Origin of the sequence: Castellaniella sp. (genome assembly GCF_049650445.1) — a bacterium.
Classification (GTDB): domain Bacteria; phylum Pseudomonadota; class Gammaproteobacteria; order Burkholderiales; family Burkholderiaceae_B; genus Castellaniella.
In genome coordinates, this window is sequence record NZ_JBASAD010000035.1 from 1 (window position 1) to 57,671 (window position 57,671).

Genomic DNA, 57,671 nt, shown 5'->3' on the forward strand with positions numbered 1-57,671 from the left:
CCGCAGCGGGGGTGGCCGTGCCCCGGGCAGCCGCCCGGCCCGCGAAGGCGGTGCGCCCCAGGCCCCGCGCCGGGATGCTCGTCCGGCCTCGTCCGGCCGTTCCGCGTTGCTCCGTAAAGCCGATTGACCATGAGCCTGAACGAAGAAGTCGCCCGCCGACGCACTTTTGCCATCATTTCCCACCCCGACGCCGGGAAGACGACCCTGACCGAAAAGCTGTTGCTGTTCGCAGGCGCCATCCAGATCGCCGGCAGCGTCAAGGCGCGCAAGGCCAGCCGTCATGCGGCGTCTGACTGGATGGAGATCGAAAAGCAGCGTGGCATCTCGGTGGCTTCCTCGGTCATGCAGATGGAATACCGCGATTGCGTCATCAATCTGCTGGACACCCCGGGCCACCAGGACTTCTCGGAAGATACCTACCGGGTGCTGACGGCGGTGGACGCCGCGCTGATGGTGATCGACGCCGGTAACGGCGTCGAGCCCCAGACCATCCGCCTGCTGCAGGTCTGCCGCGCCCGCAACACGCCCATCATCACCTTCATCAACAAGCTCGACCGCGAAGTACGCGAGCCGCTGGAACTGCTCTCCGAGATCGAGGGCCACCTGGGCATGGACGCGATCCCGTTCTCCTGGCCGGTGGGCATGGGCCGCCAGTTCGGCGGGGTGTTCGACCTGCGCCACGATCGGATGCGGGTCTTCCGCCCGGGCGCGGAGCGCCACCGGGACGACGACGAGGCCATCGACGGACGGGACAATCCGGAGCTGGCGGCGCGATTCGGTGACGCCTACGCCAAGGCCAGCGAGGAAATCGAGCTGATCACGGGCGCGGTACCGGAGTTTGACCATGCGGCCTTCCTGGAAGGCCGCCAGACGCCCGTGTTCTTCGGTTCTGCGATCAACAATTTCGGCGTGCGCGAAGTGCTGGACGCCCTGGTGGAACTGGCGCCCGCGCCTGGCCCGCGCGCCGCGCTGGAACGCAGCGTGCTGCCGACCGAGCCCAAGTTCACCGGTGTCGTGTTCAAGGTCCAGGCCAATATGGACCCGGCGCACCGCGACCGGGTGGCTTTCGTGCGTGTCAGTTCCGGCAAGTTCGATCGCGGCATGCGCCTGAAGGTTGCCCGCAACAACAAGGAAATCCGACCGAACAACGTCGTGTCCTTCCTGTCGCAGCGGCGCGAGATCGTCGAGGAAGCCTACGCCGGGGACATCATCGGCATCCCCAATCACGGCATCCTGCAACTGGGCGACGTGCTGACCGAAGGCGAATCCCTGACGTTCACGGGCCTGCCGTTCTTTGCGCCGGAACTGTTCCAGGCGGTCGAGGTCAAGGATCCCCTGCGGACCAAACAACTGCGCACCGGCCTGACGCAACTGGGCGAAGAGGGCGCCATCCAGGTGTTCCGCCCCGAGGCCGCAGGTGGTGCGCTGCTGCTGGGAGCCGTGGGCCAACTGCAGTTCGAGGTGGTCGCCCATCGTCTGAAGACCGAATACGGTGTGGACGCCCGCCTGATGCCCGCGCGCTACAACATGGCGCGCTGGATCACCAGCAAGGATCCCAAGGCCCTGAAGAAATTCATGGACGCCAACGCCGCCAACATCGCCTATGACGTGGTGGATGCGGTCGCTTTCCTGGCCAGTTCTCCCGCCCAGTTGCGGGTCGCCCAGGAACGCTACCCCGACATCGAATTCCATGCCATGCGCGAACATGCCGGGCGGGTGTTTGCCTAGGATGAACCCGGACATCGGGCAGTCCCTGCGGACTGCCCGATGTCCGGCGAATCCGAGCGGCATGCAGGCCGCGAGGTGGAGAGATGCCGCTACCAGAGATGACTCGGCGGCGTGGCTTCATCCGCTACCGACACAAGCCGTATCCAGCCATCGCCGAGGCATCCTATACAATGCAGAATCCGCATTGATCGACGAGGCGATCCGTCCATGTCCTGGCGTCTGATTTTCGCTTTTCTGCTGCTGGCCGCAGGCGCATCCGCCTGGGGTGGCCTGCAGTTGGGCGATTGGCTGATCTCGCACGGGCCGGCACAGACCCAGATGCCGGCGCCGCACCCCGAACTGGATCAGAGCGCCGTGCTGGACGCCAATGGCAAGCCTTACGTCGCTTCTGCTCCGCAAGTGCTGCCGGACGGCCGCCAGGGAGTGCCGGAACAGGCTCCACCCGTGGATTGGAAGGTCCAGCAGGACTCCCTGCTGGATGACGGCCGGCCGATCGCTCTGGCGACGACCACGATCTCGATGGACGAGGCCATCGCACTCGCGTCTCAGAATCAGTTGGGCGACGGGCTGCAGGGCATTGCCCAGTTCGGTGCCCTGGGGAGCAGCCAGATCGTGCAGCCCATCGATGTCACGACACCGCCGTCTCCGGCGGCAACCCAGACTGCCGCAGCCAGTGGCCATTGGCAGGCCGACTTCCAGCAGGAACTCAAGGCCTGTGAAGCGCTGGGGTTCTTCTCGCGGCCTTCGTGCGCGTGGGCGGCTCGCAACAAATATTGCGAACCCAACGGCGCCTGGGGCAAGGTCGCCGACTGCCCCGCGAAGAAATCCAGTTTCTGATTCGGCGCCTGGACTCGCCATGCTGCGTTCCAAATCCTCGCGATAGTCTGACTATCGCTGCGGTTTGCGCCTTGCCTGACAAGCCCATGCATCCGAATGATGACGTCACATCTGCGATTGCAGGTAGTTTTGCAGCCCAAGCTGTTCGACCAGACCGATCTGCGTTTCCAGCCAGTCGATGTGTTCCTCGGTGTCGTTCAGGATCGTCAGGAACAGGTCGCGCGAGGCAAAATCCTGCACCGATTCGCAGTAGGCCATGGCTTCTTTCACCGTGGCCTGGGCGGCGGTTTCCAGCTTCAGGTCGCAGGCCAGGATCTCGGGCACGTTTTCGCCGATCAGCAGCTTGTGCAGATCCTGCAGGTTTGGCAGTCCGTCGAGCATGAAGATGCGTTCGATCAGCAGATCGGCATGCTTCATTTCACCGATGGATTCCTTGTATTCGTGTTCACCCAGTGCTTCGAAGCCCCAGTGACGCAGCATGCGTGCGTGCAGAAAATACTGGTTGATGGCCGAAAGTTCGTTTTTCAGCTGCTGGTTCAGGTAGCGGATGACGGTTTTGTCGCCCTTCATGGCCTGTGCCTCCTTGGTGCGCGGTCCGGCCAGAATCGGACAGACCTGAACGACAAGGCTAGCACGACCCGCGCGCCTCGGAAACAGGGGCGGGCAAAGGGCGCAACGCCGATCAGGCGACGTGGCGGATGGCGGTGCGCGACAGAACGGTGACTTCGACCTCGCCGGTCAGCCCGCCCGGGGCGGCGCCGACGTCAGCCGCATAGCGGCCGCCGGGCAGATATTCCGTCGCGGTCTCGGCGCAGCAGCCGCAGCAGGTCGCCACGCCCAGTTGGGCCTGGAGATCGCCCAGGTCCGACGCGCCTTGCGCGATGGCGTCCTGGACCTGATGTTCGCTGATTGCGTTGCATACACAAATATACATGAGAATGATTATCATCTTTTATCATGGGAATGGCAAGCGGTTTCAGCGAGGTGTTCGAATGGCCACACTTTGCCGCGCGGTGCGGGCGTTTGGGCCTGTGTGACGAGGCGGCGTCAGCGCCCCTGGCACGGCCGCAGCAGCGTCACGTCGCCATCCGTCGGCATGACGGCCCGCAGGGGTTCGCAGCGTCCGTCCACGCACCAGTCGTAGTCGGCCACATAGGGCGAGCGTGTCAGCCGCAGTTCGTCCAGCGGTCGGGTATGCGGCTGGTAGACGTACCAGCCGTCGCGGCGCAGCACGGCGTCCGGCGGCGGCTCCATGCCCGCGCCCGAGCCCCGGATGCGCGCCTGCCCGGGGACCAGGCGCGGGCGGCCGTCCGGGTCGGCCTGGACGGTGTAGTCCTCTTCCCAGCGGATCTTTTCGATCGAATGGGTCCAGGCCAGGGTGAAGGCCCGGACCGGGACGAAGCGCGGCGGCACGCCGGGTGCCGCCGCCAGGGTCAGGCAGACCCCCAGCGCGCCCAGCATCATCAGGCCGGTGTCGTCGCGGCGGCCGCGCGCGCACGGCGTGCGCGCACCACGTGCCAGACCAGGAACAGCGCCGTGGCCACGAAGCCGACCTCGTCGGTCAGCGGAAGCGCCGCCACCAGCAGGATGGCTGCCGCGATGGCGTAGAGCCGCTCCAGCCTGTTGAAGGTGGTCAGCAGGAAGCCGGTGACGCCGGCCGCCCACAGCGTGATGGCGATCAGGGCCTTGAAGACGATGTAGACCACGTCCAGCGCGTCGCCGCCCTGCAGCATCAGGGCCGGCGAATAGACGGCCATGTAGGGGATGACGAAGCCCGCCACGGCCACGCGCAGCGCCTGGATGCTGATCTTCAGGCCGTTCTCCCGGGCGATGGGGGCGGCGGCGAAGGCCGCCAGCGCCACCGGCGGGGTCAGGTCGGCCATGATGCCGAAATAGAACACGAACATGTGCGAGACGATCAGCGGCACACCCAGCTTCAGCAGGATGGGCGCGGCCAGCGAACTGGTGATGATGTAGTTCGGGATCGTCGGGATGCCCATGCCCAGCACCAGGCAGGTGATCATGGTCAGGAACAGCGCCAGGAACAGATTGTTCTCGCCGATGGCGATGACCTGGCCGCCGAACTCGGCCGCCACGCCGGTCAGGTTGATGATGCCGATGATGACCCCCACCAGCGCGCAGGCCGCCGCGACCGACAGGGCGTTGCGCGCGCCCTCGGCCAGGGAATTCAAGGCCAGCCGCAGGGTGTCGCGCCCGTGTTTGCGCATCAGCAGCACCAGGCCCAGCACGGCGACGATGACGAAGAAGTCCGTGACGCCGAACTGGACGAAGCCCGCGCAGGCGATACCCAGCAGCAGCCAGAAGACGTAGCGCAGCACGGGCTGCGAGGCGCCCTGGATGACGGCGGCGCCGAAGATCAGGATCACCGTCAGCCCCAGGCCGATGGTGCCGGAGAACAGCGGCGTGTAGCCGGAGAACAGCAGCGCCACCAGGCCGATCAGGGGCAGCAGCAGGTACCAGCGTGCACGCACGGCCTTCCAGGGATCGGGACAGTCTTTCTTGTCCAGGCCGTGCAGACCGCGGCGGCCGGCTTCCAGGTGGACGGAGATGAAGGCGGTAGTGAAGTACAGGATGGCCGGGATGAGGGCGGCCTTGACGACTTCCACGTAGGGGATGTTCAGCGTTTCGGCCATGATGAAGGCCACCGCCCCCATCACCGGCGGCATGATCTGCCCGCCCATGCTGGATGTGGCCTCGACCCCGCCGGCGAAGGCGGAGGAATAACCGAAGCGCTTCATCAGCGGGATGGTGAACTGGCCGGTGGTGACGACGTTGGCCACGCCCGAGCCGTTGATGGTGCCCATCAGGCCGGAACTGACCACGGAGACTTTGGCCGGGCCGCCGCGCGTGTGGCCGACCATGCCCATGGAAAAGTCGCTGAACAACTGGATCATGCCCGCCTGTTCCAGGAAGGCGCCGAACAGGATGAACAGGTAGATGTAGGTGGACGACACGTAGGTCGGTGTGCCGTAGATGCCCTCGACCCCGAAGCCCAGGGTGCTGACGATCTGGTCAAAGCCGTAGCCCCGGTGCATGAAGGGGCCGGGAATGTACTGGCCGAACAGGCCGTAGGCCAGGAACAGGCCGCAGATGATGGGTAGCGCCCAGCCCATCATGCGGCGGGTGGCCTCGAACACCAGCACCACGGTCAGGATGCCCACGACCATGTCGGCGTCGGTCATCTGGCCGGCGCGCGCCGTCAGATCGGATTCGAAGATCCAATGGTAGAAACTGAGGGCGAAGCCCAGGATGCCCAGCCCCCAGCCCAGGGCGCGATGGATGCGGCCGCCGCTGGAATACAGGGAAAAGACCATCAGCAGCACGAAGCCCACGTGGACCGATCGGACCACCTGGCTGGACAAGGGGCTGTAGGCTGCGGTCCAGACCTGGAAGCAGGAAAAGACGATGGCAATCCAGAAAATGGCGCGCGGCAGGGGTTGGGCCGCGGTGTCGTGAGGGGAGCTCATAAGCAGAAACCTGAGAACTGAAAAGGCGGTTCAGACACAGGTCCGAACCGCCCGGAGGGCATGGGGCGCGAGGGCCCCGAAGGACGCGCCCGGCAGTGGGGCGGCGTCCGTACGGAGCTGATCATTATTTGATCAGGCCGACTTCTTTGTAGTAGCGCTCGGCGCCCGGGTGCAGGGGCACCGGCATGCCCTTCAGGGCGTTGTCGAGCTGGATGGCCTTGGCGGCATTGTGCGCGGATTTCAGGGTGTCGAGCTGTTCGTAGAAGACCTTGGTCATCTGGTAGACCAGATCGTCGGGCACCGTCGACGCGGTCACCAGGAAGTTCGGCACCGCCGCCGTGGGCGTGTCGGCCGTCTGGCCCTCGTAGGTGCCGGCGGGGATGGTGGCCGCCTGGTAGGCTTCGTTGCCGATCTTGGCGATGACGTCGGCCGGGATGGGCACGATCACGATCTTGACCGAGGTCGCCAGGTCGCGGATGGAGGACACGCCCAGGCCGGCGGACTGCAGGGTCACGTCCAGTTGGCGGTTCTTCATCAGCTCGACCGATTCGCCGAAGGGCAGGTATTCGACCTTGTCGAAGTCCGCATAGGTCAGGCCGGCGGCCTTGAGGACGGCGCGGGCGTTCAGTTCCGTGCCGGAACGGGCGGCGCCCACGGAGATGCGCTTGCCCTTGAGGTCGGCCAGGGTCTTGATGCCGGCATCGCCGTTGGCGACGATCTGGATGTAGTTGTTGTAAGTGCCCGTCATGCCGCGCAGATTGGTCAGCGGGGCCTTGAAGCCCGCTTCGGCGTTGCCGGTGTAGGCGTCGGCCACGGTGTCGGCCAGCGCGAAGGCCAGTTCGCCGCGTCCGGCCTGCAGCAGGTTCATGTTCTCGGCCGAGGCCTTGGTGACCTGGGCGGTGGATTTGGCGTCGGGGATGTGCTTGTTGTAGATCTGGGACAGCGCCACGCCCAGCGGGTAGTAGACGCCGCTTTGGCCACCAGTCAGGATGTTGATGAACTTGGTGTCCGCTTGCGCGGGGGCGGCGGCGATGGCGGTGGTGACCGCGACCGCGCACGCGGCCAGCCATTTGTTGATGGACATGGTTGGGTTCCTCTTCTGTTGCGATGGAAATGACAACCTGCATGGTACCAAGGGTCGCCCGTCGCACCACTCCGTAATCACCCTAGAAAAAACAGGGGATTGCTATACTGCCCTGGATCAGGCCCGTCCCGGACGCGGCCGCCGCCCGTCCCATGAAACTGCCTTCCGCGTCCCGTATCGATCTGCTGGAACCCGCCGTGATGCTGGCGACGGTGCTGCAATGGCTGATCCTGGCTTCCCTGACCGGGCTGGTGGTCGGTGCCGGCACCAGCCTGTTCCTGCATGCGCTGTTCTTCGCGACCGGCCGCACCCAGTCCGTGCCGCTCTGGACCTACTGGCTCCTGCTGCCCCTGGCGGGCCTGGCAAACGGCCTGCTGATGGGTTATGCGCGCCGCCGCCTGGAGGCGTCGGGTTTGAAGGATTCCATTTTCGCCGCCGTGCACGAGCAGGGCGGCCGCATGCCCTGGCGCACCCTGTGGATCAAGCCGGTGGCGGCCGTCATCACGCTGGCCAGCGGCGGCTCGGCCGGCAAGGAAGGCCCTTGCTCGCATCTGGGGGCGTCCCTGGGCGCCGTGATCGGTCAGGTGTTCCGCCTGAACGCCGATCTGCGCCAGCGCATCGTGGCCTGCGGGGTCAGCGCCGGCTTCGCCAGCGTGTTCGGCACACCCATCGCCGGCGCCCTCTACGGGGTGGAAATGCTGATCATCGGCCGTATCCGGCACGATTTCCTGTTTCCCGCGCTGATCGCGGGGGTGACTTCGTACCAGGTCAGCAAGGCGCTGGGGATTCCCTACGAGCATTACGCCGTCGACGTGCTGCCGGTGTTTTCCGAGTCGTTGTTCCTGCGCACCATCCTGGTCGGCATGCTGTGCGGGCTGGTGGCGCGCGTGTTCGTGGACCTGATCTACGCCGTGCGCAATGCCTGCCATCGGCTGCAGGCCCGTTGGGCCATCTGGCCGCCGCTGATGCCGCTGATGGGGGGCCTGGTGTTGGCGCTGCTGGTTTCCTTTGCCATTCCCGCAGACTATCTGGGCCTGAGCCTGCCGCTCATGGACCGGGCGCTGGCGGGCGAGGCCATGCCCTACGCCGGTTTCTTGTGGAAGACGATCCTGGTGGCGGTGACGCTGGGCTCGGGGTTCTACGGCGGCATCGTCACGCCGCAGTTCGTCATCGGCGCCGTGGCGGGCAACGCCTTCGCGCACCTGTTCGGCATCAGTCCTACGCTCGGCGCCGCCGTGGGATTGGTCTCGGTGGTGGCCGCCGCGTCGAACACGCCGCTGGCCGCCATCCTGATGGGGGTTGAACTGTTCGGCGGCGCGGTCGGCACCCTGTACGCGGCCGGTTCGGCCATCGCCGCCTACCTGATCATCGGCCATCGCAGCGTCTATCCGGACCAGCGCCTGGGATACGCCAAGTCATCCTGGATGCGGGTACGGCCCGACATCCCGGTCGGCCAGGAAAAGACGCGCCTGTCCTACGGCCTGCTCAAGGGCTGGCGCCAGGTGCGGACGCGAGGCTGGCGGGCCTGGCTGGGTGCCGGGCGGCCCGCCGACGGAGGAGACCGGAACGATGCCCAATCCTGAACTGATGCTGGCCGGGATCGGCCTGACCGCCATGGGGGCCCAGTGGCTGGCCTGGCGCCTGCGGGTGCCGGCGATTCTGTTTCTGCTGCTGGCGGGCATTGCCGTGGGGCCGTTGGCCGGCTGGCTGGACCCGGACGCCCTGTTCGGCGATCTGCTGTTTCCCCTCGTGTCCCTGTCGGTGGCGGTGATCCTGTTCGAAGGCAGCCTGACGCTGGAATTCCACCAGACGCGCGGGCTGGAGCGGGTGGTGCGGCGGCTGGTGACGGGCGGCACGCTGATCGCCTGGGCCGTGGCGGCCGTGGCGGTGCATGTCTTCCTGGATTTCCCCTGGGACCTGGCTGTCCTGTTCGGCGCCATCACGGCCGTCACCGGGCCGACCGTCATCGCGCCGCTGCTCAAGACCGTGCGCCCCGTGGCGCCCGTGGCCCATGCCTTGCGCTGGGAAGGCATCCTCATCGATCCGATCGGCGCCCTGCTAGCGGTCGTGTCCTACGACCTGATGGTGGCCCTGCGCATGACCCACGAATGGAGTCATGCCCTATGGGTCTTTGGCGCCACGTTGGCCGTGGGCTTGTGCGTCGGGGTGGCCGCCGGCTGGTTGTTGGGCACGCTGCTGCGGCGCGGCTGGGTGCCGGACTCCCTGATCAATCTGTCGGTGCTGGCGCTGGTGTTCGGCGCTTTCGCCTTGTCCAATGCGCTGGAGCACGAATCCGGCCTGCTGGCCGTGACCGTCATGGGCATCTGGCTGGCGAACCGGCCGGGCGTGCCGGTGCGCGACATCCTGGAGTTCAAGGAAACGCTCAGCCAGATCCTGCTGTCGGCGCTGTTCATTCTGCTGGCGGCGCGCGTGGCGCCCAGCCAGTTGTTCGACCTGGGCTGGCCCGCGCTGGCGGTGCTGGTGGTGATGCTGTGGGTCGGGCGGCCGCTGAAGGTGCTGTTTTCCACCTGGGGATCGGGGCTGAACTGGCGCGAACGCAGCCTGCTGGCCTGGATCGCGCCGCGCGGCATCGTGGCGGCGGCGGTGTCCGCCCTGTTCGCCCTGCGGTTGGAGAAGATGGACGTGCCCCACGCCGACCGGCTGTTGCCGATGACGTTCCTGCTGATCATCGGCACGGTGATCTGGCAGAGCCTGACCGCGCGGCCCGTGGCCCGCCTGCTGAAAGCCGCCGAACCGGACCGGGTGGGGTTTCTGATCGCGGGCGCCAATCCCGTGGCCCGGGCCATCGGCCAGGCGCTGCACGAGCAGGGCGTGCCGGTGCGCCTGTGCGACAGCGACTGGTACAGCCTGTCGCTGGCCCGCATGATGGGCCTGCCCACGTATCACGGCAACCCGGTTTCCGAGCATGCCCAGCGCAACCTCGACACGACCGGCCTGGGCCGCCTGCTGGCCCTGGGCGCGCGCGATGATGCCAACCAGGTGATCACGGCGCGCGCCCGCGACGAGTTCGGCAAGCGCAAGGTCTTCAGCCTGCCCCGGTCGCGGGACGCCGGTCAGGCCGAAAAGCATCTGCTGGACGCGGCCTATCGCGGGCGCACCTTGTTCGCCCCGGATCTGGGCTACTGGAACCTGTCCGCCCGGCTGGCAGCCGGCGCCCGGATCAAGGCCACGCGCCTGTCGGACAGCTTCGATTTCGCGCAGTTCCTGGCCGCCCGCCCGGACCATGCCGTGATTCCGCTCTTTGCGCTGAATCCCAAGGGCTACGCGCAGCCGTTCACGCTGGATCAGGAACTGCAGCCCGCCGCGGGCTGGATCATCATCGGTTTGCATGAGGATGAGACGGACGAGGTCGCGCCATCGGCCGTGTCCTCGCCTGTGCCGGGGGGATCATGACGGCCGGTCCGGCCCGTTCGTCGCGGGGCGAGGTCGCCGGCCGCCGCGTGTTTTTTGCCCTGTGGCCGGATGAAGCGACCGTTCAGGCCTTGTCCGGCTGGGCGCAGCGCGCCCACGCGGCGTTCGGCGGACGCGTCATGCGGCCCGACACGCTGCACCTGACCCTGGCCTTTCTGGGTACGGTGCCCCACGACAGGGTGGCGGAACTGGCGGCCCTGCTGGACGAGGACTCCCTGATCGGCGGGACTCTGCGCCTGGACCGCTACGGGCGCTTTCGCGGCCCGCGGATCGTCTGGGCCGGCTCGTCGGCGACGGCGCCCTGGCTGGACGCACTGCATGGATGGCTGTGGCGGACGTTGGCGCGCCGGGGGTTCGAGCGGCCGGATGAGCCTTTCCGCCCGCACGTGTCCTTGTTGCGGCGGGCGGGGCCGGGCGATCCGGATGCGCTGCCGATACCCGAGCCCCTGGACTGGACGCCGCGCCGCTGCGTGCTGGCGGCTTCGGCGCCGAGCCCGGATGGGTCTTTTTATGAGATTCTGGCCGAATGCGCGCTGGCGCCGGGGGGCGGCGCCGGCGGATCGTAGTCCAACGGCGGTCCGCCCTGCGCGAGCCTGCCCCGTGGGCGCAAAGGGAGTTGCCGCCCTCCAGGACCGGCGCGCGCGGGCGGAACCGGACCCTACTTCTGCGGCCGCGGCGTGGCGGCCGTGCTCGGCGGCAGGGTGGGGTAGACGACCTGAGGCTGTTCACCGGTCAGGGTGTGCAGGAATCGGGTGATGGCTTTGACCTCGTCGCCGTTCAGTTCCTGGCCCAGTTGACTGGACCCCATGATGGCCACGGCCTGCTCCAGCGACCAGACGTCGCCGCTGTGGAAGTAGGGGGCGGTCAGGGCGATGTTGCGCAGCGGCCCGGCGCGGAACACGTATTCGTCGCTGGCAGTGTTGGTCACGGTGAAGCGGCCCTTGTCGTCCGGCGGCAGAATGTCCGCGCCGGGTTTTTGCACCACCCCGAAGGGGAAGTAACCCTGTCCGCCGACGTTGATGCCCTGGTGGCAGGATACGCAGCCCTTGCTCATGAACAGGTCCAGGCCCTTGATCTCGAGCTCGTCCAGGCTGTCGGCTCCCGCCAGAAACTGGTCGAACTTCGAGTTGGGGGTCAACAGCGTGCTCTCGAAGGCTTCGATGGCGTGGGCCATGTTCTCGAAATTGACCGGTTCCTTGTCCTTCGGATAGGCCTTCTGGAACAGGGCGACGTATTCCGGCAGGCTCTTGAGCGTTTCCTCGACCTGGGACGGGGTGTTGTTCATCTCGACGCTGGCCTGCACGGGGCCCTTGGCCTGTTCCTTCAGGTCGGCGGCGCGGCCATCCCAGAACTGGGCACCGTTGAACAGCGCGTTGAGCACGGTCGGCGAGTTGCGCGGCCCGTGCTGCCAGCCGTGGCCGATCGAGGTCTGGATGTTGTCCGCCCCGCCCGTGCCGACGCTGTGACAGGAGTTGCAACTGATGATGTGGCTGCGCGACAGGCGCGGTTCGAAGAACAGCCAGCGGCCCAGCTCGATGCTGTCAGCGGAAATATTGCGTTCCTGGATCACGGCTTCGGCCGTGGGGATGGGCTGGAAGAATTGTTTCGCGGTCTGGCGCACCGTGTCGGCGGCAGGCGCACCGGCGGCCAGGGCGGCGGGCCCGGCCAGGGCGAGGCCGGCCGCCAGGAGGAGGGAGGCGTGCTGCTTCATGAGGTTCCCCTTGTGGAGTGATTATTTCCACAATGAAAACATGGTTATTGCCTGCCCGTATTGATGGGGGTCAAGGATCGTCCGGACCGGTCAGCTTCCGACGGTGCCGCCGTCCTTTTTCCAGATCACGACGGTTGCGGGACGCGGCCGCGTCGCCCGGGGGCCGTCCGGCCAGTTCGAGACCGAAAGCGGTTCCGCCTGGGCCTTGTCCAGGTCCGGCCCCTCGCCCGGATGCTGGATGTTGACGAACACGAAGCGCTGGTCCGGCGTCCAGGTGATGCCGGTGACTTCGCAGCCCTTCGGGCCTGTCAGGAACCGGCGCAGTTCGCCTGATACCGGGTCGGCGACCAGCATCTGGTTGTTGCCCTGGCCTTCGTAGTCGCCGCCGTTCTTGTAGTTGCCGTCCGTCAGGATCCACAGTCGGCCCTGGGCGTCGAAGCCCAGGCCGTCGGGGCTGTTGAAGGTGTTCTCGGCGGAGATGTTGGCCGAGCCCCGGCGCGGATCACCGTCGGTGTAGCGGGTCGGGTTGCCGGCCAGGGCGAAGATGTCCCACTCGAATGCGGTGCCGCGCGGGTCCTGCCCCGCTTCGCGCCAGCGCACGATGTGGCCGTAGATGTTCTTGTCGCGCGGGTTGGCCGCGTCGGCGTCGGGATGCTGCGGTCCGTCCGGCCAGCGCGCCTTGCCGCTGCCGCGATCGCTGTTGTTGGTCAGGGTGGCGTAGGCTTCGCCGGTGCGCGGATGTACGGCGATCCATTCCGGCCGATCCATGGGCGTGGCGCCCACGGCGTCGGCGGCCTGCCGCGTTTTGATCAGCAGCTCGCCCATGCTTTCGTTGAAATGTTCGCCCAGGCGCCGACCGTCCGTGGCTGGTGTGTCCAGCGTCAGCGGGATCCAGGTGCCCTTGCCGTCATCCCCGAAACGGGCCACATGCAGAGTGCCGCGTTCCAGCAGCGTCCGGTTGCTGTCCGCGCCGGGGCGGTACGCGTCCTCCGAGACGAACTTGTAGATGTATTCGCTGCGCTGGTCATCGCCCATATAGACCACCACATGGCCGTCGTCGGCGAGTCTCAGCGCGGCGTTCTCGTGCTTGAAGCGGCCCAGGGCGGTCAGCTTGCGGGGCGCGGCGGAGGGATCGAAAGGATCAATTTCGACGATCCAGCCGTGGCGGTTGTATTCGTTCGGCTCCTGCGTCCAGTCGAAGCGGGCATCGAGCGCGTCCCAGGCGTATTCGGGATCGGCGGTTTTGCCGCCACCCTTGTAGCGTTGCATGTGCCGGCGATAGGCTTCGTCCGGATAGTCTGCCTGTTCGGCCGGGCGGGTGCCGGTGCCGAAGTAATCGGTGAAGTTCTCTTCACAGGTCAGGTAGGTGTTCCAGGGCGTCCAGCCGTTGCCGCAATTGCCGAAGGTGCCCAGCACTCGCACCCCTTCGGGGTCCGCCTGCGTGCGCAGCAGGGCGTGGCCGGCGGCGGGGCCCGTCAGACGGATGGGCGTGTTGGCATGGACGGAGCGGTTGTAGGGCGAGTCGGCCACCCGCTGCCATTGGCCTTGTGCATCCAGGCGGATGTGGGCGATGGAGACGCCCTGGGCATGCTGTGCCTTGCGGACCCAGTCCAGGGACCAGCCTTCTGCGCCGGGCTGCACACCCTTGGGAAAGAAGTAATGGGGCGTGACATATTCATGGTTGGTGACCAGCAGGCCTTCGGTACTGCTGCCCGGGACACCGTCCTGGCCGTCGAGGGGGAAGAAGTGCAGGCCGTCGTGGTTGTAGCCGACCTGCGCGGCCTGGGCCTCGCCGCCATCGCTGGCGTCGCCCTTGAAGGCCGGCGCGCCTGCCGTCAGCGGATCGCCCCAGCGGTTGAGGACGGCGTGGGCATAGCCCTCGGGCACGGTCACGGTGTCCGCCGTGCTCATGGGAACCGCCTTGAATCCCAGGAGTGCGGTGGTCTGGCCGGTGTCGCCCGCCAGCGCCCGTGCGACCGGCAGCAGCCCGCCCAGAAAGCCTACGGCGCCCAGGCCCAGGCCGCCCTTCAGGAAGCGGCGGCGGCCGTCCAGGCGCGCCAGCACCTGGTCCAGGGATTCCGCCGTTGACGGATTGGCGGGGATGTCGTCGAGATCGAAGGTTTTCATGGTGTTATCGGCTCCGCAGCAGTTCCGGGGTGTGCAGCAGCACGAATTCGTTGTCGTCCTGGCGATTCGGTTCCCGGCTGGACGAGAATGGGAAGTTGTTGTCGTTGCCGACGATGATGTGATCGGCGTCCACGACGTCCACGTTCTCGATGGTGAAGAACGGGAACTGCAGCACGCCGTCCGTCAGGGGCTTGCGGGCCTTGCCATCCGGGTCCTGGATGGCGAGCAGATCCACAGAGGCCAGCTTGCGCACCGCTTTGCCCGCGTTCGCGTCCGAAAATTCGATCTTGTAGACGCGCTTGAAGCGGGGCAGATTCGAGAAGCAGGTTCGCGTGTCGGCGCCTTTTGCGCACGCCTTGTCGGGCGTGCCTTCGCCGTTGTCGCGTTCGATCACCAGGCCGGTCGTGGCGTCGATCATGTTGAAGTCGCCGATGGCGTGGTCCGCACCCTCCAGCGGATAGAGCCACGAACGGCCGGTCCAGCGCTCGTCCGCGACGCTGAATTCCAGGATGCGCAGCACGGTTTTACCGTCCACCTGTTCCCAGGCCTGCGTCTTTTCGTCCCAGAGCGGGCCTTCCAGCAGGGGGTAGAGGAACTTGCCGTCCTTCGACGCCGCCATGCCCTCGAAGCCCTTCGAGCGCTTGAGCGTGACGCCCTGGTAGGTCTGGCCGGGGGTGCCGGGCGTGGCGACGGCGTAGTGGTCGGGCGAGCGGACGGTCCGCCCGTCGACCTGGGTCTCGAACAGGGCCAGCACCTTGCCTGAGCGGTCGGTCTTGACCAGGTAGGGGCCGAATTCGTCGCCGATCCAGAAATGCTCGCCGATCGGCTGAAAGCTCTCGGTGTCCAGATCGGAGCCGGTCAGGTAGCGTTCGGCAGTGTCCTCATGGACGATGCGAAAGGGGATCTTCCGGTCCGGGTCGTGCAGGAACATCGTGTCCAGCGGCGCCAGCGTGCCGGCCTGCCAGTCGACGCGGTAGCGGTTCAGGTACAGCATGGCGTCCATGGAGTTCGCCTTGCTGCCGAAGCCGTTGTCGGTGAGAATCCAGAGGGTGCCGTCGGGCATGACCTTCACGCCTGAATGGCCCTGGCGGACCTGACCTTTGACGGGCAGGGCGAGGCCGGTGTCGCGGTCGGCCGATCGGCCCATGACGGCGCCGGGGGCGTCGACCCGCAGGCTGCTGGTGTACTTGCCGGAGACCGTCAGGTCGGCGGGCGCATCGGCGGGCGGCGCCACGAAACTGGCGGCCGGGAGCACGGCGTGGCCTTGCAGGACGGCGGGCGCCGCCTGCTGGGCCATGACGGCCCAGGGCGCGCAGCCGACGATCATGGCCAGAACGGGGGTACGGAGAAACTGCATGGGATCTTCCTGAAGTCACAAAGGAGGAACCCGCAGTCTAGGGACGGGAGATGACAGGAGTGTGTCCGTCGGCCCGTTCGTGGTCGTGCGTCGTCAGTGGCCAGGCCCGCGCACCGGAGGCCGGATGCCGACCTTGACGTCCAGCGTCAGCGTCCGGCCCTGGCGCAGCAGGGTCAGCCGGGCTGTCGAGTCCGGCGGCAGCGGCGCCAGCCGGTTGAGCAGGTCGTAGGCGTCCTCGACCGGTTGGTCGTTCAGCGCGCGCAGGACGTCGCCCACCCGCACCCCGGCGCGTGCCGCCGGGCCGCCGGGCAGGACGCGGGCGGTGATGGCACCGCGCGTGTCTTTCAGGTGAAAGGCCTGCGCCAGATCGGGCGTGATGTCTTGTGGTTCCAGGCCCAGCCAGCCGCGCCGCACCCGGCCGTGAGCCAGGATTTCGTCCAGGATGCGGTGGGCTGCGGTCGCCGGGATGGCGAAACCGATCCCCAGCGAGCCGCCGGTCTCGGAATAGATCGCCGTATTGATCCCGACCAGTTCGCCCCGGGTGTCGATCAGCGCGCCACCCGAATTGCCCGGGTTGATGGCCGCGTCGGTCTGGATGAAATCCTCGTAGGTGTTCAGCCCCAGGCGGTTGCGTCCCACGGCGGAGACGATGCCCTGGGTCGTGGTCTGGCCCACGCCGAACGGATTGCCGATCGCCAGCACCACGTCGCCCACGTGCACCGCCGGATTGGGGTCGAAGGCGATGGCGGGCAGGTCGGGCAGGTCGATCTTCAGCACCGCCAGATCGCTTTCGGGGTCTGCGCCGATCAGCTTCGCGGTGGCCCGGCGGCCGTCGCGCAGGCGTACTTCGATCGCGTCGGCAGCCTCGATCACGTGGTAGTTGGTCAGGATTGCGCCGTCGGGTCGCGCGATCACGCCCGAACCCAGGCTGGTGGATGCCTCGCGCCGCGTGAACCCCGGCAGACCGCGCAGGAATTGCTCCAGCCGCGGGTCGGCCGGCAGCGGCACCAGCGGCACGTCCACGTGTTTGGAGGTGTAGATGTTGACCACCGACGGTGCGGCCCGCGCCACGGCGGCGGCGTAGCTGACCGGCGCGGCGGCCGGGCCGGCCTGGAGCGCCGCAGGCGCGTTGTCCAGCACGCTTGATATCGGCGCGCCGCCCGGCAGCCACTGGGGCCGCAAGGTCGCCACCAGGAACAGGATGCCCAGGCAGATCGTCACGGTCTGGGCGAAAATCAGCCACAATCGCTTGATGAACATGAATGATCTCGGTTTGTCATGGGCGGTCGCCCACCGCAGGGACGCGGCGAAACGCACATACTAAAGTAAAGGACATCTTCCATGAGTGCCCACGTATCCCGCCAGGCTCTGGCGGACTGGCTGACCGACGTGTTGCAGCCGGAATGCTTTCGTGATTATTGCCCGAACGGCCTGCAGGTCCAGGGGCGCGACGAGATCCGCCGCATCGTCACCGGCGTGACGGCCTCGCAGGCCCTGATCGAGGCCGCCGTCGATCAGGGCGCGCACGCCATCCTGGTCCACCACGGCTGGTTCTGGAAGAACGAGGACCCCTGCATTCGCGGCACCAAGCACCGCCGCCTGGCGGCCTTGATGGCGCGCGAGATCAATCTGTTCGCCTACCATCTGCCCCTGGATGCACACCTGGAATGGGGTAACAACGCCCAGTTGGCGCGCGTCATGGACTGGGTTCCGGACATTCGCCCCGATGGCGCGCCCCGGCGCTGCGGACCGGACGATCTGGTCTGGCTGGGCGCGCCCGCCCGGGACCTGACGGTGGGGGCGCTGGCCGCCGACGTGGCCCGTCGGCTGGGCCGCGAACCCCTGGTGATCGGTGATCCCGAGCGCCCCGTGCGACGGCTGGCCTGGTGTACCGGGGCAGCCCAGGGCATGCTGGACGCGGCCCTGACTGCCGGCGCGGACTGTTACGTCAGCGGGGAAATTTCCGAACCCACCGTGCATCTGGCCCGCGAAACGGGCGCGGCCTACATCAGCGCCGGCCATCATGCGACGGAACGCTACGGGGTCCAGGCGCTGGGCGCGGCCATCGAGGCCCGCTTCGGGGTGCCCTGCACCTTTGTGGATGTCGATAATCCCGTCTAGAGCGTGCGGCCTATTTTTTCAGGGCGTCGCGGATTTCGCGCAGCAGCAGGACGTCTTCGGGGGTTGCGGGAGGGGCTGCGGGTGCCGGTTCGGCTTCGAAGCGGCGCCGGGCGTTGTTCATCAGCTTCACCATCAGGAAGACCACCAGGGCCAACAGCAGGAAGTTGACGAAGATGGTCAGGAAATGCCCCCAGGCGAACACCACCGCGCCCGCCTTGCTCAGTTCGGCCATCGTCATGGCGCCGGCGTAGCCTTCGGGCAGGCGCAGCACCCAGAACAGGTTGTCGAAATTGACGTTGCCCCCGAGGATGAAATTGATGAGCGGCATGAACAGGTCGGCGACGACCGAGTCGATGATCTTGCCAAAAGCGCCGCCGATGATGACCCCGATCGCCAGGTCCATCATGTTGCCCTTGATGGCAAATTCTCGGAATTCTTTGATAAAACCCCTGGCTGCGCTCATTTTGGTATCCCTCTATCCATTTACCCCACTGGGCGTAACGCTATAATACGCGGTTGAAGAACCTTGTGGGACGGCGTTTGCGCAGTCCCGCGCACAGGCAGATCACGTTCAAAATGCTCCGCCCCACGGGCGGCAACCAGGGATAACAGAATGAGTCAGCATCCGACACAGTCCGACGAGCAGGGCGCAGTCGACCCGAACCTGCCCCCCGATCCTTCGCGCCGCTTCTGGGTCGCGTCGGCCTGTACGCTGGGCGGAGTCGCCGGCGTCGCTACGGCCGTGCCTTTCGTCGGTTCGTTTGCGCCTTCCGAAAAGGCCAAGGCAGCCGGTGCGCCGGTCGAGGCCGACATTTCGGGGCTGGCCGAAGGCCAGATGATGACGGTCGAATGGCGGGGCAAGCCGGTCTGGATTCTGCGCCGTTCCAAGGTCACCCTCGAAGACCTGCCCAAGCACGACGCCGAACTCGCCGATCCCCAGTCCGACCGTCCCGGATACACGCCGGAATGGGCCAAGAACGAATACCGTTCGCGCAAGCCCGAATACTTCGTCTGCATCGGCATCTGCACCCATCTGGGCTGCTCGCCGACCTCGCACTTCCAGACCGGAGCCCAGCCTGGACTGCCGACCGACTGGCCCGGTGGCTGGCTGTGCCCCTGCCACGGCTCCACGTTTGACCTCGCTGGCCGGGTGTTCGCCAACAAGCCGGCCCCTGACAATCTCGAAATCCCGCCCTACGCCTTCTCCGCCGATGGTACCCGTATCACCATTGGCGTCGACGAAGACAACAAGGCCTGATGGACGTCCGCGTTCATTCTTTTGCGATATTGAATCTAGGAGCCTTTCATGGCCGATAAAAACGTCGAGACGACCGGGTTGCTGGGCTGGGTGGACAACCGCTTCCCCTTGAGCAAAATGTTCAAGGAGCACATGTCCGAGTACTACGCGCCGAAAAACTTCAACTTCTGGTATTTCTTTGGTTCGCTGGCGCTGATGGTGCTGGTGATCCAGGTCGTCACCGGGATCTTCCTGGTGATGAACTACAAGCCCGATGCGCGTTTCGCCTTCGAGTCCGTCGAATACATCATGCGCGAAGTGCCGGGCGGCTGGTTCATCCGCTACATGCACTCCACCGGCGCCTCGATGTTCTTCGTCGTGGTCTACCTGCACATGCTGCGCGGCCTGTTCTACGGCTCTTACCGCAAGCCGCGCGAACTGGTCTGGATCTTCGGCGTGGGCATCTTCCTGTGTCTGATGGGCGAGGCCTTCTTCGGTTACCTGCTGCCCTGGGGCCAGATGTCCTACTGGGGCGCCCAGGTGATCGTGAACCTGTTCTCGGCCATCCCCTTCATCGGCCCTGAACTGTCCCTGTGGATCCGCGGCGACTACGTCGTGTCCGACGCCACCCTGAACCGCTTCTTCGCCTTCCATGTGATCGCCATCCCGCTGGTGCTGATCGGCCTGGTCGTGGCGCACATCATCGCGCTGCACGAAGTGGGTTCCAACAACCCCGACGGCGTCGAGATCAAGCAGGGTCCGAAGGACAAGAACGGCCACCCCGTGGACGGCATTCCCTTCCATCCCTACTACTCGGTGCACGACATCGTCGGCGTGGCGGGTTTCCTGATCGTGTTTGCCGCGATCATCTTCTTCGGCCCTGAAATGGGCGGCTACTTCCTGGAGTACAACAACTTCATCCCGGCCGACCCGCTGAAGACACCGCCGCACATCGCGCCGGTCTGGTATTTCACGCCGTTCTACACCATGCTGCGCGCCACCACCAGCGACTTCACCTGGGTGCTGGCTGCGGGTGCCCTGCTGGCCGCCGTGGCGCTGTTCGCCAAGGGCAAGCTCTCGGGCATCTGGCGCCTGGCCGTGCCCGGCATCCTGGTCGTGGTCGCCATCCTGCTGAAGGTCCTGGACGCCAAGTTCTGGGGCGTGGTGTCCATGGGCGGTGCCGTCGTCATCCTGTTCTTCCTGCCGTGGCTGGATCATTCCCCGGTCAAGTCGATCCGCTATCGTCCCAACTGGCACAAGGTGCTGTACGGGATCTTCATCGTCGACTTCCTGATCCTGGGTTACCTGGGGACGCAGCCGGTTTCGGACACTGCCACGCTCATCGGCCAGATCGGCACGGTCCTCTATCTGGCGTTCTTCCTGGCGATGCCCGTCTGGAGCCGCTTGGGTACCTTCAAACAGGTTCCCGACCGCGTCACCTTCCGGGCCCACTGAAGGCCGAACCACTGACTGTCACGGAAAGATCATGCTGAAAAAACTGCTCGGTGCCCTGGCCCTGTCCCTGACCTGCACGCTGGCTCTCGCCGCCGAGGGCGGCGCACACCTGGATCGCACCCCCGACCGCATCACCGACCTGGCGGCGCTGCAAAATGGCGCCAAACTGTTCGTCAACTATTGCCTGAACTGTCACAGCGCCAATTCCATGCGCTACAACAAGCTCATGGATCTGGGTCTGTCGGAAGACGAGATCAAGAAAAACCTGCTCTTCTCTCGCGAGAAGATCGGTGACTTGATGACGATCTCCATGACCCCCGCTGACGCGAAGAAATGGTTCGGCGCCGCGCCCCCGGATCTGTCCGTGATCGCGCGCGCCAAGAGCACCAACTTCGGCCCGTCGGGCGTGGACTACATCTACACCTATCTGCGTACCTTCTACCGCGATTCCACCACGAAGACCGGCTGGAACAACGTTGTCTTCCCCAGCGTCGGCATGCCCAACGCGCTTTGGGAACTCGAAGGCCCGCGCAGCTTCACCGACATCGCGGTCCATCAGGTCGCCGATGCCCAGGGTAATCCGCACTGGGAACGCACCACCACGGTCTATGACGCCGACGGCATCCCGACCGTCAAGTCCGAAGCCCTGAAGGACTACACCGGCGAGGCCACGCGCGTGACGCGCTTCGACTCCGCCGACGCCAAGACCTTCAGCAAGTTCGAAAGCGACGTCGCCGACCTCAGCAACTTCCTGGGCTGGATGGCGGAACCTGGCCAGTTGGCACGCAAGCAGATCGGTGTCTGGGTCATGCTGTTCCTGTTCCTGTTCCTGTTTGTCGCCATCCGCATGAATGCGGCATACTGGAAACACGTCCGCTAAGGATCATCGCGCCCCCTGGCGGGGCGCATGACCCTTCGGCCGCGCGGGCCGAGATGCCAGCCAGGCGTTGTCACGCCTGGTTTGTGTTTTCGGGACCGCGCGTGTTCTTTGTCTTTTTTTGCATGGGAACCCACGACATGATGGTGCTCTATTCCGGAACGACCTGCCCCTTTTCGCAACGCTGCCGCTTCGTGCTGTTCGAAAAGGGCATGGATTTCGAAATCCGTGACATCGACCTGTACAACAAGCCCGAAGACATCGCGGTGATGAATCCCTACGGCCAGGTGCCCATCCTGGTCGAGCGCGACTTGGTCCTGTACGAGTCGAACATCATCAACGAATACATCGACGAGCGCTTCCCGCATCCCCAACTGATGCCGGCCGATCCGATCATGCGGGCGCGCACCCGTCTGTTCCTGTACAACTTCGAAAAGGAACTGTTCGTTCACGTGTCCACGCTGGAAAACCGCAGCATCACCGACGAAAAGATCCGTGACGCGGCCCGCGCCAATATCCGTGACCGCCTGGCCCAACTGGCCCCCTTGCTGGTCAAGAACAAGTTCATGCTGGGTGAAGAATTCTCCATGCTGGACGTGGCCGTGGCCCCGCTGCTGTGGCGTCTGGGCCATTACGGCATCGAACTGCCCAAGAGTGCCGCTCCGATCCAGAAGTACGCCGAGCGCCTGTTTTCGCGCCCCGCCTACATCGAAGCCCTGACGCCGTCCGAAAAGGTCATGCGCCGTTGACCATGCAGGAATCTTCGACCAAACCGTATCTGATCCGTGCGCTGCACGAGTGGTGCACGGATAACGGCTACACCCCCTACCTGGTGGTCACTGTCGATGACAATACCGTGGTGCCGCTTGCCCACGTCCATGACGGCCAGATCACGCTGAACATCAGCCACCTGGCCACCAATCGTCTGACGCTGGGCAACGAATACATCGAATTCGAATCCCGCTTCAACGGTGCGGTAGAACACCTGTTCATCCCCGTGGGGGCCGTGTCGGCGGTCTACGCCCGTGAAACCGGTGCCGGCATGGGCTTCGAGGTCGTGGCCTCGCGCCCCTACCCGGGCGGTGACGAGCAGCCCGCGCCGCAGCCGGCTCCGGCCAGTGGCACCCCGGCGCCGTCGGATGATGGCCCGGACGCGCCCAAACCATCCCACTTGAAGGTCGTCAAATAGGATTTCCAGTCCTGTAGAATGACGATCCTTGGCCGGCTTAGCTCAGTTGGTAGAGCAGCTCACTTGTAATGAGAAGGTCGGGGGTTCGATTCCTCTAGCCGGCACCAGTCCGATTCATACGAAAACGCCGCCCCATTCATCCGGGCGGCGTTTTCGCTTCTGAGCCCCCTAAAACCTCCTTGCTGGCAAGCCGAGCATCAGGAAATCCCGGATGTTATGACACCGTATGTTGCGTAAACTACTGCCTTACGCAACAAATGCTTCAGTACATCCACGAAGGAGAGATGACATGATCAAACTGAACGTCCTGGCCGCCGCCGCGCTGTCCGCCGGCCTTGCGCTGGGCGCGACCCCTGCGTCGGCGCAGACCCAGTTCGTCACGATCGGCACGGGTGGTGTGACCGGGGTCTATTACGCCGTCGGCGGCGCCGTCTGCCGCTTGATGAACAAGGACCGCGCCCAGACCGGGATCCGCTGTTCGGTGGAAAGCACGGGCGGCTCCGTCTACAACGTCAACACCATCCGAGCCGGGGAACTGGATATCGGCGTCGTGCAGTCCGACGTCCAGTACAACGCCACCAAGGGGGAGGGCCAGTTCAAGGACAAGGGGGCGATGGACGGCCTGCGCGCCATTTTCTCCATCCACCCGGAACCGCTCATGGTTGCGGCCCGCAAGGAATCCGGAGTCAAACAGTTCCAGGACTTCAAGGGCAAGCGTTTCAACATCGGTAACCCAGGGTCGGGCCAGCGTGCCACGGTCGATCAGCTGCTGCCGAAGCTGGGCTTGCAGAAGTCGGACTTCACCCTGGCGTCCGAGCTGAAAGCGGATGAGCACGGCGCGGCGTTGTGCGACAACAAGATCGACGGCTTCGCCTATGTGGTCGGCAACCCGTCCGCCAACCTGCAGGACGTGACCACCACCTGCGCGGCCCAACTGGTCAATGTCACTGGACCGGCCATCGATCAGCTCATCGCCGAGTACCCCTACTACGCCAGCACCACCATCCCGGGCGGCACCTACGCCAATAATCCGGACGATGTGACGACCTATGGCGTGCTGGCCACGCTGGTGACTTCCGACAAGGCCTCGCCCGACGTCGTCTATCAGTTGACCAAGGCAGTGTTCGAGCATTTCGATGAGTTCAAGAAACTGCACCCAGCCTTCGCCAATCTGGAGTCCGGGCACATGATCAAGGACGGTCTGTCGGCTCCCCTGCACGAAGGCGCGGTCAAGTACTACAAAGAAAAGGGCTGGATGTAATTCCGCGCCGCTTCACGCCAACTACCCAGGGTGCGGTCTGCTGCGCAGGCTGCACCTTTTGTCACAGGAGACTGACGTTTGGCCCTCCCACGCGATCATGAAACCGCTTCCCCGAGCCTGAGCCGCGAACAATTGCAGCAGATGGTGGCCGAAGCCGATACGGGGGGACGCTCCCCGCAAGGCGTCATCGGCCGCTTCGTCATGCTGACTGCGCTGGCCTGGTCCCTGTTTCAGCTCTGGATTGCTTCGCCGCTGCCGTTCACCTTCGGCATCGGGGTGCTGAATACCACCGAGTCGCGTGCCGTCCACCTGGCGTTCGCGGTCTTTCTGGGCTTTCTGCTGTTCCCTGCGTTCAAGCGTTCGTCGCGCCGCCAGATCCCCGTTGCAGACTGGGTACTGGCCGTCGTGGGCGCCTTCTGCGCCAGCTATCTGTATGTGTTCTACGAGGCCCTGTCCAGCCGACCGGGCTTGCCGACCCCTCAGGATCTGGTCGTGGCCGTCCTCGGCCTGCTCACCTTGCTGGAGGCCACCCGCCGCGCCCTGGGCATGCCCCTGGTCATCATGGCGGTGGTGTTCATCGGCTACATCTTCCTCGGTCCCTACATGCCCGAGATGATCGCTCACCAGGCGATTTCACTGAGCAAGGGCATGTCCCACCTGTGGCTGACCACTGAAGGCGTCTATGGTGTGGCGCTGGGCGTGTCCACCAGTTTCATCTTCCTGTTCGTGCTGTTCGGCGCCTTGCTGGAGACGGCCGGCGCGGGCAATTACTTCATCCAATCGGCGATTTCGCTGCTGGGCGGCCTGCGGGGCGGTCCGGCCAAGGCCGCCGTGCTGGCTTCGGCAGCGACGGGGGTCATTTCGGGATCCTCGATTGCCAATGTGGTGACCACCGGCACCTTTACCATTCCGTTGATGAAGCGGGTGGGCTACCGACCGGACAAGGCCGGCGCGGTCGAATCGGCGGCTTCGGTCGACGGGCAGATCATGCCGCCCGTCATGGGGGCTGCCGCCTTTCTGATGGTGGAATACGTCGGCATCCCGTATTCTGAGGTGGTCAAGCACGCCATCCTGCCCGCTCTGATCTCCTATATTGCGCTGTTCTACATCGTGCATCTGGAAGCCATCAAGGCCGGCATCCACGGGATTCCGCGCGCGCATGCCGCGCCCTGGACGCAGCGCCTGATCTCCATGGGCATGACGGTCAGCGGCCTGATCATCCTGGCTGCGATCGTGTATTACGGTTTCGGCTGGATCAAGACCGTTGCGGGCGATGCCTCCGTGTTGATCGCCGCCTTGTTGCTGGGGGGCGCCTACGTCGGTCTGCTGAAATTCAGCACGCGCTATCCGGAACTGCAGATGGACGACCCGGAGCAGCCACTGGAGACGCTGCCCGATATCGGGCCGACCCTGAAGTCCGGCCTGTACTTCCTGCTGCCGGTGGTGGCCTTGATCTGGAACCTGATGGTCGAGCAGCTCTCGCCTGCCACCTCGGCCTTCTGGGCCACGGTATTCCTGATCTTCATCCTGGTCACCCAGCGCCCCCTGATCGCCTGGTTCCGGGGACACCAGGACCTGGAGACGCCCTTGCGCCAGGGCGGCCGCGATCTGCTCGGCGGGCTGGTCACCGGGGCGCGCAACATGATCGCCATCGGTCTGGCGACTGCGGCGGCCGGCATCATCGTCGGTACGGTTACGCTGACCGGCGTGGGGCTGGTCATGACCGAGTTCGTCGAGATGATCTCGGGCGGCAATCTGTTCATCATGTTGATCATGGTGGCGGTCATCTGCCTGATCCTGGGCATGGGCCTGCCGACCACGGCCAATTACATCGTGGTCTCCACCCTGATGGCGCCCGTGGTGGTGGAACTGGGTGCGCAAAGCGGGCTGCTGGTGCCGCTGATCGCCGTCCATATGTTCGTGTTCTACTTCGGCCTGATGGCCGATGTGACGCCCCCCGTGGGACTGGCCTCGTATGCCGCCGCGGGCATTGCCCGCACCGACCCCATCAAGACGGGCGTGACGGCGTTTGGCTACAGCATCCGGACGGCGGTGCTGCCGTTCATGTTCATCTTCAACACGCAACTGCTGCTGATCGACATCGGCGGTCCTGTCCAACTGGTCATTACGATTGCCTCCGCCATTGCGGCCAATCTGGTCTTCGTGGCGGCCACCCAGGGGTGGTTCCTGGCACGCAACCGCTGGTATGAAACCTTGGCGCTGCTGGTGATCGCCTTTTCGCTGTTCCGGCCGGGGTTCTGGATGGATCGGGTGATTCCGCCCTACACGCTGGAGCCCGCCAGCCGCGTCATGGCGGTCGTCGAGGAAGCGCCCGCAGAGCATCCCCTGCGGCTCTGGATCGAAGGCGAAGACCTGGACGGCAGACTGATTTCCAAGGGTGTCCTGCTGACCCTGGGCAAGCCGGGGCCCGCGCCCGCACGGTTGCAGGAAACGGGACTGCGCACCTTGGTCAACGGCGACCGGCTGGACATCATCGCCGTGCGCTTCGGCAGCCAGGCGGACCGGATGGGCGTCGGCCAGGGCTACGCGATCACCGGTCTGGAAGTGCCCAACGACCGGCCTGCGCCGGAATGGATGCTGCTGCCGACGCTGCTGGTGCTCGGGCTGCTGATGCTGGCTCAGTTACGGCGCAGAAAAGGCTGAGTGTTGCCTTTTTAGCGCCGGGCCGCCCCGTTCAGGGCGGCCTTTTCACGTGTGCGGCGGCCTGCACCACGAATGTGATTTTCACGATTGCAGAAACTGGCTATCATTGACGGTTACATTCTAAACAAGGCTGTGGCGGTGCCGATGAGTCCGTCCGGCGGACGGCTCCAGACGGTATCCGAACGGCATGAGGATGATGCGCCCGCAGACCATTTCCCTCGATACGACGGCCATTCAGGCGGCGTGGGTCGCTGTTGCGGCGTTTCTGCTGACCGTGGCCAGCCTGCTGCTCCAGCCGGCGTTCGCCCGGGTGGCCCTGTGGCCGGCGAACGCGATTCTGGTGGGTCTGCTGCTGCGGCACGGGGCACCCATCCGCCCTTTGTCCTGGGCGCTGATGGGCGTCGGCCTGATGCTGGCGCGCCTGAGTCTGGGGGCTCCCCAGGCCGTGGCCGGCGGCCTGGCGGATCTGGCGGGCGTCGGGGTGGCCTGGCTCCTCCTGGGGCGTTTCTGGCCGCTGGACAATCTGCGCACGCCCCGGGCCGTGGTCCGGATGCTGTTGGCCGGCCTGTCGGCGGCGGCGGCCACGGTGACCCTCGGCCTGCTCACCGGCTTCTGGCGGCCTCCTGCTGCGGCGTCTCTGGAAAACATCGCCGGCAGTTTGTTCGGCCAATGGCTGGGCTATTGCCTGTTCCTGCTGCCCATCCTGCTGCTGCCCGCGATGGCGCTGCCCGGGGATGATCGCCGCCATCGGGATCGAGGACTGCTGCAGCATCTGAGGGATTGGCCTGCGCGCATGCCGGGGCTGCTGCTGGCGGCCAGCCTGGCCTTGTGTTTTCTGCTGGGTGGGCCCGGCGCTTTGATGCTGCCGTTCGGCGCCCTGCTGTACTGCACGCACGCGTATCAGCAATGGACGGTAGCCTGGCTGGCGCTGCTGTCGGCCTTGGGTGTGCTGCTCGGTTTCGAGGCCGTCTGGGCCCTGGTGCCGGGCGGCCTGCTGTCGCTGTTCGCCTGGAGCCGGGTCTCACTGCAGATAGGCGTCCTGTTGCTGATGATCGTGCCGCTGCTCATGTCCAGCGTGCTGGCCGCACGCAGCGACCTGATCGTGTCCCTGAACCGCGCGCTGGACCACGATGATCTGACGCAGGCCCTGTCCCGCCCGGCGTTCACACGGGGCGCTCAGGAATATCTCCAACGGATTCCCCCGGCCCCTTACGGCAACGGGCTGATGATGCTGGACATCGACCATTTCAAACGGATCAATGACCAGCACGGCCATGCCGCCGGGGACAATGTGCTGCGCGAATTTTCCCGCACCATCCGCGAAGCCATTCGTCCCGAGGACCTGTTCGGGCGGCTGGGCGGCGAGGAATTCGGCCTCATGCTGCCCGACTGTTCGCCCGAGGATGCCGCCGAGATCGCGGAACGACTGCGCGCCTGCGTGGAAAAGATCCGTCTCTACCTCGACAGCGACGAGCCCCTGCGGCTCACGGTCAGCATCGGCATCGTCCACGACCGGCAGGGCCCGCCGGCCGGTCTGGCCAAGCTGCTGTCGCATGCCGACCAGGCGCTCTATCAGGCCAAATCCCAGGGCCGCAACCGTTACTGTGTCCACGGCACGGAAGACGCCGAGGGGACCGGGGGGGCGGCGGAGCCGTCCCCGACGTCGTGCGACGCCTGAGCACGGGATGAGGCGGGACATAGGACAGTCCCCTTGCGACTGTCCTATGCCGGACGAATCCGAGCGGCATGCAGGCCGCGAGGTGGGCGCAAGCGGCCTACCCCTGCCCGCGCAGGATCTTCGCCGCAGCGATGGCGAAATACGTCAGGATGCCGTCGCCGCCGGCGCGCTTGAAGGCCAGCAGGGATTCCATCATCACCTTGTCGTGGTCCAGCCAGCCGTTGGCGGCGGCGGCCTTGATCATGGCGTATTCGCCGCTGACCTGGTAGGCGTAGGTGGGCATGCCGAAGGCGTCCTTGACCTCGCGCAGGATGTCCAGATAGGGCAGACCGGGTTTCACCATCACCATGTCGGCGCCCTCGCGGATGTCGGCGGCGACTTCGCGCAGGGCCTCCAGGCGATTGGCCGGGTCCATCTGGTAGGTGAACTTGTTCGAGGCGCCCAGGTTGGCGGCCGAGCCCACCGCGTCGCGGAAGGGCCCGTAGAAGGCGCTGGCGTACTTGGCCGAGTAGGCCATGATGCGGGTGTGGATGCGGTCCTGGGCGTCCAGTGCCTGGCGCACGGCGCCGATGCGCCCGTCCATCATGTCGCTGGGAGCGACAATGTCCACGCCCGCCTGGGCGTGGGTCAGGGCCTGGCGCACCAGCATGGCCACCGTGGGCTCGTTCAGCAACTGACCGTCGGCGTCGATCAGGCCGTCCTGTCCGTGGCTGGTGTAAGGGTCCAGGGCCACGTCGGTCAGCACGCCCAGTTCGGGGAAGTTCGATTTCAGCAGCGACACGGTGCGCGGGATCAGACCGTCCGGGTTGGCGGCCTCCAGGCCGTCGGGCGTCTTCAGGGACGGATCGATGTGCGGGAACAGGGCCAGCACGGGGATGCCCAGTTCCAGGCATTGTTCGGCCGTGCGCAGCAGGACGTCGGGGGACTGCCGCACCACGTCGGGCATCGAGGACACCGGATCGCGCACATCGCGGCCCTCGCAGACGAAGACCGGATAGATCAGGTCGTCCGTGGACAGGCGAGTTTCACGCACCAGGCGGCGGGAAAAATCGTCGCGCCGGTTGCGGCGCAGGCGCGCGGTGGGGAAATCGACGGGAGGCAGGAAGGCGGTCATGCGGTACTCCGGAAAACATCCGCCGTACGCGGCGGGGCGGTGAAAGGGCTACGGGTCGTCGGCGCGCTCAGGGCACGGCCTGGGGCGAAATCCAGTTTTCGATATGGACGGCGGCCTCGTCCAGGCCGATGCGGTGGGTGGCGGAAAAGGGCAGCGCGGTCAGGGTGCCGATGTCGGCCAGGTCTTTACGCGCACGTGCGGCGGCCTGGATGCGCTGACCGTAGGGCAGCTTGTCGGCCTTGGTCAGCAGTGCCAGGGTCGGCAGGCCGCGCAGGGCGATCCAGCGAGACAGGCGTCGGTCCAGGTCGGTGACCCCCCGGCGGATATCGATCAGCAGCACCACGCCCGCCAGACTGGAGCGTTCGTGCAGGTAGCCGCCCAGGACCTCGGCCCACTCGTCGCGTGCCGCGCGGTCCACGGCGGCATAGCCGTAGCCGGGCAGGTCCACCAGAAAGCCGAGCCAGGCATCCGGATCGATCGGGTCGGGCAGTCCGAACAGGTTGATCAGACGCGTACGGCCGGGCGTTTTGCTGGAAAAAGCCAGCCGCCGCTGGTTGGTCAACACGTTGATGGCGGAGGACTTGCCCGAGTTGGAGCGGCCGACGAAACAGACTTCGGCGGTGGTCGGGGCGGGCAGTTGGTCCAGCCGGGCGGCGGACACGGTAAACCGGGCGCGATGGAGGAGGGACACTAGGGAGGGCTCGACAAGTGGGGCGGGTGAAGCCTATTGTATAATTTCGGATTGAATGTTGCCGCGCATCGCGTATCCCGGGCGGATACGATGCCGGCCCTGTCAGGCGCCGACCTCCGGCGCTGTGAACGAATCACCACCGAGGATCTCATGAAGCGTGCGCTTTCCAGTGTGTTCATGGCCGGCAGCCTGATTCTCGCCGGCGCTCTGCCCGGCCTCGCCCATGCCGAAGATGCGCAAAAACCCGATGCCAAGGCCGGCGAACAGCTGTATGTCAACGGCGATATGGCGCGCGGTGTGCTGGCCTGTGTCACCTGTCACGGGGACGGCGGCAACAGCACCATCCCCATGAACCCCAATCTGGCCGCGATGCCGCATGAATACATCGCCAAGCAGTTGCGCGATTTTGCACCGCAGGGCGACAAGCCCGCCGTGCGTACGGGGGCTGACGGCGCGCCGTCGATCATGTCCACCATTGCGCCGGCGCTGACGGCTCAGGACATCCAGAACGTGTCGCTGTACCTGTCGCACCAGAAGATGGATTGGGACAAGGCCGGCACCGCCAGCAAAGAAGCCTCCGTGGAGCGCGGCCAGACCATCTGGCGCGCCGGCATCGCCGATCGCCAGGTTCCGGCCTGTGCGGCCTGTCACTCGGCCAATGGTGCCGGTCTGCCGGCCGAATTTCCCCGTCTGGCCGGCCAGCATCCTGAATACCTGCTGGATCAGCTCAAGCTGTTCCGCTCGGGCGACCGGGCCAACGGCATCATGTACGACATCGCCGACCGCATGAACGACAAGGACCTGGCTGCCGTCGCTGACTACGCCGCCGGTCTGCGCTAGGTGCGGGCGTATTTCCCGGTCGTGCACAGGGTCTTGGAGGGATCCCGGCACGTACCGGAGTATCGTTAAAACTTAAAATATTCTGGATCGAGGGGGGGCACGCGCAAGCGCACCCCCCGTTTTTTTACCGCCGGGCCGCCCCAAGGCAAAAAGCGCCCCCTTGGGGGGCGGCAAGCCGAAGGCGCAGCGCGGGGGCATTTTATTCGTTTTATTTCTCGTGAGCCGGGCCGCCGTGGCGTCTTCTTCCAGTTCCCGCGCCTTGGGCGCCGATGTCATCGAACTGCTGGGTTCGATGCGTTTCGCCATCAGCCTGCTGGTGTTCATCTGTGTGGCCAGCCTGATCGGCACCGTGTTGCCGCAGAACCAGGGAGCCAACACCTACGTTGATCAGTTCGGACCGTTCTGGTTCGCGGTCTTCGATCAGTTCTCCATCTGGCACATCTACAACAGCGCCTGGTTCCTGCTGATCATGGCTTTTCTGGTCCTGTCGACCACGCTGTGCGTGCTGCGCAACGCGCCGAAGATGCTGCGTGACATGCGCTCGTTCCGGGAATATGTGCGCGGCTCCAGCCTCAAGGCCTTTCATCACCGGGTCGAACTGGACAGCGCCCGCACGCCCGACCAGGCCTGTGCCGAGGTGGGCGCGCTGCTGCAGGCCCAGGGCTTTCGCTACCGGGTGCGCGCAGACGGCGACAGCCGTATGGTGGCCGCGAAAAAGGGTGCGGCCAACCGCCTGGGCTACATCTTTGCGCACGTGGCCATCGTGGTGATCTGTCTGGGTGGGTTGCTGGACAGCGAACTGCCGGTGCGGCTGCAGACCTGGCTGTTCGACAAGCAGCCTGTGATCGGCAATATGCTGATTTCCGACGTGCCCGAGTCCGGCCGCCTGTCGGCGCGCAACCCCAGCTTCCGCGCCAATATGCTGGTGCCTGATGGCAAGCAGAGCAGCGTGGGCATCGTGTCGGCGGGCCAGGGCGTGCTGCTGCAACCGTTGCCCTTCACACTCAAGCTCAATAAATTTCACATCGCCTACTACGACACCGGCATGCCCAGCGACTTTCGCAGCGACGTGACGGTGACCGATCTGGCGACCGGCAAGACCTTCGACCAGACGATCCAGGTGAACGAGCCGCTGCGCTACCGTGGCGTCACCGTCTACCAGTCCAGCTTCGATGATGGCGGCAGCAGCCTGCAACTGAAGGCCTGGCCTCTGCAGGGCGCCGCCGCGCAGCCGGTGGATGTTTCCGGCAAGGTCGGCACCGAGTCGAAACTGCCCGGCAGCCTGGGCGGGGTGACGGTGGACTATACCGGCCTGCGCGTGATCAACGTCGAGAACATGGGCGATGGCCAGAATCCGCAGCCGGCCGACGTGGTCGCGCACGTGGCCGCCGTGACCGGCAGTGCGGCCCGGCCGCGCGACGACGGCTTGCGTAACGTCGGGCCCAGCGTGCAGTACCGGCTGATCGGTGCCGATGGCCAGGCGCACGAATTCAACCAGTACCTGCTGCCGGTGAAGATCGACGACTCCCCGGTGTTCCTGATGGGGGTGCGCGACACGGCTTCGCAGCCCTATCGCTATCTGCGCGTCCCGGCGGACGGTCAGGGCACGATGGCGGAATTCATGCGGTTGCGCGCCGCGCTGGGTGACGCCGATCTGCGCGATCAGGCCGCGCAGCGGTTCGCGGACCACAATGCGCCCGAGGGCGAGCAGCGCGAGCTGATGTTCCAGGCCGCGCGCGGGGCGCTGCGGACTTTTGCGCGCGACGGCTTCAACGGCATCATCGACGCCGCACCCGCCGACCAGCGGGAAAAGATCCTGAATTTCGCCGTGCCCATGATCCAGCTCAGTCTGACCGAACTGCGCAACCTCGCACGGGCGCGCGACGGCGAGCCCATGCTCGACCTCCAGGGGCCCGATGCGGAACACGAGCGCCAGTGGATGCGCCTGGCCGTGCTGGCGCTGGCAACGCTGCCGGATTATCCTGCGCCTGTGGCCTTGCAGTTGACCGGCTTCGAGCAGGTCCAGGCCAGTGTCTTTCAGGTGGCTCGCAGCCCCGGCAAGAACGTCGTCTACATCGGCTGCCTGCTGCTGGTGCTGGGGGTGTTCTCTATGTTCTACATCCGCGAGCGCCGCGTCTGGGTGTGGATCCGGCCGCAGGATGGGGGCAGCACCTGGCTGGCCGCCATGACCACCCAGCGGCGCACCCTGGATTTCAACCACGAATTCGAACGGTTGCGGGATGCCCTGCGCCGCCTGTCCGGAGGACACAATCATGACGTCTGATTCCATCGCCGCACGCGGCGCGGCCGCCTGGCCGCAACACATGAACGCCAGTGGTGACCGGCGAGGCCGACGGGGTCGGCCCGACTGGACGGATTTCGGCTTCTTCCTGCTGCTGGCGGCGGGCGCCGCACACGTGCTGACGGACTACAGCGCGTTCATGGATTATTACGAAAAGCTGATCCTGATCGGCGCGGTCGGGCTGTTCAGCTGGATGGGCTGGTTGTGGCGGCCGCTGCGTACCCTGATGGTGGCCGCCGGCCTGACGGCGCTGCTGGCGGTCTGGCTCTACAGCCCCACAGGCGTGCTGCTGCAGGGCGATCTGTCGCGGGCCGAGAGCGTCTTCCTGCTGAAATACCTGATCTCCTCGCAATCGGCCATTCTATGGATGTGCGCGCTGTTTGCGCTGGCGACGATCTGTTACTGGATCGGCTATGCCAGCGACACGGCGGCCTGGCTGGGCAGCGTCCTGACCTGGACGGCGGTCTACGCCGGGGTGACCGGGCTGTTGGTGCGCTGGCGCGAAGGTCATCTGCTGGGGCCTGACATCGGACATATCCCCGTCAGCAATCTGTACGAGGTCTTCGTCCTGCTGTGCCTGGTCACGGCGCTGTTCTACCTGTACTACGAACGCCGTTACGCCACGCGTGCCCTGGGCGGCTTCGTGCTGCTGGTGATCAGCTCGCTGGTGGTGTTCCTGCTGTGGTATTCCTTCACTCGGGACGCCTACCAGATCCAGCCCCTGGTCCCCGCCTTGAAAAGCTGGTGGATGAAGCTGCACGTCCCGGCGAATTTCATCGGCTACGGCACCTTCAGTCTGGCGGCCATGGTGGGTTTCGCCTACCTGGTCAAATCGCACGGCGAGACCCGCACCTGGAAGCCGCTGGTGCCGGTGTTCATCCTGGGGGCGGTGCTGTGCGCCGAGCCGCTGATCTTCGGCTCGCGTGAATTGTCGGCCACCTGGATGCTGTATTTCGGCATCGGCGCGCTGATCGTGGGCACGATCCTGGCATTCCGCGCACCGATCGCCCAGCGTCTGCCCTCGCTGGAAATCCTGGACGACATCATGTACCGGGCCATCGCGGTGGGTTTTGCTTTCTTCACCGTGGCGACGATTCTGGGGGCGTTGTGGGCGGCCGATGCCTGGGGCACCTACTGGCAGTGGGACCCCAAGGAAACCTGGGCGCTGATCGTCTGGCTGAATTACGCCGCCTGGCTGCACATGCGCCTGATGAAGGGCCTGCGCGGCGCCATGTCCGCCTACTGGGCGCTGTCGGGCCTGCTGGTGACCAGCTTCGCCTTCCTGGGCGTCAATATGTTCCTGTCGGGCCTGCACTCGTACGGCGAACTGTGATGCCTTGCGGGTCGCTCCGGACCGTTCCGGGGCGATGCCGCAAGAGAGCCCGGCGATCTGCGTGGGCGGCCCTTACGACAGGCGCCGTCCGCTGATTTCCTCGATATAGGCGCGGGCAGCCGGGTCTTTGACCAGCGGCAGGATGTTGTCGCAGGCCAGGATGTCCATCGGCGGCCGCGACCCCGAAATCACATATCCCTGGACATAGTCCACGCCCATGTCGGCCAGCGATCGCAGGGTGGCGACGTCCTCGACCCACTCGGCGATGCACTCCATCCCGAGATTGTGGGCCAGGTCCACGATGCTGTTGACGATGGCGATATTGGCCTCGCTGGCCAGCATGTCGCGGATCAGGGTGCCGTCGATCTTGATCATGTCGGCCGGCAGTTCCTTCAGGTAGGAGAATGAGGTGTAGCCGGCCCCGAAGTCGTCCAGGGCCACGCGGGCACCCATGCGCTGCAGCCGCCGCATGAACTGGCGGGTGCGCTCCAGGTCCTGCAAGGCTACGCCTTCGGTGATTTCCACGCACAGGCGCCGGGTGAATTGCGGCTGCTGATTCAGGATGCCGAACAGGACGTTGATGAAGCGGTCGTCGTTCAGCGAAACGCCGCTGAGATTGACGTTGACCTGGCGGGTCTGGCCGAGCTTCAGGTGGTGCTTGGACATCCAGTCGAGCAGGGTCGTGAACACCCATTTGTCGATCGCGGTGATCATGCCGCTGTCTTCGGCCGCCTGGATGATCTTGCCGGTCTGGAGCGGCCGCGCGCCGGTGTTGCGTACCCGCAGCAGTGCCTCGAAATTGAGGGTCTGCAGAGGATGGCGCAGCGACATGATGGGCTGCATCTCCAGGAAGACGTCTTCGGACGTGCCCTTGTTTTCCAGTTGCTCGAACAGGTGCAGTTCGTCGATGTGATCGAACAGTTCGCGGGCGTTTTCCTCGTACAGGACGACATCCTGGTGCTGCTTGCGGGCGTCGCGGCAGGCGCGGCTGGCGGCGGCGATGGCGTCCTTGGGCGTCATGGTGCGGTCGATGTCGATCAGCCCTATGGCGCTCTTGAGCTGGAAGGCGCGTTCGCCGATGTACAGGGCCGAGCCGTTCAGGCTCTCGATCATGTCCTGGGCGTGGCGGCGGGCCTCGCCGGCCCGCATGCCGGGGAACAGGACGATGAACTCGTCGTTGCCGATACGACCCAGAGACTGCTCATCGGCCAGCGAGTATTTCAGCCGTTCGCAGACCATCTGCAGCAGCGTGTCGCCCGTCGAGTGGCCGAACAGGTCGTTGACGCGCTTGAGGTGATCCAGGTCCAGGAAGGCCAGGGCACAAGGGGTGTTGGCCTGTTGCAGGCTTTCAATGGCCTTCTGCATGGTCTTTTCGATCCCGCGCCGGTTGAGCGTGTCGGTCAGCGGATCGTTGTCGGCCATCAGACGCAGCTTGCGGAGGGTTTCAGTCCGCGCGCTGATGTCCTGCAGAGAGCCCTCGATGTGGCTGCCCACCAGCGTGGCGCGCAACAGGAAATTGCGCGCTGGCGTGTCTGCCGAGGTCTGGATGCGCTGAATCTCCGTATCGCGGCCCTGCTCCGTGGCCACGGAGATTTCCAGCCAGTCCACTTTGGGAAAGAAATCGCCCCAGGCGAGTGTATGCAGGTCCGATTCCGGGGAGAGGTCGAGGATTTCGCGCGCGTTCGGATTCAGGTGCTCGAAGTGCCGGGTGGCGCCCAGGGTGAACAGGCCCAGCGGCGTGAGCGTGTCGCGGGCGATCAGGTCGTTGCGCTGGCGCAGGCGCAACTGCCGCTCTTCGCGCATCTTGTCGGCGGCCGCCAGGGCGATCAGCAGGTTGCAGAGCAGCAGCGCGGCCGCGCCCGGGAAGGGCGCGATCAGGGCTGCGTGCCCCAGGCCGATCAGGACCAGGCCCGTCAGCAGGACGGTCAGGGCCAGGCAGACGCCGACCGTGTGCCAGAGTTGGGAGCGCGTATTGAAGCGGAACAGGCCGTGGACCAGGGTGACTGTGACCAGAGCCGTCGCCAGCCAGGCAGTCAGGAAGGTCGTGAGCTGGAACCAGTCGTAGGGCAGGGCCAACAGGGCCAGCAGCAGGCAGATCGCGGTCGAGCGGCCGACCAGATGCAGGCGGCTCATCGTGGTGGCGTCCAGGCTGGGCTGGAACAGGGAGGTGAAGAGCTGGATCGTCAGCACATAGTAGATCAGGACGGTCAGCTTGCGAATCCAGACCAGGACGTCGGGTGAGATGGCGGCACCGAGAAATTGGTGGTCCCAGCCCAGCGCCCAGGCGCCCAGGCGCAGATTGCAGAGAATCCAGCAGGCCAGCACGATGTAGGGTGGTTCGCGCGTGGTCAGGGCAATGACGAACAGAAAGGCCGCCAGGCTCAGCAGCCCGCCTTCCAGCAGGCCGATACCCTGGGCGGTGTGTGTCGTCGTGTCGTCCAGTTCATGACGCTGCCAATGCTCGATGGAGAGCCGGGTGGGGAACGGCAGGCTGATTCGGCACAGGACCTGGTCGGCCATCGAGGCGCTGGGCAGCCGCATCTGCTGCCCGAGCAGGTCGTCCCGAGCCTCGAGGATTTCCCAGGATGCTGCCTCGGGCGAGGTTTGGGCGCCGGACCGGTCGTGGGTCAGCCGGCATTCTGGTGGGACGATGGGATGGATCGGCACCAGCAGGGAGAATCGGCCGAGCGAGTCGGTGTCCAGGTCGGCGGGCAAATCGGCCAGCAGCCATATCGTGCCGGCCGGTGCGGATTCTGCAAGCCGGGTGGGGCGTGACTGGAGCCGTTCCAGCGCCTGCGCCGGATCGAGTCTGGCGTCGGTGTGCAGGAATCGGGCGGTCAGCGGCTGTCCGGCGTGATCGCCGGGGTGCGGGCGCAGCAGCGCGGCGAGCAGCCCCAGTCCGAACAGGATCGGAATACCGACATACAGGAGGTATGACCAGACGCGCCCGGCGGCGGAGTGGATGGATGGACCGGGCGGGCGGGATTTAAGCGTCTTGGTCGCCATGCAACGGAAAGATTGGACAACTGGCCGGCTAGGCGGAGGCACAAACCGGGGTTATGGGCGATTGACGTCCGGAAACAGGAGAAGTTTAGGGCCGATGGGGGATGCGCTCCTGGGCATACAGGTCCTGGAGTGTCTCGCGCGGGCGGATCAGCCAGGAGTCCTGGCCATCCACCAGGACTTCCGCCGCCCGGGGGCGCGTATTGTATTGACTGGACATGGAGAAAGCATAGGCGCCTGCGGACTGGATGGCCAGCAGGTCGCCCTGTTCCAGGGGCAGGGCGCGGCCGCGTGCCAGCCAGTCGCCGCTTTCGCAGATCGGGCCGACGACGTCATAAGTCTCGACGGGCGTGCCGGCGCGCGGGGCGACCGGGACGACCCCATGCCAGGCCTCGTACAGGGCCGGGCGCATCAGGTCGTTCATGGCGGCGTCCACGATGGCGAAATTGCGCGCTTCGGTCCGCTTGAGGTATTCGACGCGGGTCAGCAGCACACCTGCATTGCCGACCAGGGAGCGGCCTGGCTCCAGGATGAGCTGCAGATGGTCCAGCCCTCGGGCTGCCAGTGTGGCGAAGACCGGCGTCAGCAGTTCGGCCGGGTCGGGCGGGGTTTCGTCGATGTAGCGGATACCCAGGCCGCCACCCAGATCCAGGTGCCGCAGGGCGATGCCGTCGGCTGCCAGGGTGTCGATCAGGTCCAGCAGCTTGTCGAGCGCGTCCAGATAGGGCGCGATCTGGGTGATCTGAGAGCCGATGTGACAGTCTACGCCGACGATCTCCAGTCCCGGGTGTTGCAGGGCCTGACGGTACAGCTCGGGCGCGCGGCGGATGTCTACACCGAACTTGTTTTCCTTCAGGCCGGTGGAGATGTAGGGATGGGTGCGCGCGTCGACATCGGGGTTGACGCGCAGGGACACCGGCGCGCGCACGCCCAGCTCCTGGGCGATGTCGGCCAGGCGTTCAAGCTCGGCAGCCGATTCGACGTTGAAGCATTTGATCCCGGCGGCCAGCGCCTTGCGGATTTCCCAGCCTTGCTTGCCCACGCCGGAGAACACGACGCGGTCGGGGCTGGCGCCCGCGGCCAGGATGCGTTCGAGTTCGCCGCCCGAGACGATGTCGAAGCCGGCGCCCAGGCGCTGGAATTCGTGCAGGACGGCCAGGTTGGAGTTGGCTTTGACGCCGTAGCAGATCAGCGCGTCGTGCCCGTCGATGGCCTGCGCGTAGCGGTGCCAGGCGGCGTGCAGCGCCGCGCGGGAATAGACGTACAGCGGGGTGCCGTAGCGGTCGGCGAGTTCAGGCAGCGGGATGTTTTCAGCATGCAGGATGCCGTCCCGGAGGGGGAACTGGGAGTCTACGGTCATGGGCGTCATCAGGGCTGCGAGGCAGGGCGTGAGTCCGGCGCGGGCGCCGGAGTGACGGAGGGCGGAACCGCCAGCGCGGCGTCAGCCGGAGGCGGTGGGTCGGGCAGACGCAGATCGCCTTTCATGCCGCAGCCGGCCAGTGCGAGAGCCAGGCCGGCGCCGGTCAGGAGGCGCGCGGCGTTCGGGAACAGGAGATGAGGTGTCATCAGAAGGGCACACGAACGGGTTGGGGGATGGCGACGCCGGAATCAGAGTCGGTATTGGAGTCGCCGTGCAACTGGTCTAGCAGCGTGCCGATGCCGTCCAGGCCGTCGCCGGGCGTGCCAGGCACCGGGTCGCCCGGCGCAGGCAGGCCGACACGGGCGATGGCCGTGCCCGGCGGGAATTCGGTGAAATAGAAGTCGCCATCGGTGCGCGTCAGGCCGCTGGGCATGGGACCGGGCGGGATTTCCGGCTGGCCCGCCAGGGCAACGCGCATGTAATCGACCCAGATGGGCAGGGCGGCGCCGCCGCCGGTTTCGCCCTGGCCCATGGATTTGGGCTGGTCGAAGCCCATCCAGGCGATGGCGACCAGTTTTGGATTGAAGCCGGCAAACCAGGCGTCCTGGGAGTCGTTGGTGGTGCCGGTCTTGCCGCCGATGTCGTTGCGCTTGAGTTCGCGGTGGACGCGAGCGCCGGTGCCGGAGGTCGCGACGCCGCGCAGCATGTCGTTCATGACGTAGACCGTGCGCGGATCGACCACACGTGCCAGGGTGTCGCCGGCCACGGTCGGCCGCGAACGCATGATGATCTTGCCGGCGCTGTCGGTGACGTAGTCGATCAGGTAGGGCGGGACGCGGTAGCCGCCGTTGGCGAAGACCGCGTAGCCGCCGGCCATCTGCAGCGGCGTCACGCTGCCGGCGCCCAGGGCCAGCGGCAGCACGGCCGGCTGGCGCGAACGGTCGAAGCCGAAGCGAGTGACGTAATCCTGCACGTATTGAGGGCCCACGGCCTGCATGATGCGGATCGAGACCATATTCTTGGACTTGTACAGGCCCTGACGCATGGTGAGCATCGGCTCGTAGGATCGGCCGTAATTCTTGGGGTTCCAGGCCTTGGAGCCCGTCTGTTCCGCCGTCAGGGAGAAGGGTTCGTCCGAGATCTGCGTGGCGGGCGTCAGGCCGCGTTCCAGCGAGGAGGCGTAGATGAAGGGCTTGAAGGACGAGCCCGGCTGGCGCCAGGCCTGGGTGACACGGTTGAACTTGCCCTCGTCGAAGTCGAAGCCGCCCACCATGGCCTGAATGGCCCCGTCCTGGGCGCTCAGCGAGACCAGGGCGGCCTGGATGGAGGGCTTGTTGATCAGTTCCCAGTATTCCGCCGTCTTGTGCACGTAGACCACCGAGCCGCGCTGGATGCGTACGGCGTCCTTGGCATTGGCGGTCAGGCCGCGCGCCACGACGCGCAGGGCGCGCTTGTCGGTGATGTCGATGATCTGGCTGGCGCTGCGGGCGACCCGGACCTCGGTCGGACTGGCCGACAGGACGATGCCGATGAGCAGATCGCCGTTATCAGGGTGTTTTTCCTGCTGCTCGTCGATCAGGTCGTTGAGCGCTTCGGGGTTGGATTCGATGCCCTGGGGCAGGGCGACGTTTTCCTCGGGGCCTGTGTAGGGCGCGCGGCGGGTGTAATCGAGGATGCCCTCGCGCACGGCCTGGTAGGCGGCTTCCTGGCCCTTGGAGTCGATGGTGGTGTAGACGTTGAAGCCGCGCGAATAGATGTCGTCCTGGTAGACGCCGTACAGCAGTTGGCGAGCCAGTTCCGCCGGGTAGTCGCCATGTACGCCGTAGCGTCCGCCAGGCGTGTTGGCGGCCGAGCGGATCACGATGGTCTGGTCCACGGCACGCTGGTATTCGGCGTCTGTCAGGTAGCCCAGGGACCGCATGCGGTTGAGCACGTAGGCCTGGCGCGCCTTGGCGCGTTCGAAGTTGGAGATCGGGTTGAAGCGCGACGGAGCCTTGGGGATGCCGGCCAGCATGGCGGCTTCGGCCGGGGTGATGTCGGCCAGCGGCTTGCCGAAATAGGCGCGGCTGGCGGCGGCGAAGCCATAGGCCCGGTGCCCCAGAAAGATCTGGTTCATATAGAGATCGAGGATCTGATCCTTGGTCAGGGTGGCCTCGATCTTGAAGGTCAGCAGCAGTTCGTAGAACTTGCGCGTGTAGGTCTTTTCAGACGACAGGTAGAAGTTGCGCGCCACCTGCATGGTGATGGTGCTGGCCCCCTGTGTCTTGGACATGTGGATGGTGTTGGCCAGGGCGGCGCGCAGCACCCCGGTCCAGTCGATGCCGCCGTGCTGGTAGAAGCGGTCGTCCTCGGCCGCGAGGATGGCGGACTTCATGACGTCCGGGATCTCGTCAAAGCGCAGGACGTTGCGGCGTTCTTCGCCGAATTCGCCGATCAGGACCTTGTCGGCGGTGTAGATCCGCAGCGGCACGCGGGGCCGGTAGTCGATCATCGCCGTCAGGTCCGGCAGATTGGGCCATGCCAGCGCCAGCGCCAGACTCAGGAGCAACGCCCCGCACAGGCCCAGGCCGGCAAACAGCACGATGACCTTGAGGACCAACCGCGTGAACCAGGAGCGGGCCGCCGGGGCCTTCTGCTTGGAAGAGGTAGTGGTGGATTTCATCAGAGGCGATTGTAAGCCCTGGCCGGAGCGGACCAGGGGGCGGGGACGGGGTCTGTGTAACAGGATGTGCGCGCGGGTGAGGCCGGCCGGGTCGCCGGCGGCGGCGCCTGCTGATGCGATAATACACGCAAACAAACCGCCTGATGCCCTGCCATGACGATGGAATGCCCCGCCGATTCGACCTGGATGCCCCCCGAGGGGCAGGGCGGTGCGCGGCCGATTTTCCTGGTCGGCATGATGGGGGTGGGCAAGACCACGATCGGCCGTCAGCTGGCGGCGGCGCTGGGACGAGAATTCGTCGACCTGGATCATGTCATCGAGGCGCGTTGCGGGGTGCGTATCGCCACCATCTTCGACATCGAGGGCGAGGCGGGCTTTCGTCGCCGCGAGACGGCCACGCTGGATGAATATACGCGCCGGTCCGGTCTGGTCGTGGCGACGGGCGGCGGTGCCGTGCTGGCCGAAGAAAACCGCCGCATGCTGGGCGAGCGCGGCTGCGTCGTCTATCTGCGGGCCGGGGCCGACGAGCTCTACCGGCGCGTCGCCCGGGATCGCAACCGGCCGCTGCTGCGCGCCGACGATCCGCGTCAGCGCATCGTCGACCTGCTGGCCCAGCGCGAACCCCTGTACGAAAGCGTGGCCACCATCACGCTGGACACGGGCGACCAACCGGTTGCCCAGGTGCTGCGCAACCTGCTGCCGCTGCTGCCCGCCCAGTCGGCGGTCCAGGCGCCCCTCACGGAATAGGAACCCATGCATACAGTCCAGGTCGAGACGCCCGGCGGGCACTACCCCATTCACATCGGCGCAGGCAGGCTGGACGCCGTCGCGGACAGCATCCCGGCCGACGCCACGGCGATCGCCGTCGTCACCAACACCTCGGTGGGTGCCCTGTACGGCGATCGGCTGCGCGCGGCCCTGGAGATCACCGGCAAGCCGCTGCAGATCATCGAACTGCCCGACGGCGAACAATACAAGACCTGGGAATCCCTGGACCGCATCTTCGATGCGCTGCTGGCGGCAGCCCTGGATCGTAAGGCCGTGCTGGTGGCTCTGGGCGGCGGGGTGGTGGGTGACATCTGCGGCTTCGCGGCCTCGTGCTACATGCGCGGCATCCGCTTCGTCCAGGTGCCGACGACGCTGCTGGCCCAGGTGGATTCGTCCGTGGGCGGCAAGACGGCCATCAACCATCCGCGCGGCAAGAACATGATCGGGGCGTTCTACCAGCCCCTGGCCGTGGAAATCGATCCGGGCGTCCTGGCGACGCTGCCGGCCCGGGAAATCTCCGCCGGCCTGGCCGAGATCGTCAAGTACGGCATGATTGCCGATCCCGAATTCTTCGACTGGTGCGAGGCCCACGTCGATGCGCTGCGCGCGCTCGACGAGCAGGCCATCCGGCACGCCGTGCGCCGTTCCTGCGAACTCAAGGCCTGGGTCGTGTCCCAGGACGAACGCGAATCCGGCCTGCGCGCCATCCTCAACTTCGGTCACACTTTCGGCCACGCCATCGAATCCGGCCTGGGCTACGGCCAGTGGCTGCATGGCGAGGCCGTGGGCTGCGGCATGGTCATGGCGGCGGAACTGTCCGCCCGGGTCTGCGGACTGGATGCCGGGGCCGTGGACCGTATCCGGGCGCTGGTGGCGGCCATCGGCTGCCCGGTCGAGCCGCCTGGTCTGGGCACCGACCGCTGGCTGGAACTGATGCGGGTGGACAAGAAAAACGAAGGTCGACAGATCCGCTACGTGCTGCTGCCGGCCTTGGGGCGGGCCGAGGTCCGGGCGGTGGCCGACGATCAGGTGCGGCCGCTGCTGCCGGACGCAGCACGGTCCGTTTGACGCGCGTCTGCCGAGCCCACAGGCGCGCCTATTGACCCAGGGAGGCATCGAGACATGACCCACCGGACTGATCCCGCCCCCTACGCCTGCCGCCCGGAGGCTTCCCGGGGGCGCCGCCATCCCGAGCCGCCGCCGGCCGGTCGTACCGACTTCCAGCGCGATCGTGACCGCATCATCCATTGCTCGGCCTTTCGCCGGCTGGAATACAAGACCCAGGTCTTTCTCAACCACGAAGGCGATCTGTTCCGCACCCGCCTGACGCACAGCATCGAGGTCGCGCAGATTGCGCGCACGCTGGCGCGCAATCTGCGCGTGAACGAGGACTTGACCGAAGCCATCGCCCTGGCCCACGACCTGGGCCATACGCCCTTTGGCCACGCGGGCCAGGACGAACTCAACGCCTGCCTGCGCGAACTGGCACCCGAGGCCGGGGGCTTCGAGCACAATCTCCAGAGCCTGCGGGTGGTCGACGAGCTCGAAGAACGCTACGCGGCCTTCAATGGCCTGAACCTGTGCTTCGAGACCCGCGAGGGCGTCCTCAAGCATTGCTCTCGCGCCCATGCGCGGCGGCTGGGCGAGATCGGCGTGCGCTTCCTGGACGGCACCCAACCGTCTCTGGAGGCCCAACTGACCAATCTGGCCGACGAGATCGCCTACAACAACCACGATGTGGACGATGGCCTGCGCTCGGGCCTGATCACGGTGCCGCAACTGTTGCACCTGGACATCTTCGCTGCGCATCACGAGCAGGTGCTGCGCCATTATCCGGACGCCGACCCCAAGCGGCTGGTGTCCGAGGTCATTCGCGCCATGATCAACACGCTGGTGCAGGATCTGACGCGCACCACGGCGGACCGCATCGCCAATCTGCGGCCGCAGTCAGCGGACGAGGTCCGGGCCGGTCCGCCGCTGGCGGCCTTCTCCGAGGACATGCGTGCCCAGGCTGACGCCCTGAAGCAGTTCCTGCTGAAGAACCTGTACCGGCATTTCCAGGTCATGCGCATGACCCGCAAGGCCCGCAGCATCGTGCGGGAACTGTTCATCGCCTTCCAGGACGATCCCCGGCTGCTGGCCGGCGAATACCGGCGTGACGACCCGGTGGCCCAGGCGCGTGCGATTGCCGACTACATCGCCGGCATGACGGACCGGTATGCGATCCGTGAGCACAGGGCTATCTACAGGATGGACTGAGTGATGTTGCGGCAGATACTGACCGCACTCGGTTCGGATGTGTCGCCCGACAGGCTGCAAGTCCACGGTCGGGCGAGTCTGGCTGCGCGCTATCCGGTCAGTGACCTGGCCTGTGCCAGTCTCGGTGCGGCCGCGCTGATGCTGGCGCAGTGGGTCCGGTCAGCCACGCCGCCCGCTGTCGAAATCGACCGGGCGCTGGCCTCGTGGTGGTTCGGCTTCAGCCTCCGGCCGCTGGGCTGGGAACGGCCGGCCGTGCGCGACGCCGTCACGGGCGACTACGCGACGCGGGATGGATGGATACGCTTGCATGCCAATGCGGCGGCCCATCGCCGTGCCATTCTGGCGGTACTTGAACTGCCGGCCGATGCGGCGCGCGACGTGGTGGCCCGGCGGGTCCGGGGCTGGTCCGCCGAGGCGCTGGAAGAAGCCATCGTGCAAGGCGGAGCCTGCGCGGCCGCACTGCGCGCGCCCGCCGCCTGGCGCGATCATCTCCAAGGGCGCGCTGTGGCGGCGGAGCCGCTCGTCCACCGCCTGGCCGGCCTGGCCGGGGTGCCGGATGCCGGGTGGCTGGACGATCCGGATCCCGGGCGGCCGCTGGCAGACATCCGCGTGTTGGACCTGACCCGCGTGCTGGCCGGGCCTGCGGCAACGCGCTTCCTGGCTGCCTATGGCGCTCAGGTGCTGCGCCTGGATCCGGCGGATTGGGACGAGCCGGGAATGGTGCCTGAGGTCACCGTGGGCAAGCGCTGCGCCTTCCTGGATCTGCGCCGTCCCGAAGGGCGAAACCGGTTCCGGCAACTGCTGGCCCGGGCTGACGTGCTGGTTCATGGTTACCGGCCCGGCGCGCTGGATGCGCTGGGGCTGGACGCCGGGACCCGCCAGCTCATCCGGCCCGGCCTGGTGGACGTCTGTCTGGATGCCTGGGGCTGGACCGGCCCCTGGCGGGGGCGCCGGGGGTTCGACAGCCTGGTCCAGATGAGCGCAGGCATCGCTTGGGCGGGTGAGGGCACAGCGCCCGATCCCTTGCCGGTCCAGGCGCTGGACCAGTCGGCAGGCTATCTGATGGCGGCCTGCGCGCTGCGTGGCCTGACCCTGCGCCGCGAAACCGGGCTGGGTGGCGGCTGGCGCGTGTCGCTGGCCCGGATGGCGCGGTTGTTGCAGGATGCCGCCGATTCCTTTCCTGCGGCTTCGCCGGACACCGCTTCCGTTCTGGGGTCAGCGCCCGACACGGCCTATGATCCGGCGGTCGAGCCGACCGCCTGGGGACCCGCGCAAAGACTGCGGGCGCCCTGCCATGTGGCGGGCGCCCGCTGGGGCTGGGATCTGCCGGCGAACGACTTGCGCAGCGGCCCGCCGGACTGGGTGTGACCGGGTGCCGGAGCGCCTGGTCATGATGCCGGGGCCAGGGGGTCAGTCGTCGGAGGCGACGAGTTCGGCGCCGACGGCCTTGCCCTGTGCGCGCCGCCGGGCGTGACGCCGGCGCATCAGGGGCGGGATGACGACGATGCATAGCGAGACGATCCACAGGCCCAGGGCGATCGGGCTATCCCACAGGATGTGCAGTTCACCGTTGGTGATCGACAGCGCGCGGCGCAGGTTCTGTTCCATCATGTCGCCCAGCACGACCCCCAGCACCATCGGCGCCATGGGCACGCCGCCCTTGCGCAGCAGGTAGCCGATCAGGCCCAGGAACGCGGCCATGGTCAGGTCGAAGGTGCCGGCGTTGATCGCGTACACCCCGATGTAGCTGATGCACAGGATGCCGGGCACCAGCAGCCAGTTCGGCAGCGACAGCACTTTCGAGAAGACCCGCACCATGGGGATGTTCATCAGGAACAGCAGCACGTTGGCGATGAACAGCGAGGCGACCAGGCCCCAGACCAGTTCCGGCTTGGTGTCGAACAGCACCGGGCCGGGCGTGATGTTGTAGAGCGTCAGCGCGCCCATCATCACGGCGGTGGTCCCGGAGCCTGGCACACCCAGGGTCAGCATGGGCACGAAAGAACCCACGGCCGATGCAGTGGAGGCGGCTTCCGGCGCTGTCACGCCGCGCAGGTCGCCTTCACCGAAACAGGCGTCGGGGTCGCGGCCTTCCTGGTAGCGCTTTTCGTTGGAGTAGGCCACGGCGGAAGCCACGCTGGCGCCCGCGCCCGGCAGCACGCCGATGAAAAAGCCCAGGATGGAGCTGCGCAGCACGGTCCATTTGGTGAACAGCAGTTCCTGCAGGTTGAACAGCTTGCGCTCGTTGGGCGGGACTTCGGGGGATTCTCCGCGTACGGAAGATTCCAGCAGTTCCAGCAATTCGGCGATGGCGAACAGCGCGATCACCACGACCACGAAATCGATGCCGTCGAACAGGTGGACGGAGTCGAAAGTGTAGCGGTAGACCCCGGAATTGGCGTCCACGCCCACCGTGGCGATCGCCAGACCCAGCATGGCCGACAACGTGCCCTTGACCGGCTGGTTGCCCAGCAGGCTGGTCAGGCAGCAGAAGGCGAAGACGATCAGCACGAAGTATTCGGCGGGGCCGAAGGCCAGAGCCCAGCGGGCCAGCAAGGGGGCCAGCAGGATCACGCCGAGGGTGGAGATCATCGCGCCGCAGAAGGCCGACCAGCCCGACAGCGACAGGGCCACGTTGGACAGGCCCTTGCGCGCCAGCGGATAGCCGTCCAGTGTGGTCATGATGGCGCTGGCCTCGCCCGGCACGTTGATCAGGATGGCGCTGATGCGCCCGCCGTATTCGGCGCCCACGTACACGGCCGCCAACAGGATCAGCGCGGTTTCCGGGGGCAGGTTGAGGGCGTAGGCGATGGGGATGAGCATGGCCACCCCGTTGATCGGCCCCAGGCCCGGCAGCACGCCGACCAGGGTGCCCAGGAAGGCGCCCAGAGCAGCGACCAGCAGGTTCATCCAGGAAAAGGCGACATCGAAACCGATGCTCAGGTGGTCGAGAATCTGGCTCATGACAGGAACTCCAGGAGACCCAGGGGCAGCACGACGTCCAGCAGCCGGTCGAACAGCAGGAAGAACAGCACGCTCATCACGACACCGCCCACGATCATCTTGCCCCAGGCGCCGCCGAACAGGCGGCCGATGAGCACGGTGACGAGGGCCGTGGCGACGATGAAACCCAGTGTTTCAAAGAGCATGGCGTAGCCGAAGATGTAAACCACCATCAACAGCAGGCGCGGCCAGTCGATCGATTCGCCCGCGCGGCGCGCGCGCCAGTGCTTGAGCATCAGCCAGGCGCCGCACAGGGCGATGATCAGGGCAATCAGCAGCGGAAAGGCCCGCGGGCCCACCGGTTCGTAGGAAAAGGGGGCCTGCAGGTCGTGGCCGAACCACGCCATCAGGCCGGCAAAGATCAGGGCGCAGAAGCCCAGGGTGCGATCACTCATGGCGGAGTCCGGGGCTTGGCTTATTGACGGATCAGGCCGAATTCACTGGCCAGCTTGGTATAGTCGGCGACGCGTTCCTTGATGTACTTGTCCAGTTCGGCGCCCGACTTGTTGAAGGGGAACAGGCCCTGCTTGTCGCGGATGGCGGCAAAGGACGCGTCGGCCTGGGTCTTGTCGAAGGCGTCCACCCACCATTGGTAGTCGGCGTCGGAGACCTTCGGGCCGACGTAGAAGCCGCGAATGATGGGCCACTGGATGTCGAAGCCTTCTTCCTGGGCGGTGGGCACGGAGGCCAGCTTGCCGGGCAGGCGCTGGTCGTTGAACACGGCCAGGACGCGGATCGGAGCACCGCCTTCGAGCATGGTGAAAGCTTCGGCCGCGTCGCCCATATAAGCCTGGATGTGGCCGCCGCGCAGGGCGGTGATCGCATCGCCGCCGCCCTCGAAGGCCACGAAGCGCATCTTGCGGTAGTCCACGCCCGCCGCGCGCGCCGTCAGGGCCGCCTTCATCCAGTCCTGGCTGCCGACGGTGCCGCCGGCGCCCAGCACGATCTTGCTCGGGTCCTGCTTGAACGCCGCCATCAGATCCTTCAGGGTCTTGTACGGGGAGTCGTCGCGCACCACGGCCACGCCGTAGTCGGAGCCTACGGCGGCCAGCCAACGCACGTCGTCCACGTTGTATCGGCCGAACTTCTTTTGGGCCAGGTTCAGCAGGGAGCCGCCGGAGAAGGCCACGATGGCATTGGGGTCGGCCGGTTTCTGGGCGATCACGTGGTTATAGGCCACGGCGCCGATCCCGCCGGGCATGTAGACGATGCGCATCGGGTCGGACAGGGCACCGGAGGCCTTCAGGCCTTCCTGGGCCAGACGGCAGGTCAGGTCGAAACCACCGCCGGGGTTGGCCGGCGCGATGCATTCGGGTTTGTTCGGGGCCGCCTGGGCTGACAGGCCCAGAGCAAGCAGGGCGCCGCCCAGCAGCAGCGACAGGGAACGGGATTTCATGGCAGGTCTCCTCGGACAGTGGGGAGCACGCCGACGGCATGCCGGGCGCGCGTTGGCGACACATTAGGCCTGCCAAGCTTTCTGCCGGCTTTCAAAAAGACGATTTCGCGGGAAAACCCTCATCAGCGGGGAAAACGAGCGAGACCTGAACGCCGGGGTGGGCGGGCTCGATGTGCAGGACGCCGCCGTGCCGTTGCATGATGGTGTGGACGATGGCCAGACCCAGGCCTGCGCCGTGGCTGCGCTTGCCGGCCTGCCCTCGGCGAAAACGCCGACCCGCCTTGTGGATGTCGGCTTCGGTCATGCCCGGGCCGGTGTCGCGCACGCGCAGGGCGATGCCGTCGGGCGTGCGTTCGATGCGCAGCGTGATGGCGCCGCCCTCGGGCGTGTACTTGATGGCGTTGTCCATCAGATTGACGAGTGCCTCGCGCAGCAGCCATTCGATTCCGATCACCGTGACGCCGAGCTCACCGCCCTCCAGGGCGATGGTCTGCCGTTTTTGGCGCGCCAGGCTGTAGAGCTGGCGGATGACGTCCTGGGTCAGGGGCGTGAGCGCGACGGTCTGTGGTGGACCGTCGCGGGTGTCGGTGTCCCGGGCGCGGGCGAGCGCCAGCATCTGCTCGGCGGTGCGCTGCGCCTGATCCAGGCCGCCGCGCATGGCCAGCAGAGCGGCGCGTGCCTCGGCGGGATCGGATTCGCGCAAGGCGTAGTCCAGCTGGGTGTGCAGAACCGCCAGCGGCGTGCGCAATTGGTGCGAGGCGTCGTCCAGGAACTGGCGCTGTCGGCGCGCCTGGCGGGCGTGTCGGGCGACGTGCTGGTTGACGGCGTCCACCAGCGGCCGGACTTCACGGGGGAGCTCCGGCGCGGAGATCGGGCTGAGATCGTCGGGCGTCCGGTCTTTCAGCTTGCGATACAGGCGTGTCAGCGGCCGCAGGCCGATCAGCACGCCGACGACGATCAGGCCGGTGGAGGCCAGGACCTCGATCAGGTCGCGCACGATATTGCGGATCATCAGGTTGCGGATGACCTGGTCCCTGCCGCTCCGGTCCTCGCCCACCATGACGATGACCCGGCCGTTCTGTTGTCCGTAGAGCGGCGGCGTCATGGGGCGGGCCAGGGCGGCGATGCGGATCGAGGTGCCCAGGTAGTCATGGTCGTAGAACACCGGGGCGTCCGAGGGCAGGCGCGCATCGGGCAGCGGCAGATCCTGGTTGCCGATGTCGGCCAGGCCGTCCTCGGTCAGGATGCGGTAATACACCGAGTCGTTGGCGGTCAGCTCGAAGAACTCGAGCATCAGGTAGGGCAGTTCCACGGCCAGGCCGCCGCTGTTGGTGGCAATGTTGTGATCGATGGCGCGCAGGGCGCCCGCCAGGGACCGGTCATAGGCCAGGTCGACCTGTTGATGCAGTTGGCTGCTGGAAAACCACAGGGCCAGGCTCAGGACTGCGATCTGCGCCGGCACCAGGATCCACAGCAGCAGGGACCGGAGGCTGCCGGGCCGGCGTTCAGCCGGGCGCGTCATGCGTCAGTTCCAGGCAATAGCCCATGCCGCGCAGTGTGACGATTTGCACGTCGGTGCCGGTCAGCTTCTTGCGCAGTCGATGCACCAGAACCTCGATGGCCTCCAGGTTGATGGCCGTATCGTCCGGGCTGATACGTTCCAGGATTTGCTGCTTGGTGACGGGTTCGCCCGCCTTTTGCATCAGGACCTTGAGTGCCGCGTACTCCCGGGGCGACAGGCTCAGCGCCTGGTCTTCGTGCAGGAAGCGTTGGCTGCCGATGTCCAGCACCAGATCGCCCAGGATCCAGCGTGGATGTTCGCGGCCCCGGCTGCGTCGAATCAGGGCGTTGAGCCGGGCTTCGAGTTCCTCGATGGCGAAGGGTTTGTGCATGAAGTCGTCTGCCCCTTCGTGCAGCGTGCCGATGCGCTCGGACAGAGAATCGCGCGCGGTCAGCACCAGTACCGGGCAGCGGTCGTCGCGGCCACGCAGGCGGCGCAGGAATTCGTGGCCGTCCATCCCCGGCAGGCCCAGGTCGAGGATGATGGCGTCGAATTCTTCGATCGCCAGACGGCGCTCGGCCAGTTCGGCGTCGTCGGCCCAGTCGACCATGAACCCGCCGTGGCGGGCCAGGCCGCGGGCCAGCCACGAAGCCAGCTCGGATTCATCTTCGATCAGCAGGATGCGCATGCAGATCATCATAGAGTCGGACGTGCGGGTTTGCACGGCGCGGACGGCAAGCGGCTGTTTCCCCCAGTAGCGCGAAATGTAATCAAATGAGAAACTGCTGGAATGGGGTGGTGTCTGGGTGCCGGAGGTCCGGGGTGAAGCGTACGCTGTTCGTCGTGATCCTGCTGTTGCTCCTGGGCGTCGTCGCCGTGTTGGGCACCGAAGGCTATGATCGCTCCCGCAGCGAGGCGCGCCTCGTGGCCGACGTGCGTCGGCAGTTCGACGAGCACGCCGCCCGTCTGAAGGCCGATCTGCAGTCGTTGCAGAGTCTGAACGGGCGCCTGGCCGCCGCGCTGGCGGTCGCGCCCGGCGCCGAGGCCGGCCCGTTCCACGAGATCGCACCCGGCATGGTGCAGGCCCGGCCGGATATCCGCAGCATCGTCTTCGTTCGCAGACTGCAGATCGAGCAGGTCTATCCAGTCGCCGGCAACGAACCCGTCATCGGCCTGGACTACAGCCTGCGGCCCCAGTTCATGGCCAAGATCTCCTACATGATCAGGCACCGCGTACCCGTGATCGACGGGTCCACCCGCCTGGTGCAGACGGGGCGCGCGGGTCTGATCTTCCGGATGCCGATATTCGATGCGCCGGACGCGGCGGGCGCAGACGTCTATCGCGGCATGACGGCCTTGACGGTCGACCTGGAAAATACCTTGCACCGTGCCGGCCTGACCGGTCCGGCGGCGGTCTTCGATCTGGCGATCCGCAGCCGCGAGGACGACCGGCCCGCCTACGGCCTGTTCGGCGACATGGGGCTGTTCGACCAGCCCCATGTCCTGGCGACGATCACGCTGCCGGACGGGGCCTGGGAACTGGCTGCGGTACCCAAGAGTCTGGCCTACGACCCCGCGCGCGCCTGGTTGATCCGGGGGGTGGGTGCCGTCGTGACGCTGCTCCTGCTGCTGGTGGTGCTGTATCGCCGCGGGATGTGCCGTCCCCGGTTGGGGGGGCGCATCGTCTGGGACGGGTTGGCGTCCCTGCGCACACTGCTGCTGGTCACCACCCTGGCACCCATGCCGCTGATGGTCGGCCTGGCAGGCTGGCTGGTGTTCACGGCCTCGATTCAGGCGGTCGAGGACCTGGAACGGCAGCAGGTCGATGAACTGGCCGATCAGCTCAGGGACAAGGTCGTCGATTTTTTCGAGGCGCCACGTGCGGCCGCGACTTTCAACGCCGGCCTGTTCAAGAGCGGACTGATCAGCCTGGACAGGCGGGCAGACCTGCTGCACAGTTTCCTGTTGCAATTACGTCAGCAACCGCTGCTGACGCTGCTGTCCATCGGTACGGCCGATGGCGGCTATCTGGCGGCGGGGCGCCCTCCGGCGGGTGCTGGACACAGCCTGCGGATCCTGCGGGCCGATCCGGGCGAGGGCGGGGCGCTGCACATCGACCGGGTGGATGACGACAATCGGCCCAGCACGTCCGCAGGGATCGGCAATCCGCATTACGACGCTCGTATCCGGCCCTGGTTCCAGGCCGCCCTGCAGGCTCACAGCCTGCGCTGGTATCAGGCCTATCACTATGCCATCCATGACCCGGGGGGGCTGTTCGAGGACATGGGCATGGGGATGTCGGTCGCCTTGCGCGACGAGGCCGGGCGCCTGGACGGGGTGCTGACGGCCGATGTGGCCCTGTCCCAGATCAGCCGCTTTCTGCGCGCGGAAACGGCCCGGATCGGCGGCATCGCCTTTCTGGCGGAATCGGATGGAGCCCTGCTGGCCAGTTCCGGCGGCGAACCGATCTACCACCTGGAGGGCGATCAGGTTCGTCGAGTGCGGGTGGACCAGAGCGGTACGCCCGAAATCCGTCTGCTCGGCGCCCGTATCCTGCAATCGGAGCGGGGCACGGGCCGGCAGGCCCTGGAGTCCGAGGGGCGACGGTATCTGGCCCGCTGGCAGTCGATCCGGCTGCCGGACGGCCCCGTCCTGACGATTGCCCTGGCGCTGCCGGAAAGCCGCTACGCCCAACCGGCCGAACGGGCGCTGAATCGCATCGGCCTGTTGATCCTGGGCTTCTGGGTGGTGGGCGTTGCGGCCGCTCTGCTGGTGGCCTGGTGGCTGTCGCGCCCCCTGCTGTCCCTCAGCCGCTGGGCCGAAGACCTCGCCGATGACGTGGGGCGGTTCGGCCCCGCGGTTCGTAGCCCGGTGCGCGAGATCGTCGTCCTGGCGCGTGCGCTGGATCGCATGGCCGACCGGCAGCGCAGCCACGCAGAGGATCTGGAGCGCCAGGTGGCCGAGCGCACGCAGGCGCTCGTCGAGGCCAATCAGCGTCTGGTCGGTCTTTCGCTGACCGACAGCCTGACCGGGCTGGCGAATCGCCGCCATTTCGACGAGGTGCTGGCGCGGGAGAGCGATCGGTCTCGCCGGGACCGCCAGCCGATGAGCCTGCTGATGCTGGATGTGGACTGGTTCAAGTATTACAACGACCAGTACGGGCATCCAGCGGGCGACATCGTGTTGCGCCAGGTGGCCCGGGTGTTGCTCGATGCCGTGCGCCGTCCGGGGGATCTGGCGGCACGCTACGGCGGCGAGGAATTCGCCGTGATCCTGCCGGGTCTGGACATCGACGCGGCGCAGGGCATGGCGGAACGGATCCGGGAACGTATCGAGGCGCTGGCCATCACGCATGAGCGTGGTCTGTCGGGCCGGGTCACGATCAGCATCGGCGTGGCGGAATTGGATCTGGACGATGCTCATGGGACCGGGGCCCTGGTCGGCCGGGCCGATGCGGCGCTTTACCGGGCCAAGGTCGGGGGCCGTAACCGCGTCGAGGCCGCCCGCACGAACGTGGTGGCAGACGGGGCCGGCCCGCCGCTCGCGTGAAGGACTTGCAGGGCTGTCAGGCGCCGCGCGGTGCCAGTACGTCCTTGAGCCATCTGCCCGTGTGGCTGCCGGGTACGGCGGCGACGGTTTCCGGTGTGCCCTGGGCGACGATCCGGCCGCCGCCTGCGCCGCCTTCCGGACCCAGGTCCACGATCCAGTCGGCGGTCTTGATCACGTCCAGATTGTGTTCGATCACCAGTACGGTGCTGCCTGTGTCCACCAGGCGCCGCAGCACGTCCAGCAATACCTCGATGTCGTGGAAGTGCAGGCCGGTGGTGGGTTCGTCCAGCACGTACAGGGTGCGCTCCGAGCCGCGCCGGGACAGCTCCTGGGACAGTTTGATGCGCTGTGCCTCGCCGCCGGACAGCGTGGTGGCGCTCTGGCCCAGGCGGATGTAGGACAGACCGACGTCCATCAGGGTTTGCAACCTGCGGGCCACGGCGGGCACCGCCTGGAACAGATCCAGCGCCTGGGCCACTGTCAGGTCCAGGACCTCGCTGATGGACAGGCCCCGGTAGCGGATGTCCAGGGTTTCGCGGTTGTAGCGGTGACCCTCGCAGACTTCGCAGGGCACGTACATGTCGGGCAGGAAGTGCATTTCCACGCGCACCACGCCGTCGCCCTGGCAGGCTTCGCAGCGCCCGCCCTTGACGTTGAAGGAAAAGCGGCCCGGGTCGTAGCCGCGCAGGCGGGCTTCCGGCACGCCCGCGTACAGCTCGCGGATGGGCGTGAACAGGCCCGTGTAGGTCGCCGGGTTGCTGCGCGGCGTGCGGCCGATGGGGTTCTGGTCGACGCTGATGATCTTGTCGAAGGCGTCCAGGCCCTCGATGCGGTCATGCGGGGCGGGGTCGGTCTGGGCGCGGTTCAGCGCCTGGGCCAGGGCCGCCACCAGGGTGTCGTTGATCAGGGTGGACTTGCCCGATCCCGAAACGCCGGTGATGCAGGTCAGGCGGCCCACCGGGATAGCCAGATCGACGGCTTGCAGATTGTGCCCCCGGCATCCCAGGGCACGCAGCCAGGCCTGGTCCGGGCCGATCGGCCGACGTTCCGGGATGACGATCTGCCGGATGCCGGCCAGGTACTGGCCGGTCAGCGACTGGGGCTGGGTCATGATCTCCGCCGGGGTGCCTTGGGCGATCACGCAGCCACCCTGCTCACCCGCGCCCGGACCCATGTCCAGCACGTGGTCGGCGGCGCGGATCATGTCCTCGTCGTGCTCGACCACGATCACGCTGTTGCCCAGGTCGCGCAGTTGTCGCAGGGTCTCGATCAGGCGGTGGTTGTCGCGCTGGTGCAGGCCGATCGACGGCTCGTCGAGCACGTACATCACCCCGGTCAGGCCCGAACCGATCTGGCTGGCCAGGCGGATGCGCTGGGCCTCGCCGCCGGACAGGGTGTCGGCGCCCCGGTCCAGAGACAGGTAGCCCAGGCCCACGTTGACCAGGAAGTCCAGCCGGGCGCGGATTTCCTGGATGATGCGGTCGGCGACCTCGCGCCGGGCACCGTCCGGCGCCCAGTCCTGGAACCATTGCCGGCAATCGGCCAGCGCCAGGGATTCGATGTCATACAGGGCGCGGCCGCGCCGTTCGCCGGGGCCGGGGTCCTGGCCGATGAGCACGTTGCGGGCCTCGGAACACAGGCGCGCGCCCCGGCATTCCGGGCAGAGAGTCAGGTGGCGCAGCCGGCCCAGTTCCTCGCGCACGGCGTTGGAATGCGTCTCGCGCCAGCGTCGTTCCAGATTGGGGACGACGCCTTCGAAGGGGTGGCGCCGCAGGGTGGGCACGCCGCCCTCGCCCAGGTACTGGAAGGCGATCTCCTGGTCGCCGGAGCCGTGCAGGATCTGTTGCCGCACGGCCGGGTCCAGCGCCTGGAAGGGCGCGTCCAGGTCGAAACCGTAGTGCTGCGCCAGGCTGGCCATCATGGCGTAGCTGAAGGCGTTGCGGCGGTCCCAGCCGTGGATGGCACCCGCGGCCAGACTCAGTTCGGGAAAGGCGACGACACGCGTCGGGTCGAAGGACTCCACCTGGCCCAGGCCGTTGCAGGTCGGGCAGGCGCCGGCCGGGTTGTTGAAGCTGAACAGGCGCGGCTCCAGCGCGCCCATGCCGCGCGCGCAGACCGGGCAGGCGTAGGCGGCGGAAAACGCCTGCTCCTGGTCCGTGTCCATATCCAGCGCCAGGGCGCGGCCCTGCGCCAGTTCCAGCGCGGTCTCGAAGCTTTCGGCCAGGCGCTGGCGACTGTCGGGGCGCACACGCAGACGGTCGACGACCACATCCAGGTCCCAGGGGCCATCCGGCGTGGCCGGGGGCGTACCGCCGTCCAGCGACTGGATGACACCGTTGACGCGGACCCGGATGAAGCCCAGCGCCTGCAGGCGGCGGCATTCGGCCGTCAGGTCGTCCTGGCGGGCGCGGGCCACCGGGGCCAGGATGGCCACGCGGCTGTCCTCGGGGCGCGACAGGATCTGGTCCACCATCTGGCTGACGCTTTGCGCGCGCAGCGGCAGGTCGTGATCCGGGCAATAGGGCGTGCCGACCCGGGCGTACAGCAGGCGCAGATAGTCATGGATCTCCGTGACCGTGCCCACGGTCGAGCGCGGGTTGTGGCCGGCGGTCTTCTGCTCGATGGCGATGGCAGGCGACAGGCCGGTGATCACGTCCACGTCGGGCTTGTCCATCATCTGCAGGAACTGCCGCGCGTAGGCCGACAGGCTTTCGACGTAGCGGCGCTGGCCTTCGGCATACAGGGTGTCGAAGGCCAGGGACGATTTCCCCGACCCGGACAGACCGGTGAGCACAACCAATTTGCGCCGGGGCAGATCGACCGAGATGTTCTTCAGATTGTGGGTGCGCGCGCCTCGGATGCTGATGGCGTCCATACTGGTGGGCTTCGTGGCTGGTTCGTTCATGCGTCCTGGGTGCCCGGACTCGCATGCGGCTTACCCAGAGGGATTCTGGGGGAGTTCAGGTTTTTCAAAGGCCAACTTGATACTATAACGCGCAGCTTCCCCCTCTTTTGGCTCTCTCCATGTCCGCATCCTCCCGTCCGCGTTCGCCCGCGCTCCGGCTGACTCCCCTGGAAAGGCGCAGCAGCATCGCCCTGGCGACCTTGTTCGCCGCGCGAATGCTGGGTCTGTTCCTGCTGACGCCGATCTTCGCCGTGGCGGCGCGTACCCTGGCCGGGGGCGACGATCCGGCGCGGGTGGGGCTGGCCCTGGGGGCGTATGGCCTGACCCAGGCGATCATGCAGATCCCGCTGGGCATGGCGTCCGACCGTTATGGGCGCCGCCCCGTGATCGTGTTCGGCATGTTGCTGTTCGTGGTCGGCGGGGTGATCTGCGCCCTGACCGATGACGTGGACTGGGTGACGGTCGGGCGCGTGGTCCAGGGGCTGGGGGCCGTATCGGCCGCCATCACCGCCTGGATCGCCGACGCCACCCGCCCCGAAGTCCGTACGCGCGCCATGGCCATGGTGGGCGGCTCCATCGGCATTTCCTTCGCCCTGTCGCTGGTGCTCTCGCCTTTGCTGGTGGGCGAATTCGGCCTGTCGGGGCTGTTCTGGGCCATCAGCCTGTTAGGGTTCGTCTGTCTGCTGATCGCCATGTTCTTCGTGCCGGACGTGCCGCGCTCCGAGGCCGACATCGTCCA

Annotated in this window: 45 protein-coding genes and 1 tRNA gene (1 of these 46 running past the window's edge); 24 read left to right on the forward strand and 22 right to left on the reverse strand. The window is 66.5% G+C overall.

Annotated elements, in window-relative coordinates; genetic code table 11:
- Positions 1-129 precede the first annotated feature (129 nt).
- Together WA983_RS11885 and WA983_RS11890 are read left to right on the forward strand one after the other, a co-directional pair.
- On the forward strand, positions 130-1,728 hold the full coding sequence (locus WA983_RS11885; protein WP_424249354.1) for a peptide chain release factor 3: 1,599 nt from the start codon (positions 130-132) through the stop codon (positions 1,726-1,728).
- A 207-nt stretch (positions 1,729-1,935) separates the two neighbouring features.
- The gene (locus WA983_RS11890) at positions 1,936-2,565 is read left to right on the forward strand and encodes a hypothetical protein (RefSeq protein WP_424249841.1); all 630 of its coding nucleotides are present in this window, start codon (positions 1,936-1,938) and stop codon (positions 2,563-2,565) included.
- Between the two features lie 105 nt (positions 2,566-2,670).
- Here WA983_RS11890 and bfr read toward each other — a convergent pair whose 3' ends face one another.
- The 5 genes from bfr to WA983_RS11915 form a co-directional block, all read right to left on the reverse strand.
- Entirely contained in the window at positions 2,671-3,135 is a 465-nt protein-coding gene (bfr, locus tag WA983_RS11895) for a bacterioferritin (RefSeq protein ID WP_424249843.1), read from the reverse strand.
- A 112-nt stretch (positions 3,136-3,247) separates the two neighbouring features.
- Positions 3,248-3,499, reverse strand: a complete 252-nt coding sequence (locus WA983_RS11900; RefSeq protein WP_424249845.1) for a (2Fe-2S)-binding protein — start codon at positions 3,497-3,499, stop codon at positions 3,248-3,250.
- A 113-nt stretch (positions 3,500-3,612) separates the two neighbouring features.
- Positions 3,613-4,029 (reverse strand): DUF1850 domain-containing protein, encoded by a 417-nt coding sequence (locus WA983_RS11905; protein ID WP_424312087.1) that lies wholly within the window; start codon positions 4,027-4,029, stop codon positions 3,613-3,615.
- Positions 4,029-6,053 carry a TRAP transporter permease gene (locus WA983_RS11910; RefSeq protein ID WP_424312088.1) on the reverse strand — a complete coding sequence of 675 codons (2,025 nt, stop codon included), beginning with the start codon at positions 6,051-6,053 and terminating at the stop codon, positions 4,029-4,031. The genes WA983_RS11905 and WA983_RS11910 overlap by 1 nt, the downstream gene beginning before the upstream one ends.
- Before the next feature lie 124 nt (positions 6,054-6,177).
- Positions 6,178-7,137 carry a TAXI family TRAP transporter solute-binding subunit gene (locus tag WA983_RS11915; protein ID WP_424312089.1) on the reverse strand — a complete coding sequence of 320 codons (960 nt, stop codon included), beginning with the start codon at positions 7,135-7,137 and terminating at the stop codon, positions 6,178-6,180.
- A gap of 152 nt (positions 7,138-7,289) precedes the next feature.
- Here WA983_RS11915 and WA983_RS11920 point away from each other — a divergent pair, with 152 nt between their 5' ends.
- From WA983_RS11920 to thpR, 3 genes are read left to right on the forward strand one after another with little or no spacing between them, the layout of a single operon-like run.
- Positions 7,290-8,720 (forward strand): chloride channel protein, encoded by a 1,431-nt coding sequence (locus WA983_RS11920; protein WP_424249676.1) that lies wholly within the window; start codon positions 7,290-7,292, stop codon positions 8,718-8,720.
- Positions 8,707-10,551, forward strand: coding sequence for a cation:proton antiporter (locus WA983_RS11925; protein WP_424249674.1), 1,845 nt, complete (start codon positions 8,707-8,709; stop codon positions 10,549-10,551). Before WA983_RS11920 ends, WA983_RS11925 begins: the two co-directional genes overlap by 14 nt.
- Positions 10,548-11,135, forward strand: coding sequence for an RNA 2',3'-cyclic phosphodiesterase (gene thpR, locus WA983_RS11930; RefSeq protein ID WP_424249672.1), 588 nt, complete (start codon positions 10,548-10,550; stop codon positions 11,133-11,135). Before WA983_RS11925 ends, thpR begins: the two co-directional genes overlap by 4 nt.
- Before the next feature lie 92 nt (positions 11,136-11,227).
- Here thpR and WA983_RS11935 read toward each other — a convergent pair whose 3' ends face one another.
- The 4 genes from WA983_RS11935 to WA983_RS11950 form a co-directional block, all read right to left on the reverse strand.
- Complete coding sequence (locus WA983_RS11935; protein ID WP_424312090.1) at positions 11,228-12,280, reverse strand: cytochrome-c peroxidase; 1,053 nt, start codon at positions 12,278-12,280, stop codon at positions 11,228-11,230.
- 90 nt (positions 12,281-12,370) lie between these two features.
- A complete protein-coding gene (locus WA983_RS11940; RefSeq protein WP_424312091.1) occupies positions 12,371-14,407 on the reverse strand; it encodes a PhoX family protein in 2,037 nt (678 codons plus the stop codon).
- Between the two features lie 4 nt (positions 14,408-14,411).
- Positions 14,412-15,764 (reverse strand): esterase-like activity of phytase family protein, encoded by a 1,353-nt coding sequence (locus WA983_RS11945; RefSeq protein WP_424312092.1) that lies wholly within the window; start codon positions 15,762-15,764, stop codon positions 14,412-14,414.
- Positions 15,765-15,857: 93 nt separating this feature from the next.
- Positions 15,858-17,018 carry a S1C family serine protease gene (locus tag WA983_RS11950; protein ID WP_424312125.1) on the reverse strand — a complete coding sequence of 387 codons (1,161 nt, stop codon included), beginning with the start codon at positions 17,016-17,018 and terminating at the stop codon, positions 15,858-15,860.
- An 87-nt stretch (positions 17,019-17,105) separates the two neighbouring features.
- On the opposite strand from WA983_RS11950, the gene WA983_RS11955 reads away from it, so the two are divergent.
- Complete coding sequence (locus WA983_RS11955) at positions 17,106-17,885, forward strand: Nif3-like dinuclear metal center hexameric protein (protein ID WP_424248282.1); 780 nt, start codon at positions 17,106-17,108, stop codon at positions 17,883-17,885.
- Positions 17,886-17,895: 10 nt separating this feature from the next.
- On the opposite strand, the gene mscL is transcribed toward WA983_RS11955, so the two are convergent.
- A complete protein-coding gene (mscL, locus tag WA983_RS11960) occupies positions 17,896-18,348 on the reverse strand; it encodes a large conductance mechanosensitive channel protein MscL (protein ID WP_424248284.1) in 453 nt (150 codons plus the stop codon).
- Between the two features lie 150 nt (positions 18,349-18,498).
- Here mscL and petA point away from each other — a divergent pair, with 150 nt between their 5' ends.
- From petA to WA983_RS12005, 9 genes are all read left to right on the forward strand, one after another.
- On the forward strand, positions 18,499-19,143 hold the full coding sequence (gene petA, locus WA983_RS11965; protein WP_424248286.1) for a ubiquinol-cytochrome c reductase iron-sulfur subunit: 645 nt from the start codon (positions 18,499-18,501) through the stop codon (positions 19,141-19,143).
- Positions 19,144-19,191: 48 nt separating this feature from the next.
- Positions 19,192-20,577, forward strand: coding sequence for a cytochrome b (locus WA983_RS11970; RefSeq protein ID WP_424248287.1), 1,386 nt, complete (start codon positions 19,192-19,194; stop codon positions 20,575-20,577).
- Positions 20,578-20,608: 31 nt separating this feature from the next.
- On the forward strand, positions 20,609-21,457 hold the full coding sequence (locus WA983_RS11975) for a cytochrome c1 (RefSeq protein ID WP_424248290.1): 849 nt from the start codon (positions 20,609-20,611) through the stop codon (positions 21,455-21,457).
- A gap of 137 nt (positions 21,458-21,594) precedes the next feature.
- Positions 21,595-22,203: a glutathione S-transferase N-terminal domain-containing protein gene (locus WA983_RS11980; RefSeq protein ID WP_424248291.1), complete on the forward strand. Its 609-nt coding sequence runs from the start codon at positions 21,595-21,597 to the stop codon at positions 22,201-22,203.
- 2 nt (positions 22,204-22,205) lie between these two features.
- Entirely contained in the window at positions 22,206-22,643 is a 438-nt protein-coding gene (locus WA983_RS11985; protein WP_424248293.1) for a ClpXP protease specificity-enhancing factor, read from the forward strand.
- Between the two features lie 31 nt (positions 22,644-22,674).
- Positions 22,675-22,750: transfer RNA gene (locus tag WA983_RS11990), tRNA-Thr, on the forward strand.
- Positions 22,751-22,932: 182 nt separating this feature from the next.
- Positions 22,933-23,904 carry a TAXI family TRAP transporter solute-binding subunit gene (locus WA983_RS11995; protein ID WP_424248295.1) on the forward strand — a complete coding sequence of 324 codons (972 nt, stop codon included), beginning with the start codon at positions 22,933-22,935 and terminating at the stop codon, positions 23,902-23,904.
- Between the two features lie 78 nt (positions 23,905-23,982).
- Positions 23,983-26,568, forward strand: a complete 2,586-nt coding sequence (locus WA983_RS12000; RefSeq protein WP_424248297.1) for a TRAP transporter permease — start codon at positions 23,983-23,985, stop codon at positions 26,566-26,568.
- Between the two features lie 193 nt (positions 26,569-26,761).
- A complete protein-coding gene (locus WA983_RS12005; protein ID WP_424248299.1) occupies positions 26,762-28,246 on the forward strand; it encodes a diguanylate cyclase in 1,485 nt (494 codons plus the stop codon).
- A gap of 97 nt (positions 28,247-28,343) precedes the next feature.
- Here WA983_RS12005 and hemB read toward each other — a convergent pair whose 3' ends face one another.
- Complete coding sequence (gene hemB / locus WA983_RS12010; protein WP_424248301.1) at positions 28,344-29,360, reverse strand: porphobilinogen synthase; 1,017 nt, start codon at positions 29,358-29,360, stop codon at positions 28,344-28,346.
- Between the two features lie 67 nt (positions 29,361-29,427).
- On the reverse strand, positions 29,428-30,051 hold the full coding sequence (yihA, locus tag WA983_RS12015; RefSeq protein ID WP_424312093.1) for a ribosome biogenesis GTP-binding protein YihA/YsxC: 624 nt from the start codon (positions 30,049-30,051) through the stop codon (positions 29,428-29,430).
- Between the two features lie 150 nt (positions 30,052-30,201).
- Between yihA and WA983_RS12020 the strand changes: the two genes are divergently transcribed.
- From WA983_RS12020 to ccsB, 3 genes are all read left to right on the forward strand, one after another.
- Positions 30,202-30,891: a c-type cytochrome gene (locus WA983_RS12020; RefSeq protein ID WP_424248304.1), complete on the forward strand. Its 690-nt coding sequence runs from the start codon at positions 30,202-30,204 to the stop codon at positions 30,889-30,891.
- Between the two features lie 292 nt (positions 30,892-31,183).
- Positions 31,184-33,175 (forward strand): cytochrome c biogenesis protein ResB, encoded by a 1,992-nt coding sequence (locus WA983_RS12025; protein WP_424248317.1) that lies wholly within the window; start codon positions 31,184-31,186, stop codon positions 33,173-33,175.
- 40 nt (positions 33,176-33,215) lie between these two features.
- On the forward strand, positions 33,216-34,526 hold the full coding sequence (gene ccsB, locus WA983_RS12030; RefSeq protein WP_424248318.1) for a c-type cytochrome biogenesis protein CcsB: 1,311 nt from the start codon (positions 33,216-33,218) through the stop codon (positions 34,524-34,526).
- A gap of 72 nt (positions 34,527-34,598) precedes the next feature.
- Here ccsB and WA983_RS12035 read toward each other — a convergent pair whose 3' ends face one another.
- The 4 genes from WA983_RS12035 to WA983_RS12050 all read right to left on the reverse strand — a co-directional run bounded on the left by WA983_RS12035 (position 34,599) and on the right by WA983_RS12050 (position 41,551).
- The gene (locus WA983_RS12035; RefSeq protein WP_424312094.1) at positions 34,599-37,532 is read right to left on the reverse strand and encodes a putative bifunctional diguanylate cyclase/phosphodiesterase; all 2,934 of its coding nucleotides are present in this window, start codon (positions 37,530-37,532) and stop codon (positions 34,599-34,601) included.
- Between the two features lie 85 nt (positions 37,533-37,617).
- Positions 37,618-38,889 (reverse strand): diaminopimelate decarboxylase, encoded by a 1,272-nt coding sequence (lysA, locus tag WA983_RS12040; RefSeq protein WP_424248308.1) that lies wholly within the window; start codon positions 38,887-38,889, stop codon positions 37,618-37,620.
- Between the two features lie 8 nt (positions 38,890-38,897).
- Positions 38,898-39,095, reverse strand: a complete 198-nt coding sequence (gene lptM, locus WA983_RS12045; protein WP_424312095.1) for an LPS translocon maturation chaperone LptM — start codon at positions 39,093-39,095, stop codon at positions 38,898-38,900.
- Positions 39,095-41,551, reverse strand: a complete 2,457-nt coding sequence (locus WA983_RS12050; protein ID WP_424248312.1) for a penicillin-binding protein 1A — start codon at positions 41,549-41,551, stop codon at positions 39,095-39,097. The genes lptM and WA983_RS12050 overlap by 1 nt, the downstream gene beginning before the upstream one ends.
- A gap of 159 nt (positions 41,552-41,710) precedes the next feature.
- Between WA983_RS12050 and WA983_RS12055 the strand changes: the two genes are divergently transcribed.
- The 4 genes from WA983_RS12055 to WA983_RS12070 are packed head-to-tail and all read left to right on the forward strand — an operon-like array spanning position 41,711 to position 45,946.
- A complete protein-coding gene (locus tag WA983_RS12055; protein ID WP_424248320.1) occupies positions 41,711-42,298 on the forward strand; it encodes a shikimate kinase in 588 nt (195 codons plus the stop codon).
- 6 nt (positions 42,299-42,304) lie between these two features.
- Positions 42,305-43,387 (forward strand): 3-dehydroquinate synthase, encoded by a 1,083-nt coding sequence (gene aroB / locus WA983_RS12060; protein WP_424248314.1) that lies wholly within the window; start codon positions 42,305-42,307, stop codon positions 43,385-43,387.
- 54 nt (positions 43,388-43,441) lie between these two features.
- Positions 43,442-44,578, forward strand: coding sequence for a deoxyguanosinetriphosphate triphosphohydrolase (locus WA983_RS12065; RefSeq protein ID WP_424312096.1), 1,137 nt, complete (start codon positions 43,442-43,444; stop codon positions 44,576-44,578).
- A 3-nt stretch (positions 44,579-44,581) separates the two neighbouring features.
- Positions 44,582-45,946, forward strand: a complete 1,365-nt coding sequence (locus tag WA983_RS12070; RefSeq protein ID WP_424250534.1) for a CoA transferase — start codon at positions 44,582-44,584, stop codon at positions 45,944-45,946.
- A gap of 42 nt (positions 45,947-45,988) precedes the next feature.
- Here WA983_RS12070 and WA983_RS12075 read toward each other — a convergent pair whose 3' ends face one another.
- The 5 genes from WA983_RS12075 to WA983_RS12095 form a co-directional block, all read right to left on the reverse strand.
- Positions 45,989-47,542, reverse strand: a complete 1,554-nt coding sequence (locus WA983_RS12075; protein WP_424250536.1) for a tripartite tricarboxylate transporter permease — start codon at positions 47,540-47,542, stop codon at positions 45,989-45,991.
- A complete protein-coding gene (locus WA983_RS12080; RefSeq protein WP_424250537.1) occupies positions 47,539-47,976 on the reverse strand; it encodes a tripartite tricarboxylate transporter TctB family protein in 438 nt (145 codons plus the stop codon). The genes WA983_RS12075 and WA983_RS12080 overlap by 4 nt, the downstream gene beginning before the upstream one ends.
- Before the next feature lie 20 nt (positions 47,977-47,996).
- Positions 47,997-48,977: a Bug family tripartite tricarboxylate transporter substrate binding protein gene (locus WA983_RS12085; RefSeq protein WP_424250538.1), complete on the reverse strand. Its 981-nt coding sequence runs from the start codon at positions 48,975-48,977 to the stop codon at positions 47,997-47,999.
- 91 nt (positions 48,978-49,068) lie between these two features.
- A complete protein-coding gene (locus tag WA983_RS12090) occupies positions 49,069-50,499 on the reverse strand; it encodes a sensor histidine kinase (RefSeq protein ID WP_424250540.1) in 1,431 nt (476 codons plus the stop codon).
- Positions 50,483-51,166: a response regulator gene (locus WA983_RS12095; protein ID WP_424250542.1), complete on the reverse strand. Its 684-nt coding sequence runs from the start codon at positions 51,164-51,166 to the stop codon at positions 50,483-50,485. Before WA983_RS12095 ends, WA983_RS12090 begins: the two co-directional genes overlap by 17 nt.
- 134 nt (positions 51,167-51,300) lie before the next feature.
- Between WA983_RS12095 and WA983_RS12100 the strand changes: the two genes are divergently transcribed.
- On the forward strand, positions 51,301-54,027 hold the full coding sequence (locus tag WA983_RS12100; RefSeq protein ID WP_424250544.1) for a diguanylate cyclase: 2,727 nt from the start codon (positions 51,301-51,303) through the stop codon (positions 54,025-54,027).
- Between the two features lie 16 nt (positions 54,028-54,043).
- Here WA983_RS12100 and uvrA read toward each other — a convergent pair whose 3' ends face one another.
- A complete protein-coding gene (gene uvrA / locus WA983_RS12105; RefSeq protein WP_424312126.1) occupies positions 54,044-56,902 on the reverse strand; it encodes an excinuclease ABC subunit UvrA in 2,859 nt (952 codons plus the stop codon).
- A gap of 149 nt (positions 56,903-57,051) precedes the next feature.
- On the opposite strand from uvrA, the gene WA983_RS12110 reads away from it, so the two are divergent.
- Positions 57,052-57,671, forward strand: partial view of an MFS transporter gene (locus WA983_RS12110; RefSeq protein ID WP_424250121.1) — the 5' portion only. Its footprint extends 577 nt past the window's final position; only the first 620 of its 1,197 coding nucleotides appear in the window; it begins with the start codon at positions 57,052-57,054; the stop codon falls past the right edge of the window.

Coding starts and splice junctions, on each gene's coding strand:
- WA983_RS12090 (WP_424250540.1), bottom strand. CDS start 50,499: ATGACGCGCCCGGCTGAACGCCGGCCCGGCAGCCTCCGGTCCCTGCTG.
- WA983_RS11910 (WP_424312088.1), bottom strand. CDS start 6,053: ATGAGCTCCCCTCACGACACCGCGGCCCAACCCCTGCCGCGCGCCATT.
- petA (WP_424248286.1), top strand. CDS start 18,499: ATGAGTCAGCATCCGACACAGTCCGACGAGCAGGGCGCAGTCGACCCG.
- WA983_RS11970 (WP_424248287.1), top strand. CDS start 19,192: ATGGCCGATAAAAACGTCGAGACGACCGGGTTGCTGGGCTGGGTGGAC.
- WA983_RS11985 (WP_424248293.1), top strand. CDS start 22,206: ATGCAGGAATCTTCGACCAAACCGTATCTGATCCGTGCGCTGCACGAG.
- WA983_RS12050 (WP_424248312.1), bottom strand. CDS start 41,551: ATGAAATCCACCACTACCTCTTCCAAGCAGAAGGCCCCGGCGGCCCGC.
- WA983_RS11890 (WP_424249841.1), top strand. CDS start 1,936: ATGTCCTGGCGTCTGATTTTCGCTTTTCTGCTGCTGGCCGCAGGCGCA.
- WA983_RS11900 (WP_424249845.1), bottom strand. CDS start 3,499: ATGTATATTTGTGTATGCAACGCAATCAGCGAACATCAGGTCCAGGAC.
- WA983_RS11945 (WP_424312092.1), bottom strand. CDS start 15,764: ATGCAGTTTCTCCGTACCCCCGTTCTGGCCATGATCGTCGGCTGCGCG.
- WA983_RS12085 (WP_424250538.1), bottom strand. CDS start 48,977: ATGAAATCCCGTTCCCTGTCGCTGCTGCTGGGCGGCGCCCTGCTTGCT.
- lptM (WP_424312095.1), bottom strand. CDS start 39,095: ATGACACCTCATCTCCTGTTCCCGAACGCCGCGCGCCTCCTGACCGGC.
- WA983_RS12095 (WP_424250542.1), bottom strand. CDS start 51,166: ATGCGCATCCTGCTGATCGAAGATGAATCCGAGCTGGCTTCGTGGCTG.
- WA983_RS11995 (WP_424248295.1), top strand. CDS start 22,933: ATGATCAAACTGAACGTCCTGGCCGCCGCCGCGCTGTCCGCCGGCCTT.
- WA983_RS11955 (WP_424248282.1), top strand. CDS start 17,106: ATGAGTGCCCACGTATCCCGCCAGGCTCTGGCGGACTGGCTGACCGAC.
- aroB (WP_424248314.1), top strand. CDS start 42,305: ATGCATACAGTCCAGGTCGAGACGCCCGGCGGGCACTACCCCATTCAC.
- WA983_RS11915 (WP_424312089.1), bottom strand. CDS start 7,137: ATGTCCATCAACAAATGGCTGGCCGCGTGCGCGGTCGCGGTCACCACC.
- WA983_RS11935 (WP_424312090.1), bottom strand. CDS start 12,280: ATGAAGCAGCACGCCTCCCTCCTCCTGGCGGCCGGCCTCGCCCTGGCC.
- thpR (WP_424249672.1), top strand. CDS start 10,548: ATGACGGCCGGTCCGGCCCGTTCGTCGCGGGGCGAGGTCGCCGGCCGC.
- WA983_RS12025 (WP_424248317.1), top strand. CDS start 31,184: ATGCGTTTCGCCATCAGCCTGCTGGTGTTCATCTGTGTGGCCAGCCTG.
- WA983_RS12080 (WP_424250537.1), bottom strand. CDS start 47,976: ATGAGTGATCGCACCCTGGGCTTCTGCGCCCTGATCTTTGCCGGCCTG.
- bfr (WP_424249843.1), bottom strand. CDS start 3,135: ATGAAGGGCGACAAAACCGTCATCCGCTACCTGAACCAGCAGCTGAAA.
- WA983_RS12005 (WP_424248299.1), top strand. CDS start 26,762: ATGATGCGCCCGCAGACCATTTCCCTCGATACGACGGCCATTCAGGCG.
- ccsB (WP_424248318.1), top strand. CDS start 33,216: ATGAACGCCAGTGGTGACCGGCGAGGCCGACGGGGTCGGCCCGACTGG.
- WA983_RS11980 (WP_424248291.1), top strand. CDS start 21,595: ATGATGGTGCTCTATTCCGGAACGACCTGCCCCTTTTCGCAACGCTGC.
- WA983_RS12055 (WP_424248320.1), top strand. CDS start 41,711: ATGGAATGCCCCGCCGATTCGACCTGGATGCCCCCCGAGGGGCAGGGC.
- WA983_RS11975 (WP_424248290.1), top strand. CDS start 20,609: ATGCTGAAAAAACTGCTCGGTGCCCTGGCCCTGTCCCTGACCTGCACG.
- WA983_RS12065 (WP_424312096.1), top strand. CDS start 43,442: ATGACCCACCGGACTGATCCCGCCCCCTACGCCTGCCGCCCGGAGGCT.
- WA983_RS12070 (WP_424250534.1), top strand. CDS start 44,582: ATGTTGCGGCAGATACTGACCGCACTCGGTTCGGATGTGTCGCCCGAC.
- WA983_RS11885 (WP_424249354.1), top strand. CDS start 130: ATGAGCCTGAACGAAGAAGTCGCCCGCCGACGCACTTTTGCCATCATT.
- WA983_RS12035 (WP_424312094.1), bottom strand. CDS start 37,532: ATGGCGACCAAGACGCTTAAATCCCGCCCGCCCGGTCCATCCATCCAC.
- WA983_RS11940 (WP_424312091.1), bottom strand. CDS start 14,407: ATGAAAACCTTCGATCTCGACGACATCCCCGCCAATCCGTCAACGGCG.
- WA983_RS11920 (WP_424249676.1), top strand. CDS start 7,290: ATGAAACTGCCTTCCGCGTCCCGTATCGATCTGCTGGAACCCGCCGTG.
- WA983_RS12020 (WP_424248304.1), top strand. CDS start 30,202: ATGAAGCGTGCGCTTTCCAGTGTGTTCATGGCCGGCAGCCTGATTCTC.
- uvrA (WP_424312126.1), bottom strand. CDS start 56,902: ATGGACGCCATCAGCATCCGAGGCGCGCGCACCCACAATCTGAAGAAC.
- mscL (WP_424248284.1), bottom strand. CDS start 18,348: ATGAGCGCAGCCAGGGGTTTTATCAAAGAATTCCGAGAATTTGCCATC.
- lysA (WP_424248308.1), bottom strand. CDS start 38,889: ATGACCGTAGACTCCCAGTTCCCCCTCCGGGACGGCATCCTGCATGCT.
- WA983_RS11905 (WP_424312087.1), bottom strand. CDS start 4,029: ATGATGCTGGGCGCGCTGGGGGTCTGCCTGACCCTGGCGGCGGCACCC.
- WA983_RS12075 (WP_424250536.1), bottom strand. CDS start 47,542: ATGAGCCAGATTCTCGACCACCTGAGCATCGGTTTCGATGTCGCCTTT.
- WA983_RS11925 (WP_424249674.1), top strand. CDS start 8,707: ATGCCCAATCCTGAACTGATGCTGGCCGGGATCGGCCTGACCGCCATG.
- hemB (WP_424248301.1), bottom strand. CDS start 29,360: ATGACCGCCTTCCTGCCTCCCGTCGATTTCCCCACCGCGCGCCTGCGC.